This is a genomic window from Streptomyces sp. NPDC087787 (assembly GCF_044743035.1).
Taxonomy (GTDB): domain Bacteria; phylum Actinomycetota; class Actinomycetes; order Streptomycetales; family Streptomycetaceae; genus Streptomyces.
In genome coordinates this window covers 173015-229358 of record NZ_JBIUVQ010000010.1, presented here as the reverse complement: position 1 = coordinate 229358, position 56344 = coordinate 173015, and the positions used below count along the sequence as shown (strand labels likewise).

Below are 56344 nucleotides of genomic sequence, written 5' to 3'. Positions count from 1 at the left end.
GACCGCGCCGAAGAAGGGTTGAGCGCGCGGGGGCCCGCTTCCGGTGACCCCCGCGCGCGCTCGCGCCAACCGCGAACCGCCGATGGCGCGGCGGCCGTGGTCCCGCCGCGCCACCGGACGACTAACTCGTACTGCAGGTGACCGTCGGCCAGGTCCAGGTGCCGTTGGTCTGGATGGTCACGCCCCAGTTGTTGCCGTTGCCGTTGGGTTTGGCGACCAGCACCTGCGAACTCGGATAACTCGCGCTGATGTTCCAGGTCGCGATGACCTTCTCCGGCGACGGGACGTTCATCGTCACCGTCCAGTTGCTCGAACCGCTCACCGACACGTTCAGGTTGTACCGGTCGCTCCACTGCTGACCCGCCGACAGCGTCGCGGTGCACCCACCGGTGCCACCGCCACCACCACCGCCGCCACCACCGCCGGAACCGCCGCCGTCGGGGGCCACGGCGCGGCCCGTCTGCGGGGAGATCATGCCGGAGCACAGGCCCTTGGAGGCCAGTGTCTGGGCGATCCGCGGGATCGCCGCGAGCGTGTTGGCGGGCCACTCGTGCATGAGGATGATCTGGCCGTTGCCCAGCCGGGAGACGGCCTGCACGATCGCGTCGGTGCTCGCTCCGTTCCAGTCCTGCGAGTCGACGTCCCAGATGATCTCGGTCAGGCCGTACTTGGCCTCGACCGACTTCAGCGTGGAGTTGGTCTCGCCGTAGGGCGGCCGGAACAGCTTCGGCGTACCGCCGCCCGCGGCGGCGATGGCCTGCTGGGTCCGGGAGAGTTCCGAGTCGATCTGCGACTGGCTCTGCTGGATCAGGTGCGGGTGGGTGTAGCTGTGGTTGCCGACCCACATGCCGGCGTCCACCTGGGCTCGCACCTGGGCCGGGTAGGAGGCCGCGAACTGGCCCTCGTTGAACATCGTGGCCCGCAGCCCGTTCTGCTTCAGCGCGTTGAGCAGGGCCGGGGTGCGGTCGTTGGACGGACCGTCGTCGAAGGTGAGCCCGACATAGCCGTTGCAGGTGGCGGCGTACGACGGAGCGGCTTCGACGGTGAGGGAGCCGGCCACGGCGAGCGCCGCGACGGCCAGTCCCGCGACCAGGGACCGGAGTGACGCAAGTGGTCTGGTACTCATGCGGCTTGGGACCTTTCTGAAGAGGTCTTCGGTGTCGGCCGGGTCAGCTCGTACTGCAGGAGGCCGTGGGCCAGGTCCACGTGCCGTTGGTCTGGATGGTCACACCCCAGTTGTTGCCGTTGCCGTTGGGTTTGGCGACCAGCACCTGCGAACTCGGATAACTCGCGCTGATGTTCCAGGTCGCGATGACCTTCTCCGGCGACGGGACGTTCATCGTCACCGTCCAGTTGCTCGAACCGCTCACCGACACGTTCAGGTTGTACCGGTCGCTCCACTGCTGACCCGCCGACAGCGTCGCGGTGCACCCACCGGTGCCACCGCCGCCACCGCCACCGCCGCCGCCGGAACCGCCGCCGCCGGAACCGCCGTCGCTCACGGTGACGTTGGAGTTGCCGCTGCTCTGGTAGCCCTCGGTCGCGAGGATCATGTAGTTGAAGCTGCCCAGCTTCATTCCCTTGCCCGCCCAGGCGTCGAAGTGGTTGCCGGTGGTGATGGTTCCACCGGTCTTCTTCGACTGACGGACGCTCCAGTACTGGTCGAAGGTCCGAGTGCCCTCGATGGAGGGAGCGTTGACCCGCGTCGTCTTGTAGATGTCGTACGTGCCGCCGTCGCTGGTGACGGTGCCCATGAACGTTCCGGTGGGCCGGTAGGTGCCCCAGTTGTCGACGACGTAGTACTCCACGAGCGGGTTGGTCGTCCACCCGTAGAGGGCCAGATAGGCGTTGCCGGACGGGTTGAAGCTGCCCGAGTAGTTGACCGCCTTGCGTCCGCCGGTGGCCCAGCCCTTGCCGGCCACGAAGTTGCCGACGTTGCTCCACTGAGTGCTGTAGCCGCCGCCGGAGCCGAGGTTCATGGAGACCGAGCCGCCGCCGTCGCTCCAGAACGAGTAGTAGTAGCCGTTGTTGGTGCCGGTCTGGTTCGAGGTGATGACCGTGTCGGCGCTGGCGGTGCCCGGCAAGGTCATCGCGGCCATGACAACCATGGCGGCGGCACAGAGGCTCCTGATGAACCATGTGAAGCGACCGCGTCTGCGGCCGGTCGTCCGGACGAGCGTGTTCATGTCCGTGCTTCCTCCTCGTGAAGGTGGTGGGGGGCGGGCAGCACGACAGGACCTCGCGGAACAGCCGGCTGCCAGGAGGTGACGCAGCGGTGTGAAGTGTTGAGCCGGGTCCGGCGGCTGTCAACAGTTTCGGTCAGAATTTCGAAACGTTCGCTCGACCTCGAAGTTCCAAGGAAGCATGTTTTTCCTGCTCAGAGCCGTGGAGGCGTGATTCGCCCAGGCGAGCCCGGCGAGGCCTCCAGGCGCTAGATCAACTGAAGGACCGACACCTTCGAAACTTTCGACGGCATCGGCCCAGCCCGCTACAGGCCGCCCGCAGGCGCACGCACCACCTGATGACAGTCCGTCAGATACCGGGCCGCACCGGCCGCGCCGACTCCGCCGACCAGGATCACGCCCCCGCGCTCCGGGCCGGCCGGGCCGGCCTCCAGGACCGTGGCCCGTACGGCGCCCGACGCGATCTCCACCAGCACGGTGCGCGCCCCGCCGGGGTCGGGGAGGGTGACCTCCAGCGAGGCGTCCGGTTCCGTCCGGGCCACGGCGGCGCACCACACCGCGACCGTGGCCGGGTCCCAGCCGCCGGGCACCTCGACGGGCACGGTGCCGGCCGGACCCCGCAGCGACAGCCGGCCCGCCGGCCGAGCGCCGCGCTCGGCGGCCGCACGCCACAGCGTGTCCAGGTCCGCCGCGTGCACGGTACGGCCGACCCGGTCTCCGAGCAGGTATCCCGCGGACAGCCAGGCCCGGACCCGCAGTCCCGATCCGGGCCCCAGGAGTCGTTCGGTCCGCGCCGCGCGGGCGGCCAGGACCGAGCGCCCGGGCGGGGCAAGGACGTCCTCCCAGCGCGGTACGGAACGGCCCGCGCCGCAGGCTCCGCACATCGTGGCTCCCTCCTGTCAGGGCTTCACGGCATGATGTCGCCGCTGTTGGGTCCGAGGGTCTGCCCCACGTAGAGGTTGCCGCCCGGATCACTGGCCAGCAGCACGGCGGTGGGGGCTACCTCCGCCGGGACCCCGAACCGGCCGAGGGGCAGCTCGGCCTGCTTGGCCTGCTTCCAGTCCTCGCTGATCCCCTCCACCAGCGGGGTGAACACCGGGCCCGGAGCGATGGCGTTGACCAGCACCCCGTGCGGGGCCACCTCACGGGCGAGGGCCTTGGTCAGCCCGATGACGCCGGCCTTGGCGGCCGAGTAGTGCACGAGGCCCTCGCCCCCCTTGATGCCCAGCTGGCTGGCGATGTTGATGACCCGGCCGCTGCCGCGGGCGACCATGTGCGGGACCGTCCACCGGCAGCACAGGAAGACGCTGCGCAGATCGATCGCGATCATCTCGTCCCAGGTCTCGACGTCCATCTCGACCAGCGGGACCTCCGTGAGGATCCCCGCCGAGTTGACCAGGATGTCGGGCACGCCCAGGGCGGCCGCACAGCTCTCCACCATGTGCCGGGTCTGCTCCGCGTCGGCCACGTCGACGACCGCGGTGGCAGTCTTCGTGCCCTGCCGCGCGTAGCGCTCGGCCAGGGCGGCGAGCCGGCCGGCGTCGCGGTCGGCCAGGAAGAGCCGCGCGCCCTCGGCCGCGTAGGCGTCGGCGATCGCCGTGCCGATGCCGCTCGCCGCGCCGGTCACCAGGGCGACCTGATCCTGGAGCACACCCATGCCGTTCACCTTTCCGCGCTGTTCCGTGTCCTGCCGCCGCGCCGTCACTCCGGCCACCGGACCGTCAGACCGCCGTCCACGACCAGTTCCCGGCCGGTGATGTACGCGGCGTCGTCGCTGGTGAGGAAGCGGATGGCGCGGGCGACCTCGTCGGCGTGGCCCACCCGGCCCGCCGGGATGCTCCGGCCGGCCCGCTCCAGCCCCGCGCGGCCCAGCGAGTTGGCCTCGTCGAGCGACTGCGGGGTCTCGATCAGGCCGGGGATGACGGTGTTGACGCGGATGCCGCGCGGGGCGAGTTCGGTCGCCAGCGAACGGCACAGCCCCAGCACCCCGCTCTTGGCGGCGGCGTAGTGGGCGTGGTCGTCCCAGCCGTAGACCCCGCCGGCGATGGAGGAGACCGCCACCATGGCACCGGGGCCGGTCATCACCGCGGCGGCGGAGCGGAAGGTGCGCAGCACCCCGGTCAGGTCGACCGAGAGCATGTCGTTCCAGGCGTCGTCGTCGAGTTCGGCCAGGGCGGCCCGGCGCAGCACTCCGGCTCCGGCGACGGCGATGTCCAGCCGCCCGTACGTCTCCACGGCGGACCGGGCCAGGGCGTCGACCTGCCCGCTGTCCCGGACGTCGACCGCGACCGCGGTGCACCGGCCGCCGACGGCCTCGACCAGCCGTATGGTCTCCTCCGCGCTGTGCGGGTCCTTGGGGTAGAAGCCGACGACGCTGTCGGCCCCGGCGCGCGCGTACGCCACGGCCAGGGCGCGGCCGATGCCGCTCGCGCCGCCGGTGATGACGGCCACCTTGCCGGCCAGCCCGTCGTCGCGGACCGGTGCGGTGTGTTCGCTGGAGGGCATGTCCTGCCTTTCGTGGGTTTTCCGGTGCGTGGCGGGTGTGGGCCGCCACGCACCGGAAGAGGGAGGGGAAGGGAGGAGGGGCTGCTCAGGCGGCGGGCGTCGCGGCCGCGGGGGCGGACTCCTCGTCCGCGTCCTGGCTGACGTTGCGGGCGCCGAGCATCAGGACGCCGGAGATGAACATCCCCAGGGCGCCCGCGAGGAACGCGGCCATGGTGGCGCTCGCACCGATCCCGATGATGGCGCTGAGCAGCGCCGAGCCGACGATCGCGCCCACCGGGCCCATCACGTGGGCGGTGTTGGAGCCGATCCCACGGACCCGGGCGGGGAACGACTCGCCCATGTAGAACACCATGGCGGAGTACGGGCCGAGGAGGAAGAAGAGCCCCAGGGCGTACATCGGGATGACGTACGCGCTGCTGTTCGGCCCGAAGAGCATCGCCGTCATCACGATGCCGCCGATGCTCCAGCCGACGATGATGGTCGTCCGCCGGCCGATCCGGTCACCGAGGTACCCGTGGAAGAGGTAGCCGAGGAAACCGGCCAGGTTGGCCAGGATCAGCACGACCAGCGCGCTGGAGAACGAGACGCCCTTGCCGTCGGTGAGGATCGTGGTGCCCAGCACCGAGAAGACCTGGATGCCCATCCAGTTGAACAGCCACGCTCCGGACAGGCACAGGGTGTGGCGGCGCAGGTCCGGGGCGAAGAGCTGGCGCAGACCGGACTCGTCGTCCCGGGTGATGTCGAGGCTGTAGAGCTCCGCCAGCCGGGCCGCGTCGGCCTCGCGCCCGTCCTTGCGCAGCTCCCGCGTCCGCTTCAGGGCGACGAAGGAGGGCGACTCACGGAGCCTGGACCCGGCGACGATGATGACCACCACCGGGAAGGTGGCGAGGAGGAAGATCCAGCGCCAGCTCATCACCGGCAGCAGCACGGCGGCGAACGCCGACGCGAGCAGCGCGCCGACCGGCCAGCCGCTCTGCACCAGGCTGAACATGAAGCCGCGGCGCCGGCTCCTGCCGTACATCTCGTTGAGGTAGACGCTGTTGACGACCTCCTCGGAGTAGCCGAGGCCGGAGATGGCCCGGACACCGATGAGGGAGGCGGCGCCGCCGACCAGGGCGGTGAAGCCGGAGGAGAGCGCCGCGCCCGCGGTGGTGACGATCAGGCTGGGCTTGCGGCCCCAGCGGTCCAGCATCGGCCCGACCAGCAGCGAGACGACGAAGGTGCCCACCGTCACCCCGGTCGCGATGGCCGTGGCCTGTCCGGTGCTCCAGCCGAACGTCTCGGATATCTTCGGCAGCAGGGTGCCGAAGAGCACGAAGTCGTAGACCGAGAAGACCCAGGCCAGGAAGCACACCACGGTGGTGGTGGTGATGGTGCGCCGGCTGAGGGCCGGGGGGCCCTTGAAGAGGACCTCGTCCGAGGGTGCGCCGCCGCGCGGCCAGTCTCTCTCGTGGACGGTCTGCTGCTCCTGCGTGGTGGTCATCTGCTGTCGCCCTTCTGACGCGGGTTGCGGGCGGCGAAGTCGTCCGCGATCTGGTCGAAGGTCACCCAGCGGACGCCTTCGTGGGAGTTGATGTGGTCGATCAGCCGCTCCAGCATCAGCAGCACCTGCGGGCGGCCGGCCACGTCGGGGTGGATGGTCATGGTGAAGGCGGCGTGGTCCATCTCCCGGTGCACCCAGTCGAACTGGTCGCGCCACATCTGCTCGATGTCACGGGGGTTGACGAAGCCGTGGCTGTTCGGGCTGGCCTTGATGAACATCATCGGAGGCAGGTCGTCGAGGTACCAGTTCGCCGGGATCTCGATGAGGTCCGTCTCCCGGCCGCGCACCAGCGGCTTCATCCAGTCCTCGGCCGACCGGCTGTAGTCGATCTTCGTCCAGGAGTCGCCGACCCGCACGTAGTACGGCTCGAAGTCCCGGTGCATCAGCGAGTGGTCGTACTTGATCCCGCGTTCGAGGAGCAGTTCGTTGGTGACGGGGCTGAACTCCCACCAGGGGGCCACGTAGCCGGTCGGGCGGCGCCCGGAGCGGGTCTCGATCAGCTCGATGCAGCGGTCCAGGACCGCGGCCTCCTGCTCGCGGCTCATGGCGATCGGGTTCTCGTGGCTGTAGCCGTGCACGCCGATCTCGTGGCCGGCGGCGACACAGGCGTCGAACTCCTCCGGGAATGTCTCGACGGAGTGGCCGGGCCAGAAGAACGTCTGGGTCAGGCCGCGGCGCCGGAACAGCTCCAGCAGGCGCGGCACGCCGACCTCGCCCGCGAACAGCCCGCGGGAGATGTCGTCGGGCGAGTCCTCGCCCCCGTAGGAGCCGAGCCATCCGCCGACGGCGTCTACGTCCACACCGAAGCCGACGAGGATTTCCTTGGTCATCGAAATCTCCTTGCTCTTGCTGGGGTTGGTTGCTGCGTGGGGGGATCGGAAGGGGTCGGGGGACGGGGACGGGGACGGGTCGGGGAGTCGGAACGGGGAGGGGTCGGGGGACGAGGAACGGGGAGGGGTCAGGGAGTCGGAACGGGTCGGGGAGCCGGGAGCTCAGGCGGCCGGGGAGCGGTCATGAGCCGGTGCCGGACGACAGGTCCCGTCCGGCGAGCCAGGCGCGGACGGCTGCGGCCGGCGACCGTCCGGGTACCGTGCTCGCGGCGGCCAGAAGCAGCCGGGCCTGCCAGGGGCTGAGATCGCCGGCGAAGATCGCGCCGACCCGTTGCAGTTCGGCTCCGCCGCCCGCGTAGAGGGGTTCGACCGGGCCCGAGTGCACCCGTGAGCAGATGAGCACCGGGTGGCCCGCCGCCACGGCCTCGGCGACCGCCTCCACCAGCTCCGGTCCGGCGTTGCCCGCGCCGACCGCCGCCACCACGACCCCCGCCGCGCCCGCGGCCAGGCTCGCCCGGACGAACAGCCCGTCCGCCCCGGGGTAGGCCGGCACCACGTCCACCCGGGGCAGCCGGGGCAGGTCGAGGTCGAGGGGCAGCCGCGGGCTGGGCGCGGGCTGCCACAGCGGGACCACCCGCCGGCCCACCACGCGCAGCGCGGGACCGCGGCCGGGTGCCGTGAAGGCGTGCGCCGACATGGTGTCGCTCTTGCGCACCCCGCGGGCGGGGAAGGCAAAGCCGTCGAAGACCAGCAGCGTGCCGTGCCCGCGGGCGGCGTCGTCGGCGGCCACGGCGAGGGCGTCGCCCAGGTTGCCCGGACCGTCGGCGGCACGGTCGTCGAACGGGCGCTGCGCACCGGTCAGCACGATCGGCCGCGGGTCGTCGAAGGCCAGGTCGAGCAGGAACGCGGTCTCCTCCATGGTGTCGGTGCCGTGCGTCATCACCACCCCGTCGGCGCCGTCGCGCAGTGTGCCGCGCACCTCGCGGGCCAGCGCCAGCAGGTCGGCGGTGTCGAAGGCGTAGCTGCCCCGGGTGACCACGTCGCGCGTGCTCACCTCCGCGCCTTCCGGCAGCGGGCCGACCGACGCGACCAGTTCTGCCGCGAGCACGGTCGCCCGGCGGCCCTCCGCCCCGGACCGGCTCGCGATGGTGCCGCCGGTTGCCACGACCTCGATACGACGCATGGACCCTCTCTCCGCAATCGATTGCGGAGAGGCTATGCAAACGATTGCGGCGGGTCAATGGGTTGCCGCACACTTGTCTGGCCGGACGGTTCGGGGATGTGCGAAGCTCAAGGGCGCGACGCGGGGGCACTGCGAGTTCCGGCAGGAGCCCGGCGAAACCCGGGAAGCGTCGGGGAGCACCGAGAAGGACCCGGACGAAACGAGAAGAGGGGCAACCAGCGTGGATCGGCAGGGAGCGCGGGCGGGGGCCGGTGCACAGACCGGTCGTGCCCCGGTCACACTGGCCCGGATAGCCCGGCAGGCGGGGGTCCACGTCTCCACGGTGTCACGGGCACTGAGCCCGGACGAGAGCGTACGGAGCGGGGTGGCCGCCGACACCGCCACGGTGATCCGCGCACTCGCCGAGGAACTCGGCTACCAGCGGGACCCGGCCGGGGCGGCGCTGCGCACCGGCCGCTCCCGGATGCTGGGCGTACTCGTCCCGAGGCTGACCGACATCGTGCTCGCCACCGTCTACGAGGGCATCGACACGGCCGCGGCGGCCGCCGGCTACCACACCGTGGTCGCCAACACCGCCGACGACCCGGAGTTGCAACGGCGGCGGGCCGACGCCCTGCTCGCCCGGCGCGTCGACGGCCTGGTGCTCGGCGACGCCCGCTCCGACACCGACCTCGTCGCCGAGCTTGCCCGCCGACGCGTCCCCCTGGTGCTGGTGTCGCGCCGGCTGCCGGGACGGGTCTCGGTGACCACCGACGACATCCTCGGCGGGCGACTGGCCGCGGAGCACCTGCTGGAACTCGGCCACCGCAGGGTCACGGTGGTGGCCGGCGAGCCCTACGCCAGTACCGGCGCGGAGCGCACCCAGGGCTTCCTCGACGCCTTCGCCGAGGCGGGCCTGCCGGTGCCCGCAAGCCATGTCGTGCCGTCCCGCTTCGACGTGCCCGGCGGCCGGGCGGCGGCCGAGCGGCTGCTGGCCCTGCGCCCGCGGCCCACCGCCGTCTTCGCGGTCAACGACTTCGCGGCGATCGGCGTGATGGCGGCGGTCCGGGACGCGGGCCTCACGGTCGGCCGGGACGTGGCGATCGTCGGCTACAACGACGTCCCCCTGGCGGCGGCCCTCCCGGTCTCCCTGACCTCCGTGAGCTCCCCGATGTACCGGATGGGCGAGGTGGCGGCGACGACCCTGGTCGCCATGCTGAACGGCAAGCAGGGCCGCTCCCGGCGGCTGCGCCCCGCGCTAGTGGCCCGCGCCTCGACCCTCGGCGGCACTCTGCTCACCCCGGAGGGGTGACGCGGTACGGGGCCCCGCCTCGGGGACGGGCCCGCGGCCCGCGACCGTGCTCCCCCGCGACCGCAGCACCCCCGCCGTCGCCGCCGCGACGACACAGCAGGTCACGGGGAGGAAGAAGGTCAGGTTCAGCGGCACCAGGCGGGTGAGCCAGCCGATGACGGCCGGTCCCGCGAGCATGCCCAGGTAGCCGAGCCCGGCGACCTTGGAGACGTTGGCGCCGGCGGCGTCGGCGTCGGCGTGTCCGGCGGCGCTGAAGAGCTGGGGAACGCAGCCGGAGAGCCCGGCACCGAACAGCCCCCAGCCGGCCAGGGCGAGCGGCGTCCACGGCGACAGGGCGGCCGCCGCCATGCCGACGGCGGCGACCGAGGCTCCGTAGCGCAGGATCGCGGCGGGGCCGAAGCGGGCCGAGACGCGGTCGGCGAGCAGACGGCCGACGGTCATCGTCGCGGCGAACGCGCCGTAGGCGAAGGCCGCGGTGCTGTCGGAGGCGCCTAGGACGGTCCGCAGGTGCAGCACGCTCCAGTCGTTGGCGACGCCCTCGCACAGCATGACCATCAGCGCGAGGACGGCCAGGATCCAGATACGGGTGCGCGCCCGGTCCGCCTGCTCGCCCTGCCCGCCGGACCCGGCCGTGGACTCGGCCCCGGCATCCGCGCCCGGTCCCGCGACGCTGGACGCGGCGGAGGGCAGCAGACCGGGGGCGGCGCACACGGAGGCCACCACTCCCAGCGCTGCGGCCGTGCCGAGCGTCGCCCCCGGGGTCCAGCCCGCGCTCGCGACGGCGGCACCCGCGAGGGCGGCCACCACGCCGCCGACGGAGAACGTGGCGTGGAACGCGGACATCACCGGGCGTCCGTACGCCTTCTCGACCTGGACGGCGTGGGCGTTCATACTCACGTCCAGGCAGCCGTTGCCGAACCCGAGCGCGATCAGGGCGGCGGCGAGCATCCACGGCTGGGAGGCCAGTCCGGGCAGTACCAGGGCGGCGCTGCACAGCACGCCCGAGGCGGGCACGACGATCCGGGTGCCGAGGCGGTCGGCGACCGGCCCGGCCAGCTGCATCCCCACGAAGGCGCCCGCTCCGAGCAGGAGCAGGAAGCCGCCCAGGACGGCGTGACTGACGCCGACGCGGTGCTCGATGGCCGGGATCTGCACGATCCACATCCCCAGCAGGGTCCCGTTGAGGATGAAGTACGCGAAGGTCGCCAGACGCGCGACACGAAGGGATCGCTCCATGGTACGAACGTATCGAACATTCTGCTTGTTTGAAAAGGGTTCCTTCTCACAGTATTTCTGTTTGGCAGCGCATGGTGTTCAATCACGGCCATGGGGAACATGGACCGCCTGAGGCAGATCACGGACGCGGTGCGGGAGGCGGGCAGCCTCGGCGTCGGCCGGCTGGCCGAACTGACCGGGGCCTCGGAGATGACCGTACGCCGAGATCTGGAGACCCTGGCGGCCCAAGGCGTGCTGGAGCGCTACCGGGGCGGCGCCCGGACCCTGCTGCTGCGCGGCGAGGAGCCCCCCTTCACCCTGCGCGCGCAGGAGGGCACGCGGGCCAAGGAGCGCATCGGCGCGGAGGTGGCCGCGCTGATCGCCGACGGGGAGACGGTCGTCCTCGACAGCGGCACCACGTGCCTGGAGGTCGCGAGGGCACTGCGCGGCCGGCGGGTGACCGTGATGCCACTGTCGCTCCAGGCCGTCAACGTGTTCGCCGACGGCCCCGGGCAGACCACCCTCCTCGTGCCCGGCGGGCGGCCCCGACCGGGCGAGGGGGCCCTCACCGGCCCCCTGACCCTGTCCTCGCTGGCGGCGCTGCGCTTCGACACCGCCGTCGTCGGCTGCTGCGGGCTCAATGCGCAACAGGGCCTCACCGCCTACGACTTGGACGACGCTGCGGTGAAGCGGGCGGCGATCGACTCCGCCCGGCGCGTGCTCGCCGTGGCCGACGGCAGCAAACTCTCCCGCACGGCACACGCCTTCGTCGTACCGGTCGCGCGACTGCACACCCTCGTCACCGACGAATCCGCGCCACCCGACGAGGTCGAGGCGTTGCGCGCCGCGGGCACCGCCGTCAACACCGCACGGTAGGAGTGACGTTGACCAGCCGTATGACGCTCATCTCGCCCGCGACGAGCCCGTCGCTGCGGCAGGCCCGGTTCGACGACGGCGACTCGCTCGACAACGGCGGTGCGGCCAAGGCCCGTTCGGCGGCAGGATCGCTGCCCGCGGCCGCCCGGGTGCTCCTGTCCCCGAGCGTGCGCTGCCGGGAGACGGCCTCGGCGCTCGGTCTCGACGGCGTGCCGGCGGCCGAGTTGGCGGGTCTGGACGCGGGTCGCTGGCGGGGCCGGACCCTGGAGGAGGTGATGACCACCGAGCCGGAGGCGGTGGGCCGCTGGCTCGCCGACCCCGACTGCGCGCCGCACGGCGGCGAGTCGGTGCGGGACGTGTGCGAGCGGGTCGGCCGTCGGCTGGACACCGCGCGGGACACCGGCGGCCGTACGCTCGCCGTGGTCGAGCCGGAGGTCGTACGGGCCGCGATCGTCCATGTGCTGGACCTGCCCCTGGCCGGCTTCTGGCGGCTGGACGTACCGCCGTTGACGGCCACGGAGCTCAGCGGACGGGCCGGCCGCTGGAATCTGCGACTCGGGCAGCCGTTGGCGGCGCCCTGACCGAACGCGACAGGCCCCCCGGACCATTCCGAGGGGCCCTGTCGTGCGCGCTGAAGGGTGCTCGTGCGGACTGAAGGGGTTCAGTGCGCGGCCGGCACCGCCTGTACGGACGCGGCGGTCGCCGGCCGGGGGTTCAGCAGCCGCTCGGCCAACTCGCCGAAGACCAGCCCGAACCCGCCCCACAGGACGGCCTGGATGGCCAGCGCGGAGAGCCGGAACCGCCACAGCACGGTGGCCGGGAAGTGCGACGGCACCTCGTTGACGGCGGGCAGGAAGGCGTACGCCAGCCCGATCACCACGGCGAAGGCGGCCACCGCGGTCATCGTCGCGTACCACGTGCCCAGCGCGGGCGCGAGGCGCTTGCCAAGGATGGTGGCGGCGATCGCGAGGAGGATGCTGAGCAGCATCATCAGGAAGTACAGCGTCGTGCGCTTGCCGATGGTGTCTCCCTCACCGACCGCGGGCGGGTTGGCCGGGTACTTCAGGAACGGCACGACGTACACGGCCAGCAGCGCGCAGCCGGACAGCAGCAGCGCGGTCGCCCGCGGGGAGAAGCGGCCCACGCGGCCCAGCGCGAAGCAGAAGGCGAGCGCGGCGATGCCGCCGAAGGCGACCCCGTAGACGAGGATGCCGGTGGCCAGACCGGCGGTGGACTGGAGGGAACGGGAGACGACTTCGACCTCGTCATGGGAGTGGGAGTGCCCGTGGGCGTGCGCCTCCTCGAAGCCGATCGCCTTGTCGACGAACGGCTCCCCCAGGAAGTAGGCGACGACGAGGGCGAGCACACCGGCGGCGAGGCCGGCGAGCATGCCCCGCACCAGGAGGTTTCTTACCGTTGCGGAGTTCATGGGCGTGCGGCGTCCCCCGGCTCAGTGGCAGGGGAAGCCGAGCAGGTGGCGGGCGTCGTGCACCCACTCGTGGACGTCCGTGCCGCTGAACACGGAGGTGGCGCCCTGCTCGGCGCCGACGAAGTACAGCAGGACCAGCATGAGAACGCCGAAGAAGACCGCCCAGGGAGCTATCGCCTTCAGCGGCAGCGGGGCGGGGGCGGCGGTGGCAGTCGGCTGGGCGACGGTCTGCGCCATGGCAGAACCTCCTCTGGGAGTTCGCGTCCCATCTCGGTGGTGCACAGGACGACAGCCACGGGTCTGACTCACGAACGCCCGGAGGCGTTCGCATACAGTGGCGCGACCGTGCCGGATTCCCACCGGCTTCCGTCTCGCCGTCGTCGATATCGGACAGACCGTATCGCGTGCCGCCCGCCCGGCCAAGACCGCGATCTCGGACGTGATCTTCTCCACCGAGAGGTTTCGACTCGCGCACGGCCATCTCACCATCCGGAGCAATCGAAGCGCTGTGACAGGATGCGCGGGCGGGCTCCGGAGCGCCACCGGACTGCGTTCCACCGCCCGCCGCGCCACCCGATCCGCCCGCACCACCCCGGAGGGACGAGCCCCGTGCTCACGTCGTACGCCAGCCACTTCGACACACCCGCCGGGTACCTGGACTTCGCACGCTTCGGGCCGCCGTCCCGGGACGCCGTCACCGCCACCGCGCGAGCACTGGAGGCATCGGCACACGCCGACCACACCACCGTGGACACGCTGATGCGCGCGGAGGAGACCGCGCGGGACACGGCCGCCCGCCTCGCGGGCACCGACGCACGGCACACCGTGCTGCTCCCGAACGCGTCGACCGGTCTGTTCCACGCCGCGCTCGGCGTACGGGAGGGCGTGGTCCTCGCGCCGCGCACCGACTTCCCCGCCAACCACTACCCGTGGCGGCGCAGCGCGGACCTGGGCCGGGCCACGCCGCGCTGGCTCGATCCCGCGCCCGGTTCCGGAGTCACTCCCGACCTGGTCCGCGCCGCGCTGACCGACGACGTCGTGGCCGTGTCGGTCAGCGCCGTGGACTTCCGCACCGGCTTCCGCGCCGACCTGGCGGCGCTGCGCGAGGCGATCGGACCCGACCGGCTGCTGATCGTGGACGCCATCCAGGCGTTCGGTGTCGCAGCTCTGCCCTGGGACGCCGCCGACGTGGTGGTCGCGGGCGGCCAGAAGTGGCTGCGCGCCGGATGGTCGACCGGCTTCGCCACGCTGTCCGACCGCGCCCTGCAATCCCTTGAGCCGGTCCTCACCGGCTGGACGGGTGTGGAGGACGTCGGCCTCTTCGACGGAGCCGAGCACCCGCCCGCCCCGGACGCCCGACGGTGGTCGATCACCAATCTGAGCCCGGTGACGGCCGCCGCGTTCGCGGCCGCGCTGGAGCTCGTCGAGCGGCACACCGTCACCGCGATCGAAGCCGCGATCGCCGTCCGGATCGCCGAACTCACCGAGACCGTCGAGGCGTACGGCGGCCGCGTCCTCTCCCCCACCGACCCGGCGCGGTGCGCGGGCATCCTCTCCTTCACCCTGCCGGCCCACGATCCGTCCCTCGTCGCCAAGGCGCTGCAGGCGGAAGGCGTCACCCCGACCGTGCGCACCGACTCCCTCAGGCTCTCCCCGCACGCCTCGACCCCACCGGAGGCAGCCGAACGGGTCGGGGCCGCGCTGTCGTCCCTGGGTGACTGAACCCTCGGCCGATCTCTTGCGGTCGAACTCGTAAGCCCTCCTCACAGCGCGCACTCGGCCCAGACCGTCTTGCCGGGGCCGAGGCGGTCGCGTACGCCCCAGTCGGCGGCGAGCGCGTCGACGAGGACCAGGCCACGGCCCCCGTCCTGGTCCGGTCCGGGAGCCATACGCGCCGGTCGGGCGGGATGGGTGTCGGTCACCTCGATCCGGACGACGTCCCGGCCCTCCTCGAGGAACAGGGCGAGGGCGAAGTCCCGCCCCGGGACACGGCCGTGGAGAACGGCGTTCGCCGCGAGCTCCGCGACGACGAGCACGACGGTGTCATGCCCTTCGGTCCCGTGGGGACGCCCCCACTCGGTGAGCTGGTGCGCGGCGAGCAGCCGGGCGAGGCGGGCACCGCGCCGGGTGGCGGAGAAACGCTGCGCGAACGTGCGTGTGGGGGTGGTGGATTCGTGGTTCAGGGCTGGCATGCGGGCCAGGGTGCCGCCAGTTGACGGCCCGTCGGCAGGTCCGGCGCTGATACAGATCACGTTGTACTGGTTCACGCACCGGACCGGGTCGGTCGCTGTGCGTGAGCATTGATCGGTCTGGCGTGGCGCAGCCCGGACGACGAACGGTACGGCACGGGTACGGCCCGGTGGCACAGGGGAAGGCGGCTGCGATGACGACGGACAACGGTGGCGGGGCGGGCGGGGGCTGCGAGCCGGAACTCTCCGACAGCCTGAGGACCTTCGGCGCGGTCCTCAAGGCCCTCCGGGAGGAAGCCGGCCTGACACAGGAGCAGTTCGCCCCGCTGGTGCGCTACTCACCCGCGTACGTCGCCAAGATCGAGCAGGGGAGGCGTTTCCCGCCGAGGGAACTGCTGAAGCGGTCGGACGAAATCCTGGGCGCGGTCGCGTCACGGGTGCTGGAGGCTGCGGCGAGGAGCCTGACGCGGAAGGCGGGACTGGCGTCGTGGTTCCGGCAGTGGGCGGGGGTCGAGGAGGATGCGATCTCGCTGTTTGCGTACGAGTGCGCTGTCATCCCGGGCCTGCTTCAGCCCGAGCCGTACATTCGCGCCCTCTTCGAGCGGCGCTTGCCGCCGCTGTCCGAGGAGCAGTTCGAACAACAAGTCACGGCCCGGCTCGAACGCCAGCGCCTCCTGCGGGAGCGGCCGAACAGCACATTCAGCTTCATCGTCGAGCAGGCTCTGCTGGAACGCTGCTTGGCCGGTGTTGACGTGACACGAGTGCTGCTCGACAACCTGCTTGATGTGGGCCGTCTCCGCAACGTGGAGATCCAAGTCATGCCTCTGGTCCAAGAGGATCACGCAGGCTTCGAAGGCCCTCTCTATCTCGCTGAAACAAGCCGAGAACCGATGGGTCGGCTACGTGGAAGCCCACGACTGCAGCATGCTCGTCACCGACACAAAAGCCGCAAGCGCCATGCTTCAGCGCTATGGCAAGATGCGTTCACAGGCACTGAGCCATCAGGCGACCGCGAGCCTGCTGAAGCAGATGCGAGGAGCGCTATGAGGACCACCGAACTTGCTTGGTTCAAGAGCAGCTACAGCGGCGGTGGAGGCGGCAACTGCGTAGAGGTCGCCCTGCGCCCCGGCGCCGTTCTCGTCCGGGACTCGAAGGACGCGGACAGGCAGGAGCTGGCCGTCTCCCCCGACGCCTGGTCGGCGTTCACGGCACTGGCGGCCGACGCGCACCTCTGAGCCTCCGGTCAGGCATGTCGCAGGGCCCGGCCGTCACATCGGCCGAGCCCTGCGAAGCACGCGCACATGCGAGTCAGGTCACCATCGATACCAACGGCCTCGGCCACCGCCGGCGGTGGTCGAGCGCATGACGAAGCCGAGAAGCCACAGCACCAGGACGGCGATGGCGACCCACCAAAGAATCTTGATGGCGAAGCCGACACCGAAGAGAATCAGCGCAAGAAGCAGAACGAGCAGCAGGGGAACCATGTTTATCAACCTCCTGTCCCCCGACTGCCCCGCAATGTCAATGGCATTCCGCAATGGTGTCTCGTTTATGAAGGGAAAACCGGGGCACGAGCCGTTTGGAGCGCGGGTGGTGCCCGTGAGACCACGGAATGGGTTATCGGACTTCCTTGACTCAGGAAGCGGCCCGAGGACGGGGGTGAGAGCATCCGCCTCATGACCGACGCGGAAGGCCGCGCTGGCCGGTGGTCGGCGGCGCTGCGCCGAACGCCGGTGGCGGTCTGGGACGACGACGTCACGGACTGGGCCGCCGCTTTGACGTACTACGCGGTCCTGGCCCTGTTTCCGGTGCTGCTGGTGATCCTCTCGATTGTGGGACTGACCATTCCGACGGCCAGACCGGAGGTCATCGACCGCTTGTCGCAGGCCGCTCCGGTGGCGTCCCGCGCACTGCTGCGCAGCACCCTGCGGCAGATGGCCGAACAGTCGTCAGCGGCATGGACGCTGATCTTTCTCGGCGGAGCGGGAGCCCTGTGGTCGGGATCCAGCTATCTGAGCGTCTTCCGCCGGGCGTTGCACGCCATGCACGGCGTCAGCGCACGTCGGCCGGTCTGGCGCACCGCCCCGCGCATCGTCGCCACGGCCCTCGTCCTGATCTCGCTGCTTCTCACGACCACCCTGGCGTTGTTCCTCACCGGCAGCCTGACCCGGCGTCTGGGCCGGGCGCTGGACCTGGGTACCGGGCCGCAGGCCGTCTGGGGTGCGCTGCGATGGCCCGTCGTGGCCGCGGTCGCCGTCGCCCTGGTGCTCGTGCTGTACCGTTCGGGCCCCGCGCCTTCCCGCCCTGTGCGGAAGATGGCCCCCGGCGGCACCTTGGCGGTAGGACTCCTGTTGGCCGTCTCGCTCGGCTTCGGCGTCTACACCTCCCACGCCAGCACCTATCACCGTCTGTACGGCTCACTGGCGGGCGCCGTGGTCTTCCTGGTCTGGCTGTGGCTGGCCAACCTGGCTCTTCTGGTCGGCGCTCAGTTCAACGCGGAACTGGCGAAGTCCGCTCAAGGGAAAGAAGCCGGGTGAAAGCCTGGACGAGCTGTTCGACGGTGGGCGCGCCTGCGAGGCCGCCAGGCGTCGACTAGACGCGGCAGGTCAGGCCGTATGTCTCAGTGGCGGCGGGGAATGGATCCCGGCCGTCGATGCGAATCGTGGGAGAGCCGGGGAAGTGCGATGCCCGGGCTTCCTCATCCGTTTCGACGGCGCCGGAGCTACCTCATCAGGGACACCTCCCTGGGCAAGAAGGGCACCCTGATCAACAAGTCGGCGGTCCTGGAGCGCGCGGTCGTCGACGCCCTCCGCGAGAAGCCGACGGCCGGGAAGTCGTCGACGACGACCTGACCCCGACAGGGGCCAGGTTTTCTCAGCGGCCGGCCTCTTCAGGAATCCTCGTCGCCTCGGTCTTCGGTAGACCGCTCGTCGACCATCGTGACCAGGGCCGAGGCAACGCGGGCGACAGCGGGGTCGTCGTCCTGGGCCAGTTGGCGAAGGACCTCCTGCGCGGATGTCCCCGACAGCTCGACCAGCGCCTGGGTCAGACGTATCCGCGTCGCGGAGCCGGCGGTGGGCGTGGCGAGTTCGTCGACCACCGCCGTCATGATCCGGTCCGCGCACGCGGGGTCCTGGGACAGCGTTCCCAGGACCTCCGCCGCTTCGACGTCGTTGCAGCCCTCGACCACCATGCCGACGAGCGTCGGCACGGCCTCGGTCACGCCACGCCTGCCCAGCGCCGGAGCGGCATACCTGCGCACCCTCGTGTCCGGGTCCCCGAGCGCGTCCGCGAGCACCGCGGTCGCGCCCGGGGCCTCTGCCATCTCGGCGATCGCCAGCACCGCGCGTCGCCGGATGTCGACGTCCTCCGAATGCGCGCCGGCGGCCAGTGCCGCCACTCCGTCGCCGCCCGACCGGGCGAGCGCCCAGCGCAGGGCGCCCGCGACATTGGGGTCGGATTCGGTGAGGACCGCCCCGGCCAGCAGCTCGGCGGGAAGCGGTACGCCCTCCGGCCGGGCCAGGACGGCCTGCTGCCTGCGCGCGGCACTGGTCGAGTTGAGCCCCTGCATGAGCTCGACGATGCGCAGGACGTCCTGCCAGCCGGTGGGCGCCGACGCGTCGACGGCGCGGAGCCGGTCCAGCAGCTCCCGTTCCCGCTCCAAGCGGTCTTCCGTCCATCGGATGAGGTCGCTGACCAGGGCGGACGGTGTGAAGGCCGGGTCCTCCAGCGCGCGCCCGATCTGCTTGAGCGAGAGCCCGAGGGACCGCAGGCTCTCCACGTGGAAGATCCTGCGGACGTCCTCGGCGGAGTACTCGCGGTAGCCGCCGACGGTGCGACCCGTCGGCCGCACCAGCCCGAGGGCGTCGTAGTGCCGGAGCATCCGGGGGCTCACCCCCGAGTGGCGGGCCACATCACCGATCAGCATTCCGCGGTCTCCACGGCAGCGGCTCGTTCCGGGCCGAGGCTCACCACTCGCTTCGCCTCGTCGACGGCCGCGTCGAAACCGGTCTCCGGATTCCGCCGGAGCAGCTCGGTGGCACCGGCGTGCGCGGCCACCGCCGGGTCGGGACTCGCCGCGGCCTTCTCCAGGGCGGGCCCGGTCACATCGCCGAGGTCGACGAGGGCCCGGCTGAGGCTCAGCTGCACATCGCGGTCGCCGCGGCCGAGCTGCGTGACCAGCTCGTCGGTCAGGTCCTTCTTCTCGTCCTCGGGCACGAGGACGACCGCGACGCGCCACGCGGTCCGCGCGACCTCGTCGTCGGCGTCACGCAGCATGTCGCGCGTGATCCAGGCCCACGCGCTCCTGTCGCCGATCTTGGAGAGGGTGTGCAACGCCTGGCTGCGGGCCCGAGCGCGCTCGGATTCGAGTTCCCGGCGGAACCGCGGCAGGGTGATCTCCGGCGGGAGGCGGGTCAACGCCCAGGTCAGCATGTCCCGCACGTAGAAGTTCGGCTCGACCGCGCACCGTTCGACGAGCGTCTCCAGGAAGCCGGGGTCCGGGTTCGAGCCGACCGCCAGGGCCGCCTGAAGCCGGACCGACGAGTCCGCGGCGCTCAGGGCGGCGACCACGCGGGCGTTCTGCGGGGTTCCGTTTGTCGGGTTGATCGAAACCACCTCCCGCACCCAGGGGACACCTTGCCACCATGTCAAGGTCAAGCCGCTGACCGGTGGGCGAGAGGACTCGCCGGGCCGGGCACGGTCGAGGCCGAACACTCCCCCACGCGCACGCCGCCGCACGAAGCCGCAGGTGGCTGTCCCGCGTGCGGGCGCCCAGGACGTCAAACGAGCCTCAGACCAACATTCCCTCCCTCCTCTTCGAGCCGAACAGGCGGCGAACATCTCGGGCCCAGTCGCCGAGGACCTCACGCTGTATCGGGAGAAGTTCCGGCGGCGTCTGCCGGAGTCGTTCCTGCCGTCACGACACGCTGGCGCAGCCGGTGATGGTGCCGTTGGGGTTGACGTTGCAGATTCGGAAGCTGAGGTTTCGGGAGATGGCACCGTCCATGGAGAGGGTCGGCCAGGTCACGGCGGCAGCGCTCCAGACGGCGGTTGCGGATCCAGGCTGCAACTGTGAGGTCCTGATCCGCGAAGACCGCGTGCAGATGGCTGACAGAGATGCCGTGCGCAGCGGCTATCGCTCCCGGCGTGAGGTCCGGGTCGCCGAGGTGCTGCTCAACAAAGTCGCACCTTCGCACCCTGAGGGCCTGGCGACGGGACTCGGGGGTCAGTTTCTTCTCCGCGTCGAACAGTGCCCAAGTAGCGACGCGAGGAGGTCCACGGTGACCGAGGCCGGCGTCGGGGCTTCGGCCGCGGTGAACTCATCCGCGCGGGCACTCAGATCGCTGAGCCAGCGATGGAACGCCGCGCCCATGCCGTGGCGCTTGGAGATCGGAACCGCGAGCGCGCGCTGGACCGTCGACCTGGAGACCCAGTGGCACCAGTTGTGGCGGGACGGCGGTTCGCAAGCTCTGGCCTCCCGAGGCCCGAGCGGGTCGTGGTGCCGTCTGTCCAGGTGCCCGCGCGACGAGTCGCCGAGCGCGACGAGCAGGCCGTGACCGCGTGGAAGGAGGCGACCTGGAGGTAAAAGAGCCCGGGCGGCCTGCGGGGGTCACGTCTGCTGCGCAGCCCGAGAACCGCACGGACACGGCGTGCGCCGCTGTCGCCACACCCGCCTGAATTCGCAGGTCAGCCAGCCTTTACAGCCGATCGCCACCGTTCACAGGTCAAGTAGCGGACAAACGCCGCAAAGCCGTAGGTCACGCGTCCTTCTTCACCGGCTCCAGGATCGCCACGCACTCCACATGATGCGTCATCGGAAAGAGGTCACAGAATACCCATACCGAAGAAAATGCAGGTCCGATGGGCTTTCCCGGTCTCAGGGACGGACGGTAGGACGGCCGGAGCGTCAAACGAGCGTCATGGCCCCCACGCTTTTCCCCGGGGTAGGCCACCTACACCAGTGACCGAGCTCAGCGCACGGCGGACTGGCTGTGCGGGGGCCCGGGAGATCGGCGAGCCCACGGGCCGCCCCGCCGCCCACGGCACGGGCCTGACCGCAGCCCTGCCGGAGGCGGTGACCGTCGACGCGCCCACGGTCCGTGCCTGGCTACTCACCTTGTTCCGATCGCCACGCGCCTTGGCCCTCCACCGGCGTCAGGGCTGGACGCAGGCCACCCGCCATCTTCGGCGCCGTCGTCTTCCTCCGCCCGCACCATCCGGGTCGCGCCGGCCGCGACTTCCCTTTGATACCGGAAGCCCCGGGCCACCGCCGTCCGGTCCGGGGCTTCCGTGACTGATGCCTCTCACAGAGTGGGCGCCGGCGCCCGCCGGGGCGCTGCGCCCACCGGTTCGGCTCTCTCGGCATCGCGCAGGGACCGCATCAGAGAGGAGCGGGCCCGGGCTACGCGTGACCGGACCGTACCGATAGGGCAGTCACTGAGCTCGGCCGCTTCGGCGTAGGGCAGGCCGAGGAGTTGAGTCAGGACGAACGCCTCTCGGCGCTCGTCGGGCAACATGTCCAGCAGTTCGGCGAGAGCGATGCCGTCGTCGAAGCCCGGCAGGCCACGCGGCTGGACACAGTCGGCGGCGGTCTGCCAGTCCTCGGTCTCGGACAAGCGAGGCCGCGCCGAGTCGTACCGATAGCTGTCGATCACCGCGCGGCGGGCGATGGACAGCAGCCAGGTACGAGCGGAGGAACGGCCCTCGAAGCGGTGCAGGCTGCCCAGGGCCCGCAGAAAGGTGTCCTGGGCCAGGTCGTCGGCGGCCTGGGGGTCGGCGCTCAGGAAGGTGACGTAGTGGCGGACGTCTCTGTGCAAGGCGCGGACGAAGTTCTCGACGGCCTCGGGGTCGCCGCCGCGGGCGGCGAGCGCCCAGGCCGTTATCGACTCGTCGGCAGCCGTCCTCTGGTCGTGCGCCCTCGTCCTGGGCGGCGTCTTGTCGCATGCGGCGGGCAGGGCAGGACTGATCACTGATGTCCTTCTCGGAAATCCGGAAAATCCGGTATCCGGATCGCGCCGGCCCCTGGGCGCGGCCAATCCGGTGATGGCGTGGGAGTGTGGCGGGCGTACGCGCGCATGGCTGCGTACGTCCGTTGCCCGGTCCGTCCGGGCGTGGCGCACACGGACGGACCGGGGAACCGGCTGTCTCAGACGACAGCGGACCCCACGGGCGGACCCCGAGAAGTGATCGCGTGAGCAACGAGCAGCCTGCGCGGCGTACGGGCGGAGCGGCCGCGGCGAACGTGGATGTTCGGGCGGTGTGGTGGTGCGGGCAGGGTGAGGGGCAGCCGCAGGGGTGCGGCCAGCCATCCGGCCACGGCGCGCAGAACGCGGAAGGCGGCGCGTTCGCCGTAGGCGAGCCACAGGCCGCAGATCAACGCGGCAATCAGGTGGGCGGCGAGCATTCCGGTGGTGGCCATCCCGCCCATGACGTGACCTGTTCCCGTCATGGAATGCGGGGCGCTCAGCGTCTCCGTGAAGGAGCCCGCCTGGCCCATGTGGTCCATCGCGTGGCCCATATGAGCCATCGAGACCATGTGGTCCATGAAGGGAGTGCCGTCACCCATGCCGTCCATGCCCATGGGGGCCACGGGCATGGACGGCATCGGGGGCATGGAAGGCGTCGACAGTTCCTGCACGTACGAGAACCACACGTGCAGTACCGCCTGGACGGTCACCGCGACGGAGAGGACGAGAAGGAGTCCACGCTCCCGGCCGGCCAGGCATAACGCAGTACCACCGGTCACCACCGCCGCCGCGGCGAGAGCCCACCAGGGCACCGCTGCGTTCGACATCAGGACGTGCCCCAAGGTGGCGAGCAGCACGCAGACGGCCGCGAACACCGCGGCTCGTGTCGTGCGCGAACACCACCCGACCGTCATGGCGGCTCATCCTCGCGTCGCTGGCTCTGCCGTCACGGGAAGGTACGAGTTTTCCCCCGGCCCCGCACTCAACACTGTCCCCGTAATACACGTCACAGTAAAGGGCGGGAACTCGAAGAGAGTTGGATCCGACTGCTGTCCCGGGAGGTGCGTCTGTGACGATGGGGCAGGCGGGACGGGCCGGACAGAGTGGGACCCGGCGGGCGGCCGGGGAGGCGGGGGCACGGGCACCGGGTGCCCTGACCGCGCTGCTGACGTGTGCCATGGCCTTCTCGATGATGCAGCTGTTCCTGCTCGGGGCGCTCGGCCCGCGGCTCGTGGCCGAGCTGGGCGTCTCGCCGACCGTGCTGGGGCTGACGACCACCGTGGGGTTCAGTACGGCGGCCGTGCTCTCTCCGGTCGGAGGGCGGGTGGTGGACCGGGTGGGGCCGCGGCGTTGTCTGGTGACCCTGCTGGGAGTGGCGGCGGTGGCGCTGGCGCTGATCGGGTCGGCTCCGGGTGCCGGGTTCCTGCTGGCGGCCGTCGCGCTCGGCGGGCTGCCGCAGGCGCTGGCCAACCCGGCCACGAACAAGGCGATTCTCGCCGCCGTACCGCCCGCCCGGCGCGGTTCGGTGACGGGGATGAAGCAGTCGGGGGTGCAGCTCGGGGCGTTCGCAGCCGGGCTGCCGCTCGCGGCGCTGGCCGGTCTCGCCGGATGGCGGGGTGCCGTGTGGACGGCGGCGGGCGCCGCGGTGGTGGCGGCGGTGTGGGCGGCGCGGGCGTTGCCCGCCGATCCGCCGGCGAAGTCCACGCCGGCGGTCTGGGTGCCGCGCGGCATGATCGCGTGGCTGCTGGTGTTCTCGCTGCTGCTCGGCAGCGGCATCGCCTCGGTGAACACCTACCTGGCCTTGTACGGCACCGAGCGGCTCGATCTCGGTCCCACCGCGGCGGGTGCGCTGGTGGCCGTGCTGGGTGCGGCCGGGATCGCTGGCCGGGTGGGCTGGTCGAAGGTCGCGGGGCGGCCCGATCGGGCGCCCTGGCTGCCGGGCTCCCTGGCCGTGGGCGCGGTGGCCGCGGCCCTGCTGCTGGCCGGCTCGTCCTCCTTCCGCCCGTTGGCGTGGGTGGCGGCCGTGGCGGTGGGCGTCTTCGCCGTGGCGGCGAACGCGGTGTCGATGGTCCTGGTGATGCAGCGCGCCGCGCCGGGCCGGGCGGGCCAGGACTCGGCGCTGGTCTCGGCGGGCTTCTTCGCCGGATTCGCGGCCGGGCCGCCGCTGTTCGGGGTGCTGGTGGAGGCCGGGCGGTACGGGGGCGGATGGCTGCTCGTGACCGCCGAGTTCGCGGGAGCCGCGACGGTGGCGTTGCTGTGGGCCGCGCGGGAGCGCCGGGCGGGCGTACGGTCATGAGGGCACGCACGGACCAGGTCACGCCCGCGCCGGAGGACCGGCAGGCACCCCACGCCCCGGTAACCCCGCCCGCCTGGGCCGCCCCGGCCCTCGACTCCGTCCTGGCCCGGGTCGCCGTCACCCGCGCCGAGGTCGGCGACCGGTTCCCGCTGTACGCCGACCCCGACACCGGCACGTGGCAGACGACCGCGCGCGGCTCCTGGACCGGTGGCTTGTGGGCGGGGCTGCTGTGGCTGCGAGCCCGGTACACCGGCGACGCCGCCGACCGTGCGGCCGCGCGGGACTGCACGAGCCGCCTGACCGACTGGACCGAGGCGGACACCGCCGCCCGAGGACTGATCTTCTGGTACGGCACCGCCTTCGCGGACGACGACCTGGGCCTGCGGGAGCGGGCCGCCCGGGCCTGCCTGGACGCCTTCGCCCCAGAACTGGGTCTGGTGCCGTGGGGTTCGGCGTTCGGCGGGCCGCGGCTGACGGCCCGCGTGGACGGCGTGCCCGGCATGGTGCCGTTGCTGGCGACGGCGGACGCGGAGGCGGCTCGCTCCCATCTGCGGCGGCACGTCGATCTCTGCCTCGGTGTGCGACCGCCTCGCTGGTCGTGGCGCCACGACACCGGTGCGAGCTGGATCGCGTGCGCCGATCAGCCGCCGGGCTGGAGCCGAGGCCCGGCCTGGCTGCTGCTCGCGTTCGCCGAGGCGGCGCACCTGTTGGGCGGCGACGAATGCTCCGGTCACGCCGGCGCGTTGCTGACGGAACACCTCGTACCGCCCGCCGACACCGCTCACCCCGAGGGCCCTTGCGACACCTCCGCCGCCGCCATCACCGCGCTGGCGCTGCTCGGCCTCGGCCACCGGGACCGTGCCGTCGCCGTTCTGGAGGCTCTGGTCGGCAGCCACCTGACCGCCGATGGCCGCCTTCTGGACGGCTGTTACGACCTTGCGGCCGAAACAGCCGTCCGGCACGAGCTGATCTGGGGTGACTTCTTCCTGGCCTACGCCCTCGCCACGCTCACCGGCCTCACGGCCGCGAACCCCGTAATCGGGGGCTAGGCCGGATCCGTCCGCAGCACCCGCCGTGCCACCGAGGTGATGTGCAGTTCGTCCGGGCCGTCGAGGACGCGGGCGGCGCGGCCGGTGCGGAAGAGGGCGGGGAGCGCGGTGTCCGGGCCAAGGCCCGCCGCGCCGTGGACCTGGATCGCCGCGTCGGCCACCAGGTCCAGCGTGCGCGCTGCGGCGACCTTCGCCAGGCCGACCTCCACATGGGCATCGGCACCCGCGTCCAGCCGGGCCACGGCCTCGTGGACCAGAGGCCGTGTCGTGCGCAGGGCGAGCAGGGACTCGAAGACGAGGCGCTGGACGAGTTGCAGGTCGCCGAGCGGGCCGCGGGAACGGGTGCGGGTGACGGCTCTTTCCCGCATGAGCTCGAAGGCACGGCCGGCCTGGCCGAGCCAGCGCAGGCTGCGCAGGGTGCGGCCGAGTTGGAGCCGCTCGGCGGCGACGGCGAGGGCCTTGCCGCGTCGGCCGATCAGGTGGTCGCCGTCCACTGCGACGCCGTCGAGTTCGATCTCCGCCTGTCCGGTCGCGCCGAGGACGGGCAGTTCGCGCACCACCCGGAAGCCGGGTGAGGTGGCCGGAACCAGCAGCAGGGACAGGCCGTCCCGGTCGGGGGCCCGGCCGTCCGTGCGGGCGAGCACCGTGACGAGGTCGGCTTCGGCGCCCCCGCTGACGAACCATTTGCGCCCGGTCACGCGCCAGCCCCCGCCCTCACCCTCATCGGCGCGGGTGGTGGTGAGGAAGGGGTCGGTGCCGGGGACGTCCGGCTCGGTCATCGCGTAGCAGGCCCGCAGGTCCCCGGCGACCAGCGGTGCGAGATAGCACTCACGGACGCGTCGGCTGCCGTGCCGCCACAGCATGAGCGCGTCAAGCAGCGAGGCCGAGCCGAGTGCCACCGGGCCGTGGTCACTTGCGCCCTCGGCCTCCGCGACATGGGCGTACGACGACAACGGCAGCCCCTGGCCGCCCAGTTCCTCCGGGAGAGGCAGCGCCCACAGACCCTCGGCCTCAGCCTCCTTGCGCAGCCGTCGCAACGCCGCCGCCGCGGCCGGACCGCCGCCGTCCAGGACCGGCTCGCAAGGCACTACCCGGGCCCGGACGAAGTCCGCCACCCGTTCCTTCAACTCCCTTACTTCCGACGGGCATTGCGGATCACCGAGCGTCACGTCCCACACCTGTCCCTCACCCCTTCGGGAACTCCGGCTCCCGCCGGTCCGACTACCTGTTCGTGGAACTGGTCGGGGGCGACCGTCCCTGGGTTCCCGCGCGTCAGAGAAGGAGGGCCATGGCATCACCAGCCACACCGGCCATCGCGCAGACGACGGCCCGGCCGCTCGACGGGCTGCGCCTGGACGCCTCGGGCCCGCTGGGGCCGGCGGACGGACTTGTCACGGAGCACCTGCGGCTGCTCGGCGCGGAGAGCGCCGGGCACCCGGGCGGCCATATCAGGCTTTCCGGAGCGGAGTTCAGCGGGGTCACCGCCCACACGAGGTGGGGCGACGAAGCCGCCGACGAGGCGACCGTGCAGGCGGTGACCGGCGTCATGGCCGTCCACGGTCGCCGCGACGGCGCCCCACGCGGCGTGGCCGTCGACTACGCAGCCACCGCCACCGGCGTACTGACCGTGCAGGCCCTGCTGGCCGGGCTGCTCGCCCAGGCACGCGGGGGACGGATCACGGAGGCGGAGGTCAACGCCGAACGGGCCGGGTTGCTCGCCGTCTCGCAGTATCTGGCCGCGGCGGGTGCGGAGGAGGATGAGGCCGCCGAAGTCGCCCCGGGCGGGCCGCCGTTCACCTCCGCCGACGGGGTCGTCTTCGAACTGGAGACACTCGGCCCGAGCGCGTGGGCCGCCTTCTGGCGTGCGCTGGGCGCTCCGGGGGACGCGGTACGGCGCGGCTGGCGGCCCTTCCAGTTCCGGTACGCCACGGCCTGCGCGCCCTTTCCGCAGTCGCTGCACGACTCCGCCCGAACCGCTGTCTGGGAGCTGATCCGGGAGGCGGCCCGTTCCTCCGGTGCCGAGGTGTGCCGATTACGCTCGCTCGCCGAGCGGGCCACCGAGTACGACGGGGCCCCGCCGTGGGAACTGAGCCCGCGTCACGCGTCGTATTCCGGCACGGCGACAGAGCACGCCGACGCCCCCCTGGCCGGCCTGACCGTTCTGGAGGCCGGCCGCCGCATCCAGGCGCCGCTGACCGCGCATCTGCTGGGCCTGCTCGGCGCCGAGGTGGTGCGGATCGAGCCGCCCGGCGGGGATCCGCTGCGCGGCATGCCGCCCGCCTGCTCGGGAGTCTCGGCGCGCTGGCTCGCGCTCAACCGTGGCAAGAAGGCTGTCGAGGTGGACATCAAGTCCCCGGCCGACCGCGAGCGGCTGCGCGCGATGGCGGCGCGGGCCGATGTCTTCCTGCACAACTGGGCGCCGGGCAAGGCCGCCGAACTCGGCCTGGACCACGAGCACCTGGCCGCCGCCAATCCCGCGCTCGTCTACGCCTACACCAGCGGCTGGGCCGGCCGGCTGCCGAACGCCCCGATGGGCACCGACTTCATGGTGCAGGCCCGTACCGGCGTCGGCGAGGCCGCGCGAACCGCCGACGAACCGCCCGCACCGTCCCTGATGACCCTGCTCGACGTGCTCGGCGGGCTCATCGGTGCCGAGGCCGTCCTTGCCGGGCTGCTGCTGCGGCAGCGCACGGGGGCCGGTGTGCGGGTGGACTCGTCCCTGCTGGGGGCTGCCGACGTGCTGACCGCAGCCGCTCGGGCGCGTGCCGCGCAGGGTCTCGATCCGCGCCGGCCGGCAGGGTTCCGCCGGCCGCTGCCCACCGCCGACGGCTGGATCGCGCTCCCGGACCAGTCCGCGATCCCGTACGAGGTCAGCGACCTGTCCACGGCGCAGGCGCTCGAGCGCCTGCGCGGAGACGGTCTGTCCGCTGTCCCGGTCGTCACCGACCTCGCCGACCTGCTCTCCTCCGGCTCGATCAGCCGCGACGCACACGGCGCCCCCGCCGTGCCCGACCCCTGGAGGTTCGCATGACCGTCGCCCTGCACGACCTGCTGCCCGCCGAACTGCGCCGTACCTGGGCCGTGGACGGAACCTGCCCCGACCTCGACCTCTACAGCCTCTACCGCGCCCACCGGATCGCCGATCCGCACCGCACGGCCGTCCTCGACGCCAAGGGCAAACTCTGTTACACCGCGCTGGACCGCAAGGCCCGATGTCTCGCCGCCGGACTCACCGGACTCGGCGTACGCACCGGCGACGTCGTCGGCGTCCAACTGCCCAACGGACGCGACGCGGTAGTCGTCGACCTGGCGCTGGCCGCCCTGGGCGCGGTGGCGCTGCCCTTCCCCGTCGGGCGCGGCGGGCGCGAGGCGGCCTCGCTGCTGCGCAGATCGGAGGCGGTGGCGGTGATCGCGGCGGCCGAACACCGGGGCAACCACCACGCGGCCGACCTGCTGGCAGTCGCCGGTGAGCTGCCCGCGCTGCGGACGGTGATCGCCTCGGGAGCCGTGCCCGAAGGGGCCGTCCCGCTCTCCACGTTGCTGCGCACCGACCCGAAGACCCTGGTCCCGGCCCGCCCCGACCCCGACTCCGCCGCCCGCATCCTGGTGTCGTCCGGCTCCGAGGCCGAGCCGAAGATGGTGGCCTACTCGCACAACGCGCTGGCCGGCGGACGCGGCAACTTCCTCGGCTCCCTCATTCCCAACGGCCGCCCGCCGCGCTGCCTGTTCCTCGTGCCGCTGGCCTCGGCGTTCGGCAGCAACGGCACCGCCGTGACACTCGCCCGGCACGGGGGAACCCTCATCCTGCTCGACGCCTTCACCCCCGAGGCCGCGCTGGAGGCACTCGCCGAGCACCGGCCCACCCACGTCCTGGGCGTGCCGACCATGATCCGGATGATGCTGGACCGCATGGCGGAAGGCAGCCGACCGGAGCTCACGCCGCCCACGGCCGTGATCGTCGGAGGCTCACCGCTGGACCGGGCCACGGCGGAGGAGGCCCGAGGGGCCTTCGGCTGCCCGGTCGTGAACCTCTACGGCTCGGCGGACGGCGTCAACTGCCACACCGGGCTGGTGGACGACTCCCCCGACGGTGACGGGGGGCCGGGCATCGCCGCGGGGCGCCCCGATCCTCGGGTGGCCGACATACGGATCACCCTCCCCGGCACCCACGAGTTGGAGGAGGTGTCTCCCGGCACGGTGGGTGAGATCGTAGCCCGCGGTCCGATGACCCCGCTGTGCTATGTCGCCGCGCCCGACCTCGACTCCCGCTACCGCACGGCGGACGGCTGGGTGCGCACCGGGGACCTGGGGCTCATCGACCAGGACGGGACGCTGAGGGTCGTGGGTCGGCTGAAGGACGTGGTGATCCGGGGCGGGGCCAACATCAGCCCCGCGGAGGTGGAGATCGAGCTCGCCACGCATCCCGGTGTGCGGGACGTGGTGTGCGTGGGGGTGCGCGACCCGTTGATGGGTGAGAGGCTCGCGGCGTGCGTCGTGCCCCGGGACGGCGCGGCGCCCACGTTGGAAGGGCTGTGCGCCCACCTCGACACCCGTGGTCTTGAGCAGCGCAAGCACCCCGAACGACTCCTGTTGCTGGGTGAGTTGCCTTTGACGCCGGCGGGCAAGCCGGACCGGGCGGCACTGCGGGAACAGTGCACGGCTCGCGGAGGAGCGGCTGCCTCTGGCGCCGGCCGGCTGACCCACTGGTGAGCGGGAGGACCGCCCGGTGGCACCCCGGGCGGCCCTCCCTCCGTGTGTCCGCCGCTCCCGCGGCTCAGGAGGAGGCCATTGCCTTCTCCACCGCCGTCGCCGCGTTCTTGTACACGGCCAGCAGATCCAGGTCCCTGGCCGGGTAGTTGACGACCTCCACCTGACGCGCGCCCGAGTCGGGAAGCACCTTGCCGGTCGTCATGTGAACATTGTCCAGGACCAGTTGCGGCCTCTTCTTCGAGAGATCGGACAGCTGCCTGGCCGTCACCGCGTCAGGGCCGTACGTACCGACCAGGTTCGCGCCCGCCATCTTCGCCGACCACGTCGAGAACACCTGGGCGACCGCGGTCGGCGCCTTGCCTTCGGGCCAGGCGGACTTGAGAGCCTTCTGCAGCGCGGCGTACTCGGTGTCGAAGGACGTGATCCACTTGGCGGCGGCCTCTTCGGTGCCGAACATCTTGCCCAGACGCGTCACCTCGGCCTTGGCTTTGTCGGCGTCGTTGTCGAGGTCGACCTCGACCAGCTCGGCCTTCGACCCGGCCGCCTCCTTGAACTTCGCGGCGTAGGGCTCGAAGGGCGCGTACAGCACGAAGTCGGCGCCCGCCACGGCCGCCAGGTCGGACGGCTTCGGGTCGTAGTCGGGCGCGTGCTGCACCGACTCCGGCACGATGACCTTGACGTCCTTCGCTCCTGCGGCCTTGGCGAAGGCACCCTCCCAGCTTGTGGTGGCGACGACGATCGGGGCGCCCTCGTTCTTGCCCCCGGGCTTCGCCCCGGACGAGGCGGACGGTGAGGTGTTCTCGCTGTCGCAGCCGGTGAGCGTGAGCGCGAGGCCGAGCGTCAGTGCGAGGACGGAAGTGATGCGGACGCGGGTGCGCGCCATGAGCTGATTCTCCGTTCGGGTACGAGATGCACGGCGAGAACGGACCCGCCGGCGGTGAGGACGAGGACGGGGCCGGGCGGCCAGTCGAAGCGGAGCGCGACGAGGAACCCGGTCAGGTTCACGACGACACCGATACCGATGGCCCAGAGGATGATGGAGGACAGGGAACGGCCCAACCGCCGGGCGGCGAGGGCGGGCAGAAGGGTGAGCGCGTCGACGAGCAGGGCACCGGTGAGCTTGATGGCTCCGGCGACCGACACCGCGACCAAAATCAGCAGCAGGAGAGTGAGCCGCTCGACGCGCACGCCCGAGGACAGGGCGAGCTCACGGTCGTACAGGAGGAGTGCGATGTCCCTCCTGCGCCACCAGAGCAGGCCCGGCACGGCGACGGCCAGGCAGGAGAGCAGCCACAGGTCCGCGGTGCCGACCGAGAGGATGGACCCCCACAGCAGCGCGAAGGCGCCCGCCGCGTTGACGCCCGAGACGGCGAGCACGAGCAGCGCGGCCGCGATCGCCAGGCTCATCAGCAGGCCCATCGCGCCGGACAGTCCGTCCGGGGTGCGGGCCAGCGGTGCGACCCCGGCCCCGGCGAGGGCGCACGCCACCAGCGCGCACAGCATCGGGTCGAGTCCGGTCAGCAGAGCCACCGCGATGCCCAGCAGCGCCACGTGCATCATCGCGAACCGCACCGGCATGATGTCGAGGCCCACGATGACGACCCCGATCACGGGCAGCCCGACGGCCGCCACCAACAGGGCGACGCCCGCTCGCTGGACGGGCACGAGTTGCAGCAGCTGGCCGACGTCGGCCGCGGCCAGGAGGCTCATCGGACCTCCCGCAGCCGGCCTGCGGCCATCTCCAGCACCCGGTCGCAGCGGTCGGCGAGGGCTCGGTCGTGTGTCACGACCACGACGGTCACCGGCAGGGACAGCAGCACGTCGGACGCTTCCCCCTGGCCGGAGAAGTCGAGCGCGGCAGTGGGTTCGTCGGCGAGCAGCACCCCCGCGCCCGCGGCGACGCACCCGACCGCCCGTGCCAGGTACATGCGCTGGAGCTGGCCTCCGGACAGCGTGTGCAGCGGCCGGTCGGCGAGATGCCCGACACCGAGCTTGTCCGCCGCCCCGGTCGCCTCGGCGGCAGAGGTGCTGCTCGCCAGCAGCTCCCGGCCCAGCAGCGGAAACCGGCCGGTCGCCGGCTTCTGCGGAATCCACGCGCACGCCCGGCGCCGCCACGCCCACTCAGCCGCGCTCCCGGTGTCCCGCCCCCCGACCAGGATCCGGCCCGCGAACTGCCGGTGCAGGCCCAGAACGGCACGCAGCAGCGTCGTCTTGCCCGACCCGTTGGTGCCGGTCAGCGCCACCCGCTGCCCCGCCGCGATGTCGAGGCACACCTCGCGTACCGCCTCGACCCGGCCGTGCCGGCACACGACGTCGGACATCCGGACGTCCAACCCCTCCATGCCACCTCCCTGCTTCGTCACCACAGCAGTCGGATGGGGAGGCCGGTCAGTTCCCCGGGAATCCGCCGACCATGCTCCGGGAGCACGACGGCAGCGGGGCTCGTTTCACGCTGTACCGTCCCGATCGACGAGGCCGGTGGCTGGGGCACCCGGCGACCTGCGTGGGCTCGTATTTGGACGATGGGATCCATTCGACTGACGTGCACGCCAAGGGGGTTCACCTCGTGGCGGGAGCACGCTCACCGCCGGGCCCACGCGCCTGGACGATCCCGATCAGTCACGCCCCGTCCTGGCCGGGCCGGACCACCACGGCGAGGGCCTCGACGCGCCCCGCGTGCTGGAAGTGCAAGGTGAACGGCACCAGATCGCCGGCCTTCCACCGGCGGGTGACCGGTACGGTCACGTCACCGGTACTGGACGAAGCAGCGTCCCCACATGTTGATGTGGTGTCCCGATCCAGTTTCCTCGCGCTCTGGTCGTTACTCGCAATCGCCCCCTGACGGCCTGACTCGGGTCATTTTGCGAAGGCGTTACGGAGTCGACTGATGGCCTGCGCCAGATCGTCGAAAGCGCGCTGTTCCTGCTGCGGGGTGGTACGGGAAGCTTGGAAGAGGCTGTCGCGACCTCTGCGGAGACGGGCGTAAGCATCGAAACGGGCGAGGACCTCGTGCACCAACTCCTGAAGAGAGGCACGGGGCGCGGAGGACGGATCCTGCTGCGGCATCAGTAAACACTTCCTTGATCGAACGGCCAGGGTTCAGGAACCGACCGCCCACGCGGTGTCGCCCCTCATTCTCCCAGCCACGACTCAAAAGCATGACCGCACCAAAGGCCCTGACCTCCGCGATCAGGCGCTCCCCCACCGCTGGGCCGAAAGGCGCACGCTCCTCCTCGAAGCACTCCGGGGGCTGCTGCCCACCGGGAAGTGCCGGAGACCAACGCTGATCCGCGGTGGGTCAGCTGCCCGCCGGAGGACGACTCGGTTCGGTGGTTCTAAGGGGTGGCGGAACACGCTGGGGCTGGAAGGCGTGTCCGAGGTCGTGGCCGGGTCGGGGAATGAGGGTGCGGCGGATGACGATGAGGGCGGCGTCGTCGCCGAGGTGCCCACCGGTGTGGGCGATCAGGTCACGCCGGATCCGGTGCAGCAGATCTTCGGGATTGTGGTCGGCCCACTGGGCGGCGTGTTCCGCGAAGGGGTAGAAGGCGCCGTGCCGGTTGCGAGCCTCTATGACGCCGTCGGTGTAGAGGAGCAGGGTGTCGTCCGGGCCGAAGGGCAGGACGTGCACGGTGTGATCGTCGGGGTCCGTCAATCCGATACCGAGTGGGGGTGCGGGGTTGAGGCTGGGCACGGTCACGCTGTTGCCCGGGCCGAGGAGCATGGGTGCCGGGTGGCCGCAGCTGGTGATCCGGATGATGGGCTCGTCGTCGGGGATCTCCAGGAGAAGCGCGGTGACGAAGCGCTCCCCCGCCTCGTCCTGGGGCTGGAAGTCGGTGAGGTAGCGGGCGAGGCTGCGCTCCAGGGCGGCGGCGAGCCGGGGCAGGGAGGCGTGCTGGTGGGCGGCCTCCCGGAAGGCGCCGAGCAGGAGGGCGGCCTCACCGACGGCGGGCAGGCCCTTGCCGCGCACGTCACCGATCATCACGCGGGCCGCGCCGGCGGTGCGGGCGGCGGCATAGAGGTCCCCGCCGATCTCTGCCTCCTCCTCGGCGGCCAGATAGAGGCAGGCGAGCTGCAACGGACCCAGCCGGGTGGGAAGCGGCCACAGCAGGACCTGCTGGGCGGCCTCCGCCACCGTCCTCACCCGGGCCAGCTGACGCCTGTGCCGGTCCCGCGCCACGCAGAAGGAGACCACCACCGTCGACAGCACCGCCAGAGCGGCCATCTCGACCAGCACGTTCCGCGACAGCAGCAGTCCGTGACGCCAGCCGACGAACCCCTGGGCCATGACAGTCAGGGCACCGATGCCGCTGGTCACCCAGGGGCCTTCGAACCACGCGGTGAGCGCGGGCGCGATCACCAGCAGGGGCCCGAGGACGATGTCGGTCGGCGTCACGATGTCCAGGACGGTGATCAGCGCGATCAACGCGACCGGTATCAGCAGCATGAGGTGGCTCGACTGCCATGGCTGTCCGAGGCCCGCCACACGTTGATTCCTCACGCCCATGAATAACACAGTGCGACTGTATGGCCCGGCATGCGAGGGCGCGCCGGCAAAGAAGCCGGAAACGACGGTCCGGACGTGGTTCGACGCCAGGCCATCGGCGTGTTCGTCCTCTCTGCCACACGGTTGCGATCACCTGTCGGCGGGCGTTACCTGGCAGATGACCGGCACGACGGGGGCGTCGCCGGGCGCGAACGAGTCGCAGCGTATTCCGCGGGGCCGGGCGCGGCACTTGAGCGGACGCCGGCCAAAGAGCGTGCTCCCTGCTGTCGTCGGGGCGCTGCCACCCGAACCAGAGACGGCCGGCGGAGGAGAGGTTCGGATTGCCTGGATCTGCGGCTGGGAGCGATGATCGCGCCGCTGCACGTGGGGGCACGGCCCATGGCCATGCGGTGCGCGATCAGCGCACCGCGGACGACCGGCAGGCGGACGCGTGCAGGAGCGCCGATGCGGGACTGGAATCCGCGCAGGCGGCGGCGCGGCGGGAGTGTTACGGACCCAACGTCATCGAGGTGGAGGAGCGCAGTGTCGTCCTGGAGCTGCTGTCGCATTTCTGGGGTCCGATTCAGTGGATGATCGAGGCCGCTCTGGCGTTGACGGCGGCGACCAAGCGGTGGGCGGACCGAGGTGACCGCGATCGCCGCCGTCCTGGGCCCGGCCGGCCTGGCCTCGACGTTCGCGCTGGTGTGGATGACGCACCTGCCACTCGGTCTCGCGGACGTCCATGTGCGGACCCTGATCCGGCACGGCAAGGCGGCCGGAACCGTCAGCACCTGACCATCCCGCCCGCCGCGGCAGACCGCCGACAGACACCGGAAGACGAGCGTCATGCGAGCGTCACGAGTCCCGAAATTCGCGCACCCCGCTGCCGCCCCACCGGTCACTCCAGTACAAAACCGCAGGCGAGAGGGGGGTAGGAACCTTGACCTGTTGGACGCGGGGAAACAGGCCAAGAAGCTACCCCGAAACAGAAAACCGCAGGTCAGGCACCCTTTGCCACAGGTTCCAAAATAGCCACGCACTCCACGTGCGCCGTCATCGGAAAGTTGTCGGCCTAAGTGAGCCGTTGAAAAACCCAGGTCAAAGCCGCTTCCTCGGCTCGCTGTCCTGCTTGCGGGCGCCCAGAGCGTCAAACGAGCGTCACGGCCGACAGCCTGTGCCCCCTGAGCAGGGCGGAACGGGCTACGACAGCCCGCGCACTGGCGAGCCTGCCCCGCTCACTCCGGGCGCGGGCCCGCGCATCATGACTCGAACCGGGTCTCCGGCCGCCATAATGGAGTCATGCCCTCCAGCCCACAGCATCCCGCACCGGCACCCGCATCGAGGGACCTCTCGGGCGCTGTCGCCGAGGACCTCGCGCTGTACCGTGAGAAGTTCCGGCGACGTCTGCCAGGGTCGCTGGACGAGTTGCACGGCCCGGCCCAGGGGGTCGTGGAGCTGCCACTGCACCTGGCCTGGTCCGGGATGACCTCGTACGACCTGGGCAAGCCTCGCCAGCGCATGGGCCTCTACCGCACCGTCCTGCACGAGGGCCTACGCGACGACCTGCCCCGCTACCTCAACCAGGACCTGCTCCTCCAACTGTGGCCGGTGCTGCGCACCCTCGTCGGCCGCACCGTGCGCGCCGTATGGGAAGACACCTTCCCCCAGCTCGCCTCCCGCACCCGGGCAGCCGCGTGACGGACATGCCGGAGCTGCACACTCGGCTCCTGGCGGATGTGATCGCGCTCGGCTCCCCGTATCCACTGGTTCTCACCGGTGGATACGCCGTGCGGGCCCATCGTCTCGTGAACCGCCCCAGCCAGGACCTCGACGTCGCCACCGAGAACCCGGCCCCCATGGCCGACATCGCCGCCACGCTCCGCGCCGGCCTGGAAGCCCGCGGCTGGAAGGTGCACGCGCTGGAGACCGCCCCGCTGTCCGCCCGCTTCACCGTGACCGACCCGGCCACCGGGGAGGAACTCGTCGCCGACCCGCTGGCCGGGCCGCCATGCCCCGTCGACGTGGTCAACGACGCCAAGATGGCCGCCCTGGCCGAGTACCACGCCCTCACCGCGCAGGACGGCGAACCCGTTGGCGCCGTCGCCAACGCCAAGTCGACGCCGGAGTCGCCAACCTGCCGCCGTGCTGGCCTGCACCGAACGAGGCACAGCCGCCGTCCCCGTAGTGCTCGCAAAAACAGCAGGTCAATGAGGCTCAGGCGCATCGGACGTGGTTCACGTCATGCATTTTGGGAAACAGGTCGAGCGCACAGGCCACGCCTGAGGAATCTACAAGAACCCGCAGGTCAGAGCCCCTTTGTAGCAGGCTCCAGAATCGCCACGCACTCCACGTGATGCGTCATCGGAAAGATGTCACTCAGTGAGGGACGTGACATACCGGCAGGTCAACAGCTGTTTTCTGGCCTGCCGGAGGGGCCTTCGGGCACTCGGAGCGTCAAATGAGCGTCACGATTGGCTGGAGCGGCTTTCGCACCTGATCGCTTCGGCCAGGTCTGCCAACAGGACGTCAGCCACCAGTTCCTCGACCACGGCGGTGCCGTGTTCGGTCATGGCACGGGTCAGCTCGGGGTCCCAGGGAGCCTCGGTGAGGCGGCCGGGCTCAGGTCCGTGCGGTGTGCGGGCGGCTGCGGCACGGTAGTCCGCCGCCGTCATGCGCCAAGGTCGGGCCGGGGTCTTGTCCAGGAGATAGGCGGCGATGCGGATGCCTTCGCCGTCGAAGTCGCCGTGATAGCGGAGGACGGCTCCCTGGTCCGCGAGGAGGCGCAGGAGGTGGATGGCCGCGCTGTTGGGCCAGCCCGATGTGCACACGAGCGGCGGACAGTCCGAGCCGAAGCGGCGTACGGCCAGAGCCAGGATGCTGGGGTTCTCAACGGCGTGGACGACGGGTGCGGGGTCGGAGGCGAGGGTGAACTCGCCCGGGGCCCGCAGTTGGGCGAGGGTCAGGCTGGCGGCCTGACCGGCCTCGGCACCGACACGGGCCACACGGGCGAGCGGGCCTTCACCGGCCGGTCGCAGTCCACCGACGAGAACGGTGGCCGACAGGTCGTCGTCGGCGACGCCCGCGCGAGTCCACAAGGCGCGTCGGTCCGCCGCGGACTCCGGTGCGGCGGTGTCGTGGAGGGCCGCCAGAGCACGGAGGACGAGGGTGGACAAGCGGGTACCGTCGTCGAGTGCGTGGGAGTCGCCCCTCAGGACCCGGGCAGCGAAGACGGGCAGGGGCTCGGCCTGAGCCGGGAGTTCCGCGAGTACGGTCAGCGCGTCTGCGAGCAGTGTCCGGGTGAGTTCCGGTGAGCCACCGATCAGGCCGGTGGCTCGGCACGATGCGGTCCAGCCGGCGAGCGCGGGCTGGGCCCGCACGGTGGCGTGACCGTCCAACCATGCCCACAGCTCGGCACGTTCGTCTTCCTTGCGGCGTCGTTCGCCCGCACGGTCGTCGAGGGGGCCGACGAGTTCGGTGACGGTTTCACGCACCGTACGGCCGGACAGTTCGGTGACAGCCTCTTCCAAGCGTGCCAGAGAGACGGAGGGGCGAGGGTCCGGCAGACGGTCCATGCCGAGAAGGTCGGCGAGGGACTCGCGTTGGGCATCGTCGAGCGGGCCGAGGCGCACCCGTGTGACGGGGCGGCCGGAGGAAAGGCGGCTGTGGACCGTGTGCCAGAGCGGGCGGAGTTCGGGACGGCGCAGGGTGTGTTCGCCCGGGGCCGGTTCGGAGTGGGTCATTCCGTCTCCCAGTCGGCGCCGTTCCAGACGAAGCGGGCGCTGGTGACAGCGTCGTCGTCCCCGTCGGTGAGGAGCTGGTGGACCGCGATGCCCGGCAACTCGCGGTAGCTGCACCACTCGTGGTCGGAGGTGACCATGAGATCAAGGTCGAGTGCGGTGAGCAGGGCGAAGACCTGTCCGCGGTTGACCGCGTCCACGCCGACGAAGACCTCGTCGAGCAGGATGGGCCGGGGCGCCAGGGGCACGGCCTCGTAGTGGGCGGCGACGGCGGCGAACAGGGGCAGGTGCAGTGCGATGGCCTTCTCTCCGCCGGAGAGTGCGCCGTGCAACTTCTTGGTCAGCGGCTGCCAGCCGGTTCCGTTCGCCCGGTCGAGGCGCACGGTGAAGCGATGCCAGGCGGTGTAGTCGAGCACCTCGCCGAGCTGTTCCTCCCAGCTCGCGGCCGTGTCGCTGCCCTTGGCCTCCTCGATGCGGGCGCGGAAGAACGCGTACAGGGCTTCCCGGTCGGTCTCGTTGACCCGGCCGGGGTCCTTGAGCAGTAGCTGACGGGCGGTGCGGGTGCCGTCCGGGAGATCCGGTCGGACGTCCCAGACAAGCTGGACGGAGACGTTGGAGGCGGTACGAACCCGCTCCAGGTGCCCGTTCATACGGTCGACGAGTTCGCCGGCCTGGCGGATGCGTGCCGCGAGGTGGCGGCGGATGTCGCCGGTGAGGATCTGGTCGAAGAGGCGCCGCTCGGCGGCGGTGATGTCGTCACGGCTGCGGTCGCGCTCCTGGGTGAGCGTGGTGAGCAGGCCCGTCGCCCCCACGCGTAGGCCGTCCAGGGTGGCGGTGAACAGTTGGATGTCGTCGTCGGGCTCCAGGTCCAGGTCGGCACGGGCGCCGAGGCGCTGGCGGGCTTCGTGGACCGCTTCGGAGAGGCGGGTCGCGGCGTCGCCCAGGTTGCGTGGGGCGTGCGGGATGGCGGGCCACTTCGCCGCCGTGGCACGTGCGGCCTCCAGAGTGGCTTTCGCGCCGTCCCCGGCATCGAGTTCCGGTGTGATACCGGCATCCTCCGCCAGCCCCACCAGGCACAGGTGGCGGAACCGGTGCGCCGCGCGGTCCCGGGTGGCGACGGCCTGCTCGCGTCGTTCCGCGTCCTGACCACTGGTGGCCCGCAATCCTCCGATACGGCCTTCCAGGCGCAGAAGGAGATCGGCCGCCCGGCCGGCCTCCTCGCGGCAGCGCCGCAGTTCGGCGCGCGCCTCGGCAACGCGTGCGACGATCTGTCGGTAGTCCTCGCCGACGGTGGCCTCCACCGCCTCAAGACGCGCCCTCAGTCCCGCCGCCTCCGCTTCGGCGGCGGCGGCGCCCTCGGCCTGCTCCTCGGCGGCTCGGCGCGAGCGGTCTGCCTGCGCGGTCATCTGACGAGCCCTGTCGCCGGCGGCGGTGGCGGTGAGACGGGCGTCCACCCAGCTGTCGGCGGTGTCCCGGAACCTGTCGATGTCGATGGAGAGTTGATGCAACTGGTCGCGGTCGGTGGGCAGTCCGTGTTCTGCGGCCCGACGGCTGAGCGTGCGCAGAGCGCCCGCCACCTCGGTCTCACACCGGGCCAGATGCGCAGCCGCGTCACGCACGGCATCGTCCCTGGCAGCCACTTTTTCCTCGGCTCGGTCCCAGTCACGCCGACGGGTGTCGAGTTCCCGGTAGTCCGGTCGAGCCGCGCGGTCGGCGTCCAGTCGGGCGCGGCGAGCGCCGAGACCGCGCAGTTGGTCGTCGAGCGCGGCGAGGGAGGCATTCGTCTCGCCGATGCGCTCGGTCAGTTCACCGATCTTGCGCTGCCGGGCCCGCTGCCGCGCGAGGGCGCCGATGTAAGCCGGTTCCGGCTTGCTCCAGGTCCCGGTGGCGATCGCGAGACGCCAGGCACCGTCGGCGGAGACGGCCGCGGGGTGACCGCCGGGCAGTGAAGTGCCATACGCGACACCGGCGAGGATGCGGGTCACAGTGTCGACCGGGACGGGGATGTCCTCCTCGGGCTTCAGCACCTCCAGCAGACTGGGCCCCGGGGCGGTCACGGCCAGGGCCGCCTCTGCTCGGGTGTCATGACCCGGCAGCATGATCCCGTCGTAGGGGCTGACCCAGGCGTCCAGGAGGCCCGATGCCTCCAGTGCCGCCTCCACCGCGGCCTGGACCGGGAGCGGAACACCTTCGCGGAAGGCGATCAGCCGCCACAGGGATGCTCCCTGCGTCGCCGTGCGGACGGTGGTGCGGGTGGGAGGGGGCGGAGGCGGCAGGTCGGTCTCACCGCTCAGCCGCCGGACCTCCTCCTCGAGTCGGCTCCGCTCGTCCCGCAGCCCCACATGTGCGGCTCGCGCGGTGGCCTCCGCTGTGGCGATCTCTTGTTCCAGCGGGCGTGCGGCGGCTGTGACTAGCGCGGTCACCTCGGCCTCGGTCGCGGCTCTGGCCGCCAGTTCACCGGCGTCGGCAATGCGCAGTTCCGTGCAGTCGCCGGCCCAGGCGAGCAGCCTTTCCGTCTGCGCGGCAAGGGCGCCGTCCCAGGCGTCGGACGCCTCGTCCCGCCGGGCGATCGCCTCCGCGAGCCGAGTACGGGCGTCCTCCAGCAGGCTCTCGGCTGTGCCCCGGTCGCGTACCGAACGATCGTGCTCGTCCATCGCCTCGGTGATGAGGGTGACCTGCCGCCGTCGGGCGGTGACTGCGCCCCGCAGCAGCCGACGGGCCGGTCGGGCCCCGTCCTCGCCCGCCGTGCGTGCACCGGCGAAGCCCTCGGGTCGACGGCCGCTCGCCTCAGGCCCCGGGCCGTCGGCGGGGGGCACTGCGGAATCCGCGTTGAGGAGCGCCTTCACCTCGTGATGGATGGATTCCATACCCGCCGCTCGGGCCGACCGGCGTGCGTCCTCGGCGGCTTCACGCGCGTGCTCGTCGAACGTACGGGCCTGGGCCGCCGCCTCATCGGCGTGCCTCTGGTCCTTCTCCGCCCTGACCTGAGTGGCTTGGGCAGTGGCACGCTGTCGCCCGGCGACGGCTGCCGCTTCTTCCGTGCGACGCCGGAGCCTGTCGAGTTCCTCACCCTGCTTGTACGCGTCACTCTCGCGCAGCCCCTCGACGGTCTCGTCCAGGGCGTGCGCGCGCAGCTCGTGTTCCTCGTGCCGGGCCTGAGCAGACTTCCTTTCCGCCAGCGCCTGTTCGAGCTCCTCGGCGCTCCGGCGAGCGGCGCGGGTGAGGTCGTCCATCTCGGTGGTCGCCGCGATCAGCGCGGCCGAACCGGCGCGCAGGACCCGTCGCGCGTAGGCACGCTGCCGGGATGCGACGGTCTCGGCCGCCGTCACCTCGTCGTCAAGCCGTTTGAGGTGTTCGCGCTGGCGGTCCAGCCGTTCGAAGCCTTCGGCGAGTTCAGCGATCTCGCCTTCGCCCAGTGGAGGAAGGGCGCGGGACAACAGGGTGGAGAGCAGGGACGGATCGAGTCGTTCGGACAGTTTGGGCTGGCGCAACTGGAGCAGGGCGGACAACAGCGACTCGTAACGCTGCTCCCCCATGCCGGCGAACAGTTCACGCCGTACGGCCGTGCGGTAGTCGGTGGCCGAGGCGTGGACCTCGCCGCGGTCGCGAAGGGCCTCGGCAAGCGCTGCGCGAGTCAGCGGCTGTCCCGCCTCGTTGACGAGGAGCACGCCGGCGGGGTGGGCGATCCTGGAGCCGGTGGTGAAGTAGTCGGCGTGTACCCCGCTGGTGTGCACGCTCGCCTGCAGGCGCGCCCCGCAGCCGAACCACCGCTCGGTGCCGTCGTCCCCGACGCGGCGGAACTCCATCCACACGTACCCGACCCGGGTCTTGCCGGAGGCGCCTTCGCCGAGCAGGTTCCAGTGCATGGTGCGTTCCGAACCGCCGAACGTGGACAGGCGGTTGGGACGCAGGCTGGCGTCGAAGAGGAAGGGCAGCAGAAGCTCAAGGGCCTTGGACTTGCCCGATCCGTTCTGGCCACGGAGCAGCAGGCGGCCCTGGTGGAAGGTGAAGGTCTCGTCGTAGTAGCGCCAGACGTTGAGGATGCCCGCGCGGTGCGGCTGCCAACGGCTGTGGGCCGCGTTCACCTCGGTTGCCGGTGTCGCGGGCGACCCGGTGGGCTCCGGCCGCCGCGGGACGGGAAGCTCTGTCACGCTCACTGCTGATCCCCTTCTGCCGCGACGCCACCGGAAACCATGGTGCCTGCCGTCTTGTGCGGGCCCGTCCCCCAGTCCGGTCCGGGCTCGTCATCCGGATCCGGACTCTTCGTCTCCGTCAGGCGATAGCGGTACGCGGCCGGGCATGCGACGACACGACCCCCGGCCCTGCGGACGAGACCGACATCACACAGGACGCGCACGGCGTCGTCGGAAAGCCGGGCCGCCCTGTCCTCGGACTGATACGCCTTGGCCCAGCGCGGGAAGCGGCGCAGCAGACCCGCTCCGGCCTCGGCGAGCTGTTCGGGCAGCATTCCGGCAGGCGCGGCGCAGAGTGGCTCCAGAAGGAGCAGTGCGGCGACCCTGGCAGTGGAGGTGTCGTCGGGGAAGCGGACATCGGTGGCGATCCCATCCGGGTCCACGAGCAGGAAGCCCTCTGCACGTTCCTCCAGGAGGAAGCCGGCCTGTTCGACCGACCGACGCAGGATCTGGCGTCCGGTCAGGGACATGACGTATGCCAGTTCGTCCTCGGTGAGCTCCGCCCGGTACAGCACGGGGTCGTCGAAGAGGCGACGCAGCACCGAGTGGCGCAGCCTCAGGTTGCGTTGTGCATCAGTGGCGGCGCTCTCGTTGTGCGTCTCGTCGGCCGTCCCGTCGACGACCGTGCCACCGTAGCGACGCTCCCGTACAAGGCCCGTGAGGAGTTCCTCGAACCGGGCGGGCACCTCGTCCGGGGGTACGGCGAGCCGGGAGGCACCGACGGGTGCGGCGGGCAACCTCATCAGCAGGGTGGCGTCGACGCGGTAGAGGACCTTGGCCTCCGCGGACTCGACATACGTTTCGGTCGTCCCGTCCACCGCTCGCAGCACGTCGTACGACTCCAACAGCTTGAGCACGTCGACGAACGCCATCCGCTCCGGCCGGTGGACCGGGTCGAACGCGGCCAGTGCCCGGTCGGCCGCCGTCGCCTGCACGACACGGTCGGCGAGCATACCGATGGTCGTCATCGGTATCGACAGCAACTCGGCCGCAGTCACGCACAGCAGCACGTAACGCCGGCGGTCGAACGGGACCCGGCCGGAGCGCGCCCTACGAGCCGGGCGGGAACCGTCCGGGTCGGCGCGGACCTTGGTGAGGCGGGCGTAACCGCGGCGAGGCTCCACCACCAGGCTCCAGCCGCAGGCGTAGTCGAACCACTGGGCCAGCGGCTCGCGACGACGTCGTACCAGTTCGAAGCCGGCCGGGTCGGCGGTCTCGGTCAGCAGGGGGCGGGCGAGGAGGAGACGGATGGCTCGGGCGACCTCCTCACGTTCCGCCGCGGCCAGTTGGTTGGCGAGGGTGCTCATCCCGCAGCCTCCTGCGGCGTGGCGCGGAGGGCCGAGTGGACGCTCGCTCCGCCCGCCGCTGTGATGTGGACGACGTAGTCCGGTCCGGTCAGTGAACCCTTCGTGGTGTGCAGTACGGCGGTGCGCTCGTCGGGAGGCGGAGCCAGCGCGATCTCCACCCGGCCGTCTCCCGTCGTGGCGCGCCTCAGGCCACCCACGTCCGGCCGTGCGGACAGGGCCCGGCCCAGCAGGTCGAGCAAACGGTCGAAGACAGCGGGATCCAACGTGCTGAAGGAGGACAGACGCACGGGTCCATCCGTCTCCAGCACCTGCCAGGCGAGTGCGAGTTCCGCCCGCTCCGTGCGGGCCCGCTCGGCGCGCTCTGCCCTGACTGCCGCGACGTCCCGCACCTTGGCCGTGCGAGTGAAGCGCTCCGTCCGTCCGCTGGTCCGCAGCAGCGCCGACACCTCCACCGATGGGGCCTCGGACCAGGACTGGGACGACGGGATCAGCTCCGGGTCGGAGTGGGCGAGGTGAGCGTGACGTGCCGGGCCGAGGCCGAAGGCCGCCGACCACAACCGGTGCAGATCCTCTTCCGCGGGGGCCGCCGCGAACCAGCGCGCCAGCTCCCGAAAGTCCTGCACGGCGCTGGAGGAGCGGCGCCGCGACTCGTTGATCCGCTCCAGAACCTGCAGGAGCGAGACGATGGCGCGTCGGGCTATGTCGTGCAGCTGCTCGATACGCGGTCGCGCCCCGTCGTCCGGCAGGAACCATGCCCGCAGGCCCGCCCAGCGCGCCCGCCTGCTCTCCAGCCAGCCGGCCGCGGGATCCTCACCGGCCACCGGCGGCAGCTCGGCCCCACGCAGGGCCCGCTCGCGCAGCACGGCGGCGCCCCGCTCCTCCACCCGGGCCACGGCAGCGGCGACTGTCTGCCCGCGCCGGTCGAGGTTGACCAGGAACTCCTGAAGATACGCGACGGTGGCGGCCTTGACATCGCGGAACACCCCCAGATCCGCGCCCTCGGCGCGCAGGAGCCGCTGCAGTTCGCCGTTGAACGCCTTGGTGTTCTCCACCAGAGCGTCCAGATGTCCCTCCAGCTCCCTCAGCGTGCTGAAGATCCGTCGATCGGCCGACGCGGGTTCGCCGGAGAGCAGGCACAGCTCGTCGAGCCGGTCGGCGATCGCCTCCAGCACGGCCGTCTGCAGCGCGCCCGTGGAGGCGAGAACCTCAAGCGCGTGCCGCACTCCGGCGAGAGCGGCCTCGCCCCGGCGGGTCAGCGAATACTGCAGGTTGCGCCGTTCGTACTCCTCGGCCGTACGGTAGTTCTCCGCGTGGTTGTGCACCACGTCCAGGAGCTCCCACTGCACGAGTTTCCTGAGCGCCTCATGCAGTTCCTCGTCTTCGACCGCCGCCGCCCAGCCGACTCCGCGCAACCGCTCTCGCACCGCGTCAAGACTCAGCGCCGTCTCCAGGTGTTCACCGGCCACGCCGAAGGCGGCCAGTACCGCCCCGTACAGATCGGACCTCTCCACCGTCGTGAACCGGAACATCTCCGGTGGCACCCTGCGCACGCCTGTCGCCCCTCCCCACCGCCTCAGCGGCATCCGGATCTCCACCGTAGAGGGCGGCACCGACATTCAGGGGCGAGTCACGGAACGGCGGATTCGACCGGTGGGAATCGGGTGGCCCAGGAGCAGGAAACCAGCCCATGAGCCGGTCAGCACCGCTGCCGGCCGTCGGCCCGCGTCATCACAGCGTGCGGGTGGGTCACTGCAGTCCGGAGCCACTGTCCTGGGCAGGGATTACGCTGCCCGGAAAATGATCAGCAGGTTGCGGTTCACCCTCGGGTGGCCGGAACCGGGCCGGAGGGCGGGGCATGGGCAAGGACATGGTGACGGTTTCCTACGCCGAGGGCTGGGACGCCGGCGCCCGCCGCGCGTTCGGACCGCTGACGCGGGCGGAGGCGGAGGAACGGGACGGAGCCGGGGACCCCTACGTGGTGCTGCACCGGGTCCCAGGGCGCGCGGTCCCCGCAGAGGTGCACCTCGTCGCCTGGCGTGACCATTTCGTCGGGCAGTGGGCCTACGACGAGCTGGGACGGCGAACCCACGATGTCGACCTCCGGCTGCTGGAGGACGACCGCCTGTTCCTGCGGCAGTACGTGGAACGACGATACGCCTCACCGGAGCAGCCGGACCTGGCGCCCGACGCCTGGCGGCTCACGGTGGAACTCCTCCCCGGTTGCAGAGGCAGGAAGGTGCTGGAGGAACGTGGCCGGAACGGCGGGTCGTTCCACACCCTGGCCGATGTGCCGGAGGAGCGGCGGTGGTACGCCCGGTGCGGGTTCGGAGTCCGGGCGGCCGACCCGTCCCGGCCGTCGGACGGGCCCGAGCCTGGTGACGCCACAGCACAGGAGGTGGCTTTCGCAGGCGACGAAGAGCCCGCATCGTTGTGGCGCCCACCGAAGCCCATGCGCATGGAGTTGCCGGTCAACGACCTCTTCCAGCCGGGGAACCCCTTCCCCGTGGAGCCCTGGGACGAGACGGAGACAGCCGAACCGCGGCACATCGCCATGGTGCGCATCCCGAGCGGGCGCCTGGCCGTCTCGGACCCTCTCGACGAGAAGCCCCGGGAACTCGCCGAGCGCATACCCCCCGGCGAGTACGCGCTGGAGACGGCCGTGATTGTCGGCGAGGGCGAGTACGGCGGGGATCGGTTCCCGGTCACCGAGGAGCCCGCCGTGCGCCTGTTGATCCGGGACGAGCCCACCGTCACCTGGGAGTTGGCGCTGAGCGAAGGCGACGATCCCCGGCTGCTCCTCGACGGTCACGCCTACGGCTTCAGCACCGACGGGGCGGCCGGCAGCTTCGCGGACGCCGCGGCCTGGGAGACACTGTCCGGAAAGGTCGGGCGCCACTACGAGGAGCAGGACGACGGCGCATGCGAGTCCATCGGCGACGGCCGCATACGTGCCGTCGACGAGGCGACCGGAAGCGACCTGGTGTCGTTCTGCACGGGGGGCGACGGGACATGGCCGGTATGGCTCGGCCGCTCCGCCACCGGCGAACTCGTCTCGATCGTGGTGATCACGTCGTACCTCTAGCCTCGCACCGCGCAACACCGTAAACGTACGGGTGCGTTCGCGGACAGGCGGCATGCCACCAAATCCCCCGGCTTCCGCGGCTTCCGCGCGGTCCGCCCCGCCCCGCGCGCACTCCTCACCCATCCGACGGCCCGCCACCGCTGGAAGCTGACGACCGGCCGACTGTTCATCGACATCGGCATCGTCGTCGTCACGACTGCCTGAACCGGCCGCGGCAGATCATTCGCCTCCGCCGACACTGTGCGCGGGCACGCCCCATCGCGTCGCTGGGGCTGCCGATGACATCGTGACAGGACTGGTGGCTAGCCGATCCCGTAGAGAGTCGCCAGGTCGACCAGGAGCAGATCGTCACGGTCGGCCGCGGACTCCATCAAGTCCGGGTAGAAGCCGTGCAGGGAGAACAGGGCCAGTGTGGTGCCCGTGGTGTCGTAGCCCTGGTCGGTGAGCAGGGCGCGGATGTGTTCCAGGCGCTGCAGGTCACCCGTACCCCGGCGAGCAGCGGTGGCCTTGGCCTCGCCGATGAGGGCGATCCTGGCGCGCGGAGCTTGCGGGCGTTCGCCCAGAGCCAGGGCGATGACGTCGACCTCGTGCTTGGTGCGGGCCGCCGGGTCGGCCACCTCGGTGGTGCCGACCGGGCCGGGCAGGCCGCCGGGAAGCAGGGTGTGGGCGTACCGACGGGTGAAGGCGCGGGCGAGGTCCTCGAAGTGGGGGCCGAGGATCTTGGAGTTGAAGGTCGGCGCGGCGGCCTGCCATGCCTGTTCGGCGAAGCCCTGCTCGACGGTGGCCGCCTGCGGCAGGGTGATCAGCTGGTTGAAGCGGATGACGGGGTCGGCCAGCGTGATGACGGGGTGGCGGGGACGCAGGATGTCCTGCTCGCGCTGGACGTAGCCCGTGGACTGAAGGACGTCGAGCGGGTGGGTAACGGCGTTGCGCTGGCGTTCCAGGGCCGCGCCGATCCTGGTGGGGGTGGTGGCTCCCTGGGCGATCGCGGTGAGGATGTCGTAGTACAGGGTGTGCTGGGTGATCCGCGGATCCTCGCGCAGCAGATACTCCGTCTCCGTGCGCGAGTACACCGCCCGCCCCGGGTCCAGGAGCGTCCGCGTCAGCCAGGAGGCGAAGCCGTCGTTCGGGTGCGGGCGTGCCGCCACCGGCCGGTAACCGGGAGCGCCACCGAGAACGGCGTGCACCTGCAGGGCGGTCAGCGGGTCGTCGATCTGCCAGAACACGCGGCTGGCCCGGTAGTCGAAGGCTCCCAGCCTCAGATCGATCACCGCACGGCCGCGCAACGGCTTCGTTCCCGACAGCAGTTCGTGCATGACGCTCATCGCGGACCCGCACAGGATCACCCGCGCTCCAGGTCCGGCCCCGGTGCCCCGCTGGCGCTCGTCGTAGAGCTGCTGGAGCAGGCCGGGGATCTCGGGAGAGTGCTGGAGGAGATACGGCAACTCGTCGATCACCAGCAGCGGAGTCTGTGATCGCGCGGTGACGTCAAGGGCGTTGGACAGGACATCACGCCAGTCGGTCAACCGCAGCGTGCCGGGCCGCAGACCCGCGTGGGCCGCGATGGCATCGCTGAACCGCTGGATCGCCGGCAGCCGCCCTTCCTCCCGCACCGCGGTGACGTACAGACCCCCGACCCGCTCCGACAGCGCCTGCAGCAGATACGACTTCCCGTGCCGCCTGCGCCCCGACACGATCCCCAGACGCATCGCCGGATCCGGATCCGTGACGAACTCGGTGAGCAGACCCCACTCATGATCACGGTCGACCACGTCCTCGGGTTTGGCAAGCATGCCTTCGTCCACCGGAACTCCCCACAGCCTGATCGAATTCTGTCTAAGTCTACTTAGACAGAATCCGTCCAGCCCGACTTTCCTGACGACCGGCAACAGGGATCACTCGCGGTAACCGCCGCGGCGTCATGTCAGTGGCTCCCCCCGACAAGGCCGTCACGTGCGTCGCGACACCTTGCTCCGGTCGGCCTCACCGACGAGAGCCGAGCGTCATATGAGCGTCAAGAGTCCCGACGATCGGACATCACGCAACCGCTCCCACCAGTCACTCCAACACAAATCCGCAGGTGAGGCAGGCCCGAAGGGTTTGACCTGCCGGATACCGCGAAACAGGTCGAGACCCACCGGCGCTCCTGCTGAACTGCAGGTCAGCGGTTCTTCCCCGCAGGCTCCAGAATCGCCACGCACTCCACGTGCGACGTCATCGGGAACACGTCACACGGCACACAAGGGAAGAAATACCAGGCCAGAAGGCTTTTTCGACCCTTCGAGCAGTCGTACGAGCCCTCGGAGCGTCAAACGAGCGTCACGAGCAGAGGGCGGCCTACCACTCGAAGAGCTTCCAGAGCTGGATAGCCGTGTATTCCACCCCTGTGGAGGCAGCTTGGGAGACATGAACCCCTACAGACCACCTTCGCCGACCGGATCATCGTCAACAGGAACAATCTCGACTGCGCAGGCCCGAGCCGCTTCGCACCCGCACCCGACTACGCGAACGAGTCCAGTTCGTCGGCGAAACCGCCGTGCTCCGAGACGGCCAGCCCCTGCGAGTAGGCGATGCCCGCTATCCAAAGGAACTGCGCGACTTCGGGCGACTCTGGGATCAGACGCTCATACCGGATGCCGTCCCCGCCCCGCTTGGTGCGGGCGGATGACCTGGGGAGGAGTGAGCGCAGGGCGATGTTGCAGGAGTTGTCGAGGACGAACGACTCCCCGATGGCCGACATGTCCTCGAGCCTGCCCGAGTGGCCAGGTTCTACCCAGGACCCGGACGACGAGTCCCGCCGCCCGCTCGACGGCGGCCGTCAGGAGCATGTATGAGATGGCGTGGTCGGCCCCGTACTGAGCCGACTTGGCTGCCTCACGGTCGGTGCATATGGCTCGCGGTGGATCGCCGCCAGATCCTCCCGCCCGGGGAGATCGGCAGCACGCTGTCCACCGCCAGCTGCACTCGGAAGGAGGTAGGGCACCAGGGCGTCAAGATCGATGTCCAGCGGGAAGGGTACCGGGACCTTCAGCCGACCACGATGAATGCCGGTCGGAACGTATGTGCGAGTCATGCCGTCCAGTTCACGCATGGACGGCGGGAGCGCCGGCTTGGAAACGCCAGAAGTGCGCGATCCTGGCCTGCGCGGACTTGAACAGCTTGAGCGACCGGTCACGGTCCGCGGGCTCTTCCGAGACGACCTCGACCACCAGCATGACCTCTTCAGGCGCGTACCAGGTGAGGTCGGGGTCGTAAGCGGCGGTGGAGACCAGGAGGTCGGGCTCCGGGCGGCTCTTGTTGTTCGAGACGGACGGTCATCTCCCGCTCGTTCTTCCAGCGGCCCTCGTTGCGAGGTCTTGCGCTGGCCGGGCGCCAGCCGGCCAGTTGCTTCACGACCGCAGTTGTAAAGAAGGGGGAGGTACTCACGGATGGACCAAAGGCGGTTGCGGTCTCAGCGAGGGTCTCGTGCTTGCGCAGGTATGCGAGAGCCACAAGGGTTCGCTGGTGCGGCGGCAGTTTGCAGCGGAAGTCACTCTCACGGGTGATGATGAGCATCGTGACCCACTCGACCAAGGTATGAGGGAGGTCGAGTGCGGCAGGATAGGAAATCTACGGGCTCCTGGGTCGGCAGGTCGAGGCTTCGAACACCACCCCAACGGCTCAGGAGCTCTGGGGGTCGCGGGCACCCAGGCCGTCACCGGATCGATGCCACTCTGCAAGGCTCACCGGGACCATCAGCACCGGCCGTAACGGCTCCGACCGTCCTCTCCTTGTCACAGAACGGTGTCAACGCGGATCCGGGGACGCCTGTGGAGTGGAGGCACCCCGGAAAAGCCCCGATACTGCGTCAGTAACGCATGACTCGCCAGGATTACGGGGGTGCAAGGCGGTGCAGAGCAGCGGGTCGTTCGAGACGTCCGTGGTCGGGACGTCCCAGGAGACAGCCCGTCAGCTTGTCCGTTTCATCGCGGGCCACCGTGAGCGGGAGACGCCCTGGCCTGTCGAGCATCTCCGGGCGACGGCTCCGTTCGTGGTGCTGATGCAGCGCCGGATCGCCATCCTTTCGTCAGCCGCCGCCGAACGGCCGGAAAGGATCGTCGACGGAGGTCCGGGTGCGGAGCTCGGGTCGTGGCTGTCGGAAGCAGCACTCGAGTCCGGCGACCTGGCGCTGGCACAGCTTCTGGACTGGTCGTCGAAAGCCTGGGAGGGGCGCGGCCGTACTGATCTGTTCCGTACGGTCCAGGCTCTCCCGGCGCCTTTGACACACCAGTTAGCGGAGACGGTGGACGGCACGTCGTCGGCGGCCCTGCTGAACTCCCTCGGTTCCGGCCTGCTGAGGAAGCAGGCCGAGAAGCTGCGCGATCTCACCCAGAGTTTGGCGGGGACCTACCGTGCCGTCACCCAAGGCCTGTTCGTCCAGCCGGTCGCCAACTTGCTCAGCGACGTGGCCGATGGTCGGCTGGACGACCACGGGCTGTTGTCCCACAGCCCGGAGGAGTTGGTCGCCGGGGTCGTACGTTTCCAGCAGGACCAGCAGTCCTTCCGCCATCGGCAGTTGGTGAAGGCCACGACCGAGGTGGTCGCGCAGGTTGAGCGGTTGCTGGAACTGGCGGACGCCTTTCCCTGGGAAGCGCCGCGGATTCCCCGCCCGGAGGATCTGTCCGGGGCCGGCCTCGACGCGACGCTCGCGTCCGTGCTGACGGCGGCGCTGGACTACGCCGAAATCGACTCGCCGCGTACGGGCGACGGAGCTTCCCTCCTGCCGTTTCTGGCGCAGCGGGTCCTCGAGGAGGCCGATCCGCTCGCCCGCCCCCGGGTCGCCCTGGTGGTCGAGCATTCCGGCATCCCTCGTCATGTGTTGAACGAGGCCTTGGCTCCTCTAGAAAGACTCGGGGAACAGGCACAGGCTCTGGCGTCACCCGGCGAAGGACCGGGTTCCGAGGATCTGCTCCCCCTGCGCTCCCTCGTCATGGAAGCACTGGCACGCGGGGATCTGGAAGATGCCGAGCAGGGGATCGATATGCTCGCCGAGGCCCGGGAGGAGATGGATCTCGCCCGCCGGCTCGAGACGTGCCGTGAGGCGCTGAGCGATCAGACCGAAGAAGACCTGGATCTGCGAACCGCCGAAAGATACCTCAACGACAGGGACTTGCGTGCGGCCGCGCGCTACCTGGACGCCGTTGAGCAGCGCCTCGGCTGGTCGGCGCCCCGGGAGACGGGGCCGGCCGTGGGCCAGGACGGCGGACCTGCCGGAACACCGCCGCCACCCGTTGAGGATTCTGTTCCGTCGGGGACGACGTCCGCGTACCACGGAACCGTTGCGGGAAGCTCTCTCGACACCCGTCTGCGGTTCTCCGACACGGTCGTCGACGATCCGAGCGAGGCCCTGAGGGCGCGGATCCTGGCCAGCAGGCGTTTCGACGCCACCCCGGCGATAGTGGCCGAGGCTCAGCAGGCCCTGCACCAACTCGCGCAGTCCGGCGACGACGAGGCGGTGCACCGCACTGCTCGGCAGCTGCTGCAGGTCGACCCCCGGGCAGCCGCCGAACTGCTGGAACGCTCCGAGCTGCGGTTCGCGGCCGCGCTGCGCCCGATGACCTGGCATCTGCTGGAACAGGCGCTCCAGTCCTGCGGCGAGTACACCCGGGCCGAGAAGGTCTTCCACCTCGGCCATCCGCCTCTGCCGCCCGAGGGCCTCTCCTTGTACGCCGCCAAGGCCGGGGGCCTCCCTCTGGAGCCACGACTGGGCAAGGTCCCCCGTTCGTTCGCCGAGAGGCCCGACATGGCGGAACTGGTCGACGCCGTCGCCCTCCACGATGCGCCGCGGGCGGCCCGTGCCTACGCCGAGGCCCGGGCGGCGGGATTCACCTCGGCCCTGGGGCCCGCCGTGGGATGGCATGTGCTGGCCGGACGCCCGGCTGAAGGACTGGGCGTCTACCGCCGTTACGGGCGCCGCCAGTACCTCAACGCGTCCGCGGCCTGGAACATCGCTTGCGCGTACGCGGCGGTCGGCCTAGTGGGTCACGCCGTGGAGTCCCTCAAGGTTATGTACCGGATCCTGCCCGGGAAGATGTCCCGCGAGCAGCTGGACTCCGTGACCTCGTTCTGTGCCCAGCACGGTGTCCAGTCGCCTTTGGCGGCGGCCGCTCCGCAGCCGACCGTCCAGCACTCGGCCGACGGCAGCCAGACCAGCGAGTCGCTGGCCAAGCATCTGTACGAGTCGGGGCGGGCGGAGGACGCGGCCCGTCTACTGGAACAGGTGCTCGGCGAGAACGCTTCGTCGCCAGGGGCCTTTCTCATGCTGCGCATCTGCCGGGAGTCGGGTAACCTGGCGCGCGCGCGGGCGGTGATCACCCGGATCGCCGAGACGCCGGACGCGCTCGGCTGGCGGCATTACGTCGAGCTGGCCCGTACGGCGCTCGATCCGCGGTGCCTCGACACCGTCATCGCACGAAATGTGCTGAACCAGGCGCGTGACCTGGGAGCGCCGGACACATGGACCGGTCCTCTGGAGCAGCGCCTCCGCGCGATGACCGACTCGGGAGGTTCGTCGCCCGCTGGTGGGCCGGGGGTCGTGACGACGGGGACCGGTGACCCGAACAGCGGTCACCGGGAAATCCTCGTCTTCCGGACCCTAGAGGACAGGCTCCGCGCCGGCGGTCTGCTGGACGCGCTGTGGGAGGCCCGTGCCACGTCCGGACAGGGGGGCATCACGATCTCCGACATCGTGTCGGGGCTCCGGAACACTCAGACACCGATTCCGGACGGACTTCCCTTTGCAGTTCTCCTCGAGGACGTGGAGGAGACAGGCGACGACTACCTGGTACGTGAGGTGTCCTACTGGCTGCTCGACGGCGGCCAGGCAAGGGAAGCGGCCGAACTCCTACAGAGGTGCGTGTCATGGACGCCACCGGAAAAGCTTCCCCGGATGCTGCTGCTCCGTGACCGGGCGGCGCGTGAAGCCGGGATACCGAACGAGTTCCTGCCCAAGAGGCCACCGCGCACGCGGGAGGCGGGACCGCAACAGCCGGCCGTCCGGCGAGAACTGAGGCCCAGGACCGCGACCATCAGCGGTCCGGTGGCCACCGAGCCCGGTATCCGTCTGGCCCAGCAGCCACCGCCCGGATCAACCCTCGACTACATCGCCGACGCGTGGGCGGCGGCAGTCCGTGATCATCCGGTCGCCCTCGCGAACGCGCTGGGCTACCTGGTCCTGGCCGGAAGTCCGGAAGACGCTCTGCTCCTGCACGATCAGTGGGCCGACACCCTGTGGCTCACGGCCGGAGCGGCCTGGAACCTGGGATGCGCCTATGCGGCCACAGGCCGGCTGCACGCCGCCGCCACGACCTTCGAATACTGTCTGCGCGTGCTGCCCCGTCAGCCGTCGCCGGATCAGCAGGCCGCCCTCAACGACCTCTTCACGGAGATCGGCCGTAAGGTTCCCCAGCAGACGGGGCTGGTTCCTGTCCGACGGCGCACCATCGCGCAGCCGGACGATGTGCGGGGCAGCGCCTCCTCACGTCCGGCCTCGTCGTCCCCTTCCGTCCAGCACCGGTTTCTCGCCGAGGCGGAGGTCGAGGCGGCCCGTCTGATCGCGCAATGCCGCAGCGCCCCGAGTATCAGCGCCTTCCGCACCGCGGCCGACGCGGTGCGGAAGGCAATGCGCCTGGGTGAAGTCCAGGAGGCTGGGCGTTATGTGCCGATCATGCGGGAACTGTTCTCCCTCACGCCGGATGCCGCCACGGCGGCCGGCCTGGCGATGGTCCTGGAGGCAGCACAGCGTCCGGTCCCCGCCTGGGAACTCCTGACGGAATGGATCGAGAGGACCCAGGCGAACTTCGAGCTGCTCGCCCCGGCGGTCCGCGTGGCGAAGGCGCTCGGGCGTGCACAGGAGCTGCGTGCCCTCTTGGAGCCCTATCACTCCAACGACGCTCACTTCGAGTTCCATCTCTCCCTGGCAAAGCTCTCCCAGCAGTTGGGAGCCCGGGAGGACCTGGGCCGCTATGCCGAGCTGGCGCTGATGAGCAACCCGACCTGTGCCGAGGCCGCGATCCTGCGCAAAGCAGCCGGTCCTCTCCCTTCCCCGGGCCGGGCCGCCGACCGGGTAGTGCGGAACATCGTCGACCAGGGTCTGGACCGGCGGCAGACCGTGCGCAGACTCAAGAAGGAGTACACACCCACCCTGGACGACCTCCGGGTACGGGCGCTGGCACGGTTCCAACCCCCGACGAGCCCGACGGCCCTGAGGAACCAGCTTCCCGGCTGGGCGAAGGAGGAGGCGCAGGATCTGCTGGAAGCGGCGGCGAACGAGGAATGGGAGCTCGCCTCGGACCACGCCCTAGAGCTCGTCGCCAGGAAGCCCCGCTACGCACGCGTTTCAACGGTGGCCGCTGTCTGCCTGATCAACGCGGAGCGGGACGAGGAGGCCCGTACGGTCGCGTCGCTAATCGGTTCCCGTCGGGACCGACAGGTGGTCCTCGTGTACCTTGCCTGCGCCCGTCGTGACTACGCCGAGGCAGTGAGACTGCTCTCCCTCTCACCTGTCTGGTACTCCGACCAGGACCAGCTGCTCGCCCATGCCGGACTGCTCACCGACCGCGAGATGGCTGACATGCCCGTCGCCGCGGTGGAACTGCTGCTGCTGCACGCACGGCTGGACCCCCGGCGCAGTTCCACACCGGCCGCGCTGGCAGCCGTCCTCGCGGACGAGGCGGGGGAGAAGTCACTGGTGGCCCAGGCGCTGGACCTGCTGCGCCAGCCGACCCCACCACCCGGTGACGTCCTGGTCGACACCGCGCTCGCGGCCGGCACACCCGAGGCCCTGAACAGCGGCGTCCAGCCGTTGACCGAGGCGCAGTTGCAGCGTGTGTACGAGTTTCTCGAGGACGATCCCGTCCGCCTGCACAAGTTCCTGAGCGGCAAGGTGCGGCGCTCGCCGGGCAGAGCGGCACAGAAGGAAGTCACGACGCGGGCCTTGCTGCTCGGGACGGCCTGTGCGCGCCGAGGACAGTACCGGACCGCAGTCGCCGCCTTCGAGCGAGCGCTGAACGGTGGAGCGCCTCACCACACGGTCTGCTCCCGGCTGGCCAGCGCCTTCGAAGAGGCGGGTCTGCCGGACCCGCACGACTACGCCGACCAGATTCTGGCCGGGCGGGCTGTCGCCGAAGCGGCGGCAGAGCCATCCGAGAAGCTCGCGTCTCTGGTGTCTGCGACGAAGGAGCTGCTGAGGAGTCCGAAGCTCGGAGACCACCTCAAGGAAGTCGGCGACGCGCTGG

48 protein-coding genes, 3 pseudogenes and 1 riboswitch (2 of these 52 cut by a window edge) are annotated in these 56344 nt (G+C 71.0%); of the genes and pseudogenes, 19 read left to right on the top strand and 32 right to left on the bottom strand.

Features of this window, described 5'->3' with window-relative positions:
- Positions 1 to 22, top strand: the 3' end of a protein-coding gene (locus ACIOWN_RS18340) for a hypothetical protein (RefSeq protein WP_401982753.1). It extends 1685 nt beyond the left edge of the window; 22 of the gene's 1707 nt are visible here — the last part of the coding sequence; its start codon lies beyond the left edge, outside the window; its stop codon occupies positions 20 to 22.
- A gap of 99 nt (positions 23 to 121) precedes the next feature.
- On the opposite strand, the gene ACIOWN_RS18335 is transcribed toward ACIOWN_RS18340, so the two are convergent.
- The 8 genes from ACIOWN_RS18335 to ACIOWN_RS18300 form a co-directional block, all read right to left on the bottom strand.
- Positions 122 to 1126, bottom strand: coding sequence for a polysaccharide deacetylase family protein (locus ACIOWN_RS18335; protein ID WP_362355974.1), 1005 nt, complete (start codon positions 1124 to 1126; stop codon positions 122 to 124).
- Between the two features lie 43 nt (positions 1127 to 1169).
- Positions 1170 to 2186 (bottom strand): glycoside hydrolase family 11 protein, encoded by a 1017-nt coding sequence (locus ACIOWN_RS18330; protein WP_401982751.1) that lies wholly within the window; start codon positions 2184 to 2186, stop codon positions 1170 to 1172.
- Positions 2187 to 2488: 302 nt separating this feature from the next.
- Positions 2489 to 3067 carry a hypothetical protein gene (locus ACIOWN_RS18325; RefSeq protein WP_401982750.1) on the bottom strand — a complete coding sequence of 193 codons (579 nt, stop codon included), beginning with the start codon at positions 3065 to 3067 and terminating at the stop codon, positions 2489 to 2491.
- Between the two features lie 23 nt (positions 3068 to 3090).
- Positions 3091 to 3840, bottom strand: coding sequence for an SDR family NAD(P)-dependent oxidoreductase (locus tag ACIOWN_RS18320; RefSeq protein ID WP_362355980.1), 750 nt, complete (start codon positions 3838 to 3840; stop codon positions 3091 to 3093).
- Between the two features lie 44 nt (positions 3841 to 3884).
- Complete coding sequence (locus ACIOWN_RS18315; protein ID WP_362355982.1) at positions 3885 to 4688, bottom strand: SDR family oxidoreductase; 804 nt, start codon at positions 4686 to 4688, stop codon at positions 3885 to 3887.
- Positions 4689 to 4773: 85 nt separating this feature from the next.
- Positions 4774 to 6171, bottom strand: a complete 1398-nt coding sequence (locus ACIOWN_RS18310; RefSeq protein ID WP_401982748.1) for an MFS transporter — start codon at positions 6169 to 6171, stop codon at positions 4774 to 4776.
- Positions 6168 to 7061, bottom strand: a complete 894-nt coding sequence (locus tag ACIOWN_RS18305; RefSeq protein ID WP_401982747.1) for a polysaccharide deacetylase — start codon at positions 7059 to 7061, stop codon at positions 6168 to 6170. The genes ACIOWN_RS18310 and ACIOWN_RS18305 overlap by 4 nt, the downstream gene beginning before the upstream one ends.
- Before the next feature lie 181 nt (positions 7062 to 7242).
- The gene (locus ACIOWN_RS18300; protein ID WP_401982745.1) at positions 7243 to 8244 is read right to left on the bottom strand and encodes an asparaginase; all 1002 of its coding nucleotides are present in this window, start codon (positions 8242 to 8244) and stop codon (positions 7243 to 7245) included.
- Positions 8245 to 8464: 220 nt separating this feature from the next.
- Between ACIOWN_RS18300 and ACIOWN_RS18295 the strand changes: the two genes are divergently transcribed.
- Entirely contained in the window at positions 8465 to 9535 is a 1071-nt protein-coding gene (locus ACIOWN_RS18295) for a LacI family DNA-binding transcriptional regulator (RefSeq protein WP_401982743.1), read from the top strand.
- On the opposite strand, the gene ACIOWN_RS18290 is transcribed toward ACIOWN_RS18295, so the two are convergent.
- Positions 9482 to 10771, bottom strand: coding sequence for an MFS transporter (locus ACIOWN_RS18290; RefSeq protein WP_401982742.1), 1290 nt, complete (start codon positions 10769 to 10771; stop codon positions 9482 to 9484). The genes ACIOWN_RS18295 and ACIOWN_RS18290 overlap by 54 nt on opposite strands.
- Positions 10772 to 10861: 90 nt before the next feature.
- Between ACIOWN_RS18290 and ACIOWN_RS18285 the strand changes: the two genes are divergently transcribed.
- Both ACIOWN_RS18285 and ACIOWN_RS18280 read left to right on the top strand, forming a co-directional pair.
- Entirely contained in the window at positions 10862 to 11626 is a 765-nt protein-coding gene (locus ACIOWN_RS18285) for a DeoR/GlpR family DNA-binding transcription regulator (RefSeq protein ID WP_362355992.1), read from the top strand.
- An 8-nt stretch (positions 11627 to 11634) separates the two neighbouring features.
- The gene (locus ACIOWN_RS18280; RefSeq protein WP_401982740.1) at positions 11635 to 12207 is read left to right on the top strand and encodes a histidine phosphatase family protein; all 573 of its coding nucleotides are present in this window, start codon (positions 11635 to 11637) and stop codon (positions 12205 to 12207) included.
- Between the two features lie 80 nt (positions 12208 to 12287).
- On the opposite strand, the gene ACIOWN_RS18275 is transcribed toward ACIOWN_RS18280, so the two are convergent.
- Both ACIOWN_RS18275 and ACIOWN_RS18270 read right to left on the bottom strand, forming a co-directional pair.
- Positions 12288 to 13055, bottom strand: coding sequence for a CbtA family protein (locus ACIOWN_RS18275; protein WP_362355996.1), 768 nt, complete (start codon positions 13053 to 13055; stop codon positions 12288 to 12290).
- 21 nt (positions 13056 to 13076) lie between these two features.
- Entirely contained in the window at positions 13077 to 13292 is a 216-nt protein-coding gene (locus ACIOWN_RS18270; protein WP_100570620.1) for a CbtB-domain containing protein, read from the bottom strand.
- 36 nt (positions 13293 to 13328) lie between these two features.
- A riboswitch (cobalamin riboswitch) is annotated at positions 13329 to 13469 on the bottom strand.
- Between the two features lie 195 nt (positions 13470 to 13664).
- Here ACIOWN_RS18270 and ACIOWN_RS18265 point away from each other — a divergent pair.
- Entirely contained in the window at positions 13665 to 14777 is a 1113-nt protein-coding gene (locus ACIOWN_RS18265) for an aminotransferase class V-fold PLP-dependent enzyme (RefSeq protein ID WP_401982738.1), read from the top strand.
- A gap of 41 nt (positions 14778 to 14818) precedes the next feature.
- Here the strand turns inward: ACIOWN_RS18265 and ACIOWN_RS18260 are convergent, their stop codons facing one another.
- Entirely contained in the window at positions 14819 to 15247 is a 429-nt protein-coding gene (locus tag ACIOWN_RS18260; protein WP_401982736.1) for an ATP-binding protein, read from the bottom strand.
- A gap of 191 nt (positions 15248 to 15438) precedes the next feature.
- On the opposite strand from ACIOWN_RS18260, the pseudogene ACIOWN_RS18255 reads away from it, so the two are divergent.
- Positions 15439 to 16291: pseudogene (locus ACIOWN_RS18255) on the top strand (helix-turn-helix domain-containing protein).
- Positions 16288 to 16479 (top strand): DUF397 domain-containing protein, encoded by a 192-nt coding sequence (locus ACIOWN_RS18250; RefSeq protein WP_362356003.1) that lies wholly within the window; start codon positions 16288 to 16290, stop codon positions 16477 to 16479. Before ACIOWN_RS18255 ends, ACIOWN_RS18250 begins: the two are co-directional and overlap by 4 nt.
- Before the next feature lie 78 nt (positions 16480 to 16557).
- Here the strand turns inward: ACIOWN_RS18250 and ACIOWN_RS18245 are convergent, their stop codons facing one another.
- Entirely contained in the window at positions 16558 to 16728 is a 171-nt protein-coding gene (locus ACIOWN_RS18245; protein ID WP_362356005.1) for a hydrophobic protein, read from the bottom strand.
- Between the two features lie 192 nt (positions 16729 to 16920).
- On the opposite strand from ACIOWN_RS18245, the gene ACIOWN_RS18240 reads away from it, so the two are divergent.
- Positions 16921 to 17781 (top strand): YihY/virulence factor BrkB family protein, encoded by an 861-nt coding sequence (locus ACIOWN_RS18240; protein ID WP_362356007.1) that lies wholly within the window; start codon positions 16921 to 16923, stop codon positions 17779 to 17781.
- A 147-nt stretch (positions 17782 to 17928) separates the two neighbouring features.
- Positions 17929 to 18096, top strand: a complete 168-nt coding sequence (locus ACIOWN_RS18235) for a hypothetical protein (protein WP_401982734.1) — start codon at positions 17929 to 17931, stop codon at positions 18094 to 18096.
- A 38-nt stretch (positions 18097 to 18134) separates the two neighbouring features.
- Here the strand turns inward: ACIOWN_RS18235 and ACIOWN_RS18230 are convergent, their stop codons facing one another.
- From ACIOWN_RS18230 to ACIOWN_RS18215, 4 genes are all read right to left on the bottom strand, one after another.
- Positions 18135 to 19172: a MerR family transcriptional regulator gene (locus ACIOWN_RS18230; protein WP_362356010.1), complete on the bottom strand. Its 1038-nt coding sequence runs from the start codon at positions 19170 to 19172 to the stop codon at positions 18135 to 18137.
- On the bottom strand, positions 19166 to 19870 hold the full coding sequence (locus ACIOWN_RS18225; RefSeq protein WP_401982733.1) for a HEAT repeat domain-containing protein: 705 nt from the start codon (positions 19868 to 19870) through the stop codon (positions 19166 to 19168). The genes ACIOWN_RS18230 and ACIOWN_RS18225 overlap by 7 nt, the downstream gene beginning before the upstream one ends.
- Before the next feature lie 1679 nt (positions 19871 to 21549).
- Positions 21550 to 22215 (bottom strand): sigma-70 family RNA polymerase sigma factor, encoded by a 666-nt coding sequence (locus ACIOWN_RS18220; protein WP_362356014.1) that lies wholly within the window; start codon positions 22213 to 22215, stop codon positions 21550 to 21552.
- Positions 22216 to 22391: 176 nt separating this feature from the next.
- Complete coding sequence (locus ACIOWN_RS18215) at positions 22392 to 23126, bottom strand: hypothetical protein (RefSeq protein WP_362356016.1); 735 nt, start codon at positions 23124 to 23126, stop codon at positions 22392 to 22394.
- Between the two features lie 161 nt (positions 23127 to 23287).
- Here ACIOWN_RS18215 and ACIOWN_RS18210 point away from each other — a divergent pair, with 161 nt between their 5' ends.
- Positions 23288 to 24508: an MFS transporter gene (locus ACIOWN_RS18210; protein WP_362356048.1), complete on the top strand. Its 1221-nt coding sequence runs from the start codon at positions 23288 to 23290 to the stop codon at positions 24506 to 24508.
- Positions 24505 to 25557: a sugar ABC transporter permease gene (locus tag ACIOWN_RS18205; RefSeq protein ID WP_362356018.1), complete on the top strand. Its 1053-nt coding sequence runs from the start codon at positions 24505 to 24507 to the stop codon at positions 25555 to 25557. Before ACIOWN_RS18210 ends, ACIOWN_RS18205 begins: the two co-directional genes overlap by 4 nt.
- Here the strand turns inward: ACIOWN_RS18205 and ACIOWN_RS18200 are convergent.
- Entirely contained in the window at positions 25554 to 26735 is a 1182-nt protein-coding gene (locus ACIOWN_RS18200; RefSeq protein WP_401982731.1) for an acyl-CoA dehydrogenase family protein, read from the bottom strand. The genes ACIOWN_RS18205 and ACIOWN_RS18200 overlap by 4 nt on opposite strands.
- Before the next feature lie 110 nt (positions 26736 to 26845).
- Between ACIOWN_RS18200 and ACIOWN_RS18195 the strand changes: the two genes are divergently transcribed.
- Positions 26846 to 28588, top strand: coding sequence for a CoA transferase (locus ACIOWN_RS18195; RefSeq protein WP_362356022.1), 1743 nt, complete (start codon positions 26846 to 26848; stop codon positions 28586 to 28588).
- Positions 28585 to 30267, top strand: coding sequence for a class I adenylate-forming enzyme family protein (locus ACIOWN_RS18190; RefSeq protein ID WP_362356024.1), 1683 nt, complete (start codon positions 28585 to 28587; stop codon positions 30265 to 30267). Before ACIOWN_RS18195 ends, ACIOWN_RS18190 begins: the two co-directional genes overlap by 4 nt.
- A gap of 64 nt (positions 30268 to 30331) precedes the next feature.
- On the opposite strand, the gene ACIOWN_RS18185 is transcribed toward ACIOWN_RS18190, so the two are convergent.
- The 6 genes from ACIOWN_RS18185 to ACIOWN_RS18160 all read right to left on the bottom strand — a co-directional run bounded on the left by ACIOWN_RS18185 (position 30332) and on the right by ACIOWN_RS18160 (position 34771).
- Complete coding sequence (locus ACIOWN_RS18185; RefSeq protein ID WP_362356026.1) at positions 30332 to 31150, bottom strand: metal ABC transporter solute-binding protein, Zn/Mn family; 819 nt, start codon at positions 31148 to 31150, stop codon at positions 30332 to 30334.
- Positions 31108 to 31977 carry a metal ABC transporter permease gene (locus ACIOWN_RS18180; protein ID WP_362356028.1) on the bottom strand — a complete coding sequence of 290 codons (870 nt, stop codon included), beginning with the start codon at positions 31975 to 31977 and terminating at the stop codon, positions 31108 to 31110. Before ACIOWN_RS18180 ends, ACIOWN_RS18185 begins: the two co-directional genes overlap by 43 nt.
- Positions 31974 to 32609, bottom strand: a complete 636-nt coding sequence (locus ACIOWN_RS18175; protein WP_362356030.1) for an ABC transporter ATP-binding protein — start codon at positions 32607 to 32609, stop codon at positions 31974 to 31976. Before ACIOWN_RS18175 ends, ACIOWN_RS18180 begins: the two co-directional genes overlap by 4 nt.
- A 277-nt stretch (positions 32610 to 32886) precedes the next feature.
- Positions 32887 to 33012 carry a hypothetical protein gene (locus ACIOWN_RS18170; protein WP_401982729.1) on the bottom strand — a complete coding sequence of 42 codons (126 nt, stop codon included), beginning with the start codon at positions 33010 to 33012 and terminating at the stop codon, positions 32887 to 32889.
- Between the two features lie 111 nt (positions 33013 to 33123).
- The gene (locus ACIOWN_RS18165) at positions 33124 to 33333 is read right to left on the bottom strand and encodes a hypothetical protein (RefSeq protein WP_362356032.1); all 210 of its coding nucleotides are present in this window, start codon (positions 33331 to 33333) and stop codon (positions 33124 to 33126) included.
- 232 nt (positions 33334 to 33565) lie between these two features.
- Positions 33566 to 34771 (bottom strand): PP2C family protein-serine/threonine phosphatase, encoded by a 1206-nt coding sequence (locus ACIOWN_RS18160; protein WP_401982727.1) that lies wholly within the window; start codon positions 34769 to 34771, stop codon positions 33566 to 33568.
- A 389-nt stretch (positions 34772 to 35160) separates the two neighbouring features.
- Here ACIOWN_RS18160 and ACIOWN_RS18155 point away from each other — a divergent pair.
- The 4 genes and pseudogenes from ACIOWN_RS18155 to ACIOWN_RS18140 form a co-directional block, all read left to right on the top strand.
- A pseudogene (locus ACIOWN_RS18155) lies at positions 35161 to 35349 on the top strand (cation-transporting P-type ATPase); the annotation flags it as partial.
- Positions 35350 to 35395: 46 nt separating this feature from the next.
- On the top strand, positions 35396 to 35545 hold the full coding sequence (locus tag ACIOWN_RS18150; RefSeq protein ID WP_401982779.1) for a hypothetical protein: 150 nt from the start codon (positions 35396 to 35398) through the stop codon (positions 35543 to 35545).
- 504 nt (positions 35546 to 36049) lie between these two features.
- Positions 36050 to 36448 (top strand): hypothetical protein, encoded by a 399-nt coding sequence (locus ACIOWN_RS18145; RefSeq protein WP_401982725.1) that lies wholly within the window; start codon positions 36050 to 36052, stop codon positions 36446 to 36448.
- A gap of 5 nt (positions 36449 to 36453) precedes the next feature.
- A complete protein-coding gene (locus ACIOWN_RS18140; RefSeq protein WP_401982724.1) occupies positions 36454 to 37104 on the top strand; it encodes a hypothetical protein in 651 nt (216 codons plus the stop codon).
- A gap of 111 nt (positions 37105 to 37215) precedes the next feature.
- Here the strand turns inward: ACIOWN_RS18140 and ACIOWN_RS18135 are convergent, their stop codons facing one another.
- From ACIOWN_RS18135 to ACIOWN_RS18120, 4 genes are read right to left on the bottom strand one after another with little or no spacing between them, the layout of a single operon-like run.
- A complete protein-coding gene (locus tag ACIOWN_RS18135) occupies positions 37216 to 38490 on the bottom strand; it encodes a TIGR02679 family protein (RefSeq protein WP_362356038.1) in 1275 nt (424 codons plus the stop codon).
- Positions 38487 to 42644 (bottom strand): TIGR02680 family protein, encoded by a 4158-nt coding sequence (locus ACIOWN_RS18130; RefSeq protein ID WP_362356040.1) that lies wholly within the window; start codon positions 42642 to 42644, stop codon positions 38487 to 38489. Before ACIOWN_RS18130 ends, ACIOWN_RS18135 begins: the two co-directional genes overlap by 4 nt.
- On the bottom strand, positions 42641 to 43987 hold the full coding sequence (locus ACIOWN_RS18125) for a TIGR02678 family protein (RefSeq protein ID WP_362356042.1): 1347 nt from the start codon (positions 43985 to 43987) through the stop codon (positions 42641 to 42643). The genes ACIOWN_RS18130 and ACIOWN_RS18125 overlap by 4 nt, the downstream gene beginning before the upstream one ends.
- Positions 43984 to 45516, bottom strand: coding sequence for a TIGR02677 family protein (locus ACIOWN_RS18120; RefSeq protein WP_401982721.1), 1533 nt, complete (start codon positions 45514 to 45516; stop codon positions 43984 to 43986). The genes ACIOWN_RS18125 and ACIOWN_RS18120 overlap by 4 nt, the downstream gene beginning before the upstream one ends.
- A 326-nt stretch (positions 45517 to 45842) precedes the next feature.
- On the opposite strand from ACIOWN_RS18120, the gene ACIOWN_RS18115 reads away from it, so the two are divergent.
- Positions 45843 to 47069 carry a DUF4241 domain-containing protein gene (locus ACIOWN_RS18115; RefSeq protein WP_362354670.1) on the top strand — a complete coding sequence of 409 codons (1227 nt, stop codon included), beginning with the start codon at positions 45843 to 45845 and terminating at the stop codon, positions 47067 to 47069.
- Positions 47070 to 47371: 302 nt separating this feature from the next.
- Here ACIOWN_RS18115 and ACIOWN_RS18110 read toward each other — a convergent pair whose 3' ends face one another.
- The 4 genes and pseudogenes from ACIOWN_RS18110 to ACIOWN_RS18095 form a co-directional block, all read right to left on the bottom strand.
- On the bottom strand, positions 47372 to 48862 hold the full coding sequence (locus ACIOWN_RS18110; protein ID WP_401982719.1) for an ATP-binding protein: 1491 nt from the start codon (positions 48860 to 48862) through the stop codon (positions 47372 to 47374).
- Positions 48863 to 49569: 707 nt separating this feature from the next.
- On the bottom strand, positions 49570 to 49809 hold the full coding sequence (locus ACIOWN_RS18105; protein ID WP_362354666.1) for a hypothetical protein: 240 nt from the start codon (positions 49807 to 49809) through the stop codon (positions 49570 to 49572).
- Between the two features lie 343 nt (positions 49810 to 50152).
- Entirely contained in the window at positions 50153 to 50341 is a 189-nt protein-coding gene (locus tag ACIOWN_RS18100) for a hypothetical protein (RefSeq protein ID WP_401982775.1), read from the bottom strand.
- A gap of 70 nt (positions 50342 to 50411) precedes the next feature.
- Positions 50412 to 50624: pseudogene (locus ACIOWN_RS18095) on the bottom strand (transposase family protein); the annotation flags it as partial.
- A gap of 475 nt (positions 50625 to 51099) precedes the next feature.
- Between ACIOWN_RS18095 and ACIOWN_RS18090 the strand changes: the two are divergent.
- Positions 51100 to 56344: the 5' portion of a hypothetical protein gene (locus ACIOWN_RS18090; RefSeq protein ID WP_401982717.1), read on the top strand. It continues 3041 nt past the right edge of the window; 5245 of the gene's 8286 nt are visible here — the first part of the coding sequence; its start codon is at positions 51100 to 51102; its stop codon lies beyond the right edge, outside the window.

Bases quoted from the DNA above. Each gene is read 5' to 3' on its own strand.
- ACIOWN_RS18335 (WP_362355974.1), bottom strand. From the start codon at position 1,126: ATGAGTACCAGACCACTTGCGTCACTCCGGTCCCTGGTCGCGGGACTG.
- ACIOWN_RS18330 (WP_401982751.1), bottom strand. From the start codon at position 2,186: ATGAACACGCTCGTCCGGACGACCGGCCGCAGACGCGGTCGCTTCACA.
- ACIOWN_RS18325 (WP_401982750.1), bottom strand. From the start codon at position 3,067: ATGTGCGGAGCCTGCGGCGCGGGCCGTTCCGTACCGCGCTGGGAGGAC.
- ACIOWN_RS18320 (WP_362355980.1), bottom strand. From the start codon at position 3,840: ATGGGTGTGCTCCAGGATCAGGTCGCCCTGGTGACCGGCGCGGCGAGC.
- ACIOWN_RS18315 (WP_362355982.1), bottom strand. From the start codon at position 4,688: ATGCCCTCCAGCGAACACACCGCACCGGTCCGCGACGACGGGCTGGCC.
- ACIOWN_RS18310 (WP_401982748.1), bottom strand. From the start codon at position 6,171: ATGACCACCACGCAGGAGCAGCAGACCGTCCACGAGAGAGACTGGCCG.
- ACIOWN_RS18305 (WP_401982747.1), bottom strand. From the start codon at position 7,061: ATGACCAAGGAAATCCTCGTCGGCTTCGGTGTGGACGTAGACGCCGTC.
- ACIOWN_RS18300 (WP_401982745.1), bottom strand. From the start codon at position 8,244: ATGCGTCGTATCGAGGTCGTGGCAACCGGCGGCACCATCGCGAGCCGG.
- ACIOWN_RS18290 (WP_401982742.1), bottom strand. From the start codon at position 10,771: ATGGAGCGATCCCTTCGTGTCGCGCGTCTGGCGACCTTCGCGTACTTC.
- ACIOWN_RS18285 (WP_362355992.1), top strand. From the start codon at position 10,862: ATGGGGAACATGGACCGCCTGAGGCAGATCACGGACGCGGTGCGGGAG.
- ACIOWN_RS18275 (WP_362355996.1), bottom strand. From the start codon at position 13,055: ATGAACTCCGCAACGGTAAGAAACCTCCTGGTGCGGGGCATGCTCGCC.
- ACIOWN_RS18270 (WP_100570620.1), bottom strand. From the start codon at position 13,292: ATGGCGCAGACCGTCGCCCAGCCGACTGCCACCGCCGCCCCCGCCCCG.
- ACIOWN_RS18260 (WP_401982736.1), bottom strand. From the start codon at position 15,247: ATGCCAGCCCTGAACCACGAATCCACCACCCCCACACGCACGTTCGCG.
- ACIOWN_RS18250 (WP_362356003.1), top strand. From the start codon at position 16,288: ATGAGGACCACCGAACTTGCTTGGTTCAAGAGCAGCTACAGCGGCGGT.
- ACIOWN_RS18245 (WP_362356005.1), bottom strand. From the start codon at position 16,728: ATGGTTCCCCTGCTGCTCGTTCTGCTTCTTGCGCTGATTCTCTTCGGT.
- ACIOWN_RS18240 (WP_362356007.1), top strand. From the start codon at position 16,921: ATGACCGACGCGGAAGGCCGCGCTGGCCGGTGGTCGGCGGCGCTGCGC.
- ACIOWN_RS18235 (WP_401982734.1), top strand. From the start codon at position 17,929: ATGCCCGGGCTTCCTCATCCGTTTCGACGGCGCCGGAGCTACCTCATC.
- ACIOWN_RS18230 (WP_362356010.1), bottom strand. From the start codon at position 19,172: ATGCTGATCGGTGATGTGGCCCGCCACTCGGGGGTGAGCCCCCGGATG.
- ACIOWN_RS18215 (WP_362356016.1), bottom strand. From the start codon at position 23,126: ATGACGGTCGGGTGGTGTTCGCGCACGACACGAGCCGCGGTGTTCGCG.
- ACIOWN_RS18210 (WP_362356048.1), top strand. From the start codon at position 23,288: ATGGGGCAGGCGGGACGGGCCGGACAGAGTGGGACCCGGCGGGCGGCC.
- ACIOWN_RS18205 (WP_362356018.1), top strand. From the start codon at position 24,505: ATGAGGGCACGCACGGACCAGGTCACGCCCGCGCCGGAGGACCGGCAG.
- ACIOWN_RS18195 (WP_362356022.1), top strand. From the start codon at position 26,846: ATGGCATCACCAGCCACACCGGCCATCGCGCAGACGACGGCCCGGCCG.
- ACIOWN_RS18190 (WP_362356024.1), top strand. From the start codon at position 28,585: ATGACCGTCGCCCTGCACGACCTGCTGCCCGCCGAACTGCGCCGTACC.
- ACIOWN_RS18185 (WP_362356026.1), bottom strand. From the start codon at position 31,150: ATGGCGCGCACCCGCGTCCGCATCACTTCCGTCCTCGCACTGACGCTC.
- ACIOWN_RS18180 (WP_362356028.1), bottom strand. From the start codon at position 31,977: ATGAGCCTCCTGGCCGCGGCCGACGTCGGCCAGCTGCTGCAACTCGTG.
- ACIOWN_RS18175 (WP_362356030.1), bottom strand. From the start codon at position 32,609: ATGGAGGGGTTGGACGTCCGGATGTCCGACGTCGTGTGCCGGCACGGC.
- ACIOWN_RS18165 (WP_362356032.1), bottom strand. From the start codon at position 33,333: ATGCCGCAGCAGGATCCGTCCTCCGCGCCCCGTGCCTCTCTTCAGGAG.
- ACIOWN_RS18160 (WP_401982727.1), bottom strand. From the start codon at position 34,771: ATGGGCGTGAGGAATCAACGTGTGGCGGGCCTCGGACAGCCATGGCAG.
- ACIOWN_RS18145 (WP_401982725.1), top strand. From the start codon at position 36,050: ATGCCCTCCAGCCCACAGCATCCCGCACCGGCACCCGCATCGAGGGAC.
- ACIOWN_RS18140 (WP_401982724.1), top strand. From the start codon at position 36,454: ATGCCGGAGCTGCACACTCGGCTCCTGGCGGATGTGATCGCGCTCGGC.
- ACIOWN_RS18135 (WP_362356038.1), bottom strand. From the start codon at position 38,490: ATGACCCACTCCGAACCGGCCCCGGGCGAACACACCCTGCGCCGTCCC.
- ACIOWN_RS18125 (WP_362356042.1), bottom strand. From the start codon at position 43,987: ATGAGCACCCTCGCCAACCAACTGGCCGCGGCGGAACGTGAGGAGGTC.
- ACIOWN_RS18120 (WP_401982721.1), bottom strand. From the start codon at position 45,516: ATGTTCCGGTTCACGACGGTGGAGAGGTCCGATCTGTACGGGGCGGTA.
- ACIOWN_RS18115 (WP_362354670.1), top strand. From the start codon at position 45,843: ATGGGCAAGGACATGGTGACGGTTTCCTACGCCGAGGGCTGGGACGCC.
- ACIOWN_RS18110 (WP_401982719.1), bottom strand. From the start codon at position 48,862: ATGCTTGCCAAACCCGAGGACGTGGTCGACCGTGATCATGAGTGGGGT.
- ACIOWN_RS18105 (WP_362354666.1), bottom strand. From the start codon at position 49,809: ATGTCGGCCATCGGGGAGTCGTTCGTCCTCGACAACTCCTGCAACATC.